Annotated in this window: 47 protein-coding genes (2 of these 47 cut by a window edge); 23 read left to right on the plus strand and 24 right to left on the minus strand. The window is 61.2% G+C overall.

The window, feature by feature from the left end; all coding sequences use genetic code 11:
- Positions 1–3,238, minus strand: partial view of a vitamin B12-dependent ribonucleotide reductase gene (locus tag K2Q04_RS15980; RefSeq protein ID WP_291165693.1) — the 5' portion only. It extends 524 nt beyond the left edge of the window; only the first 3,238 of its 3,762 coding nucleotides appear in the window; its start codon is at positions 3,236–3,238; its stop codon lies beyond the left edge, outside the window.
- Between the two features lie 684 nt (positions 3,239–3,922).
- Between K2Q04_RS15980 and K2Q04_RS15985 the strand changes: the two genes are divergently transcribed.
- Together K2Q04_RS15985 and K2Q04_RS15990 are read left to right on the plus strand one after the other, a co-directional pair.
- Positions 3,923–4,321 (plus strand): NADH:ubiquinone oxidoreductase subunit NDUFA12, encoded by a 399-nt coding sequence (locus K2Q04_RS15985; RefSeq protein WP_291165694.1) that lies wholly within the window; start codon positions 3,923–3,925, stop codon positions 4,319–4,321.
- Positions 4,322–4,496: 175 nt separating this feature from the next.
- A complete protein-coding gene (locus K2Q04_RS15990; RefSeq protein WP_291165915.1) occupies positions 4,497–4,988 on the plus strand; it encodes a DUF2155 domain-containing protein in 492 nt (163 codons plus the stop codon).
- Positions 4,989–5,021: 33 nt separating this feature from the next.
- Here the strand turns inward: K2Q04_RS15990 and hemB are convergent, their stop codons facing one another.
- Both hemB and K2Q04_RS16000 read right to left on the minus strand, forming a co-directional pair.
- The gene (gene hemB, locus K2Q04_RS15995; protein ID WP_291165695.1) at positions 5,022–6,059 is read right to left on the minus strand and encodes a porphobilinogen synthase; all 1,038 of its coding nucleotides are present in this window, start codon (positions 6,057–6,059) and stop codon (positions 5,022–5,024) included.
- Between the two features lie 161 nt (positions 6,060–6,220).
- The gene (locus tag K2Q04_RS16000; RefSeq protein ID WP_291165696.1) at positions 6,221–7,432 is read right to left on the minus strand and encodes an extensin family protein; all 1,212 of its coding nucleotides are present in this window, start codon (positions 7,430–7,432) and stop codon (positions 6,221–6,223) included.
- Between the two features lie 258 nt (positions 7,433–7,690).
- On the opposite strand from K2Q04_RS16000, the gene K2Q04_RS16005 reads away from it, so the two are divergent.
- The 13 genes from K2Q04_RS16005 to K2Q04_RS16065 all read left to right on the plus strand — a co-directional run bounded on the left by K2Q04_RS16005 (position 7,691) and on the right by K2Q04_RS16065 (position 21,525).
- A complete protein-coding gene (locus tag K2Q04_RS16005) occupies positions 7,691–8,806 on the plus strand; it encodes an enoyl-CoA hydratase/isomerase family protein (protein ID WP_291165697.1) in 1,116 nt (371 codons plus the stop codon).
- Positions 8,807–9,041: 235 nt separating this feature from the next.
- A complete protein-coding gene (locus K2Q04_RS16010; RefSeq protein ID WP_244531226.1) occupies positions 9,042–9,533 on the plus strand; it encodes a winged helix DNA-binding protein in 492 nt (163 codons plus the stop codon).
- A gap of 232 nt (positions 9,534–9,765) precedes the next feature.
- The gene (locus tag K2Q04_RS16015) at positions 9,766–11,106 is read left to right on the plus strand and encodes a L,D-transpeptidase family protein (RefSeq protein WP_291165698.1); all 1,341 of its coding nucleotides are present in this window, start codon (positions 9,766–9,768) and stop codon (positions 11,104–11,106) included.
- 246 nt (positions 11,107–11,352) lie between these two features.
- A complete protein-coding gene (hemA, locus tag K2Q04_RS16020; RefSeq protein ID WP_291165699.1) occupies positions 11,353–12,585 on the plus strand; it encodes a 5-aminolevulinate synthase in 1,233 nt (410 codons plus the stop codon).
- Between the two features lie 197 nt (positions 12,586–12,782).
- Positions 12,783–14,084, plus strand: a complete 1,302-nt coding sequence (gene glyA / locus K2Q04_RS16025) for a serine hydroxymethyltransferase (protein ID WP_291165700.1) — start codon at positions 12,783–12,785, stop codon at positions 14,082–14,084.
- Positions 14,085–14,423: 339 nt separating this feature from the next.
- The gene (nrdR, locus tag K2Q04_RS16030) at positions 14,424–14,951 is read left to right on the plus strand and encodes a transcriptional regulator NrdR (RefSeq protein ID WP_291165701.1); all 528 of its coding nucleotides are present in this window, start codon (positions 14,424–14,426) and stop codon (positions 14,949–14,951) included.
- A 9-nt stretch (positions 14,952–14,960) separates the two neighbouring features.
- Complete coding sequence (gene ribD, locus K2Q04_RS16035; RefSeq protein ID WP_291165702.1) at positions 14,961–16,079, plus strand: bifunctional diaminohydroxyphosphoribosylaminopyrimidine deaminase/5-amino-6-(5-phosphoribosylamino)uracil reductase RibD; 1,119 nt, start codon at positions 14,961–14,963, stop codon at positions 16,077–16,079.
- A gap of 24 nt (positions 16,080–16,103) precedes the next feature.
- Positions 16,104–16,697 (plus strand): riboflavin synthase, encoded by a 594-nt coding sequence (locus tag K2Q04_RS16040; RefSeq protein WP_092867404.1) that lies wholly within the window; start codon positions 16,104–16,106, stop codon positions 16,695–16,697.
- On the plus strand, positions 16,697–17,848 hold the full coding sequence (ribB, locus tag K2Q04_RS16045) for a 3,4-dihydroxy-2-butanone-4-phosphate synthase (protein ID WP_291165703.1): 1,152 nt from the start codon (positions 16,697–16,699) through the stop codon (positions 17,846–17,848). Before K2Q04_RS16040 ends, ribB begins: the two co-directional genes overlap by 1 nt.
- A gap of 8 nt (positions 17,849–17,856) precedes the next feature.
- Positions 17,857–18,360, plus strand: a complete 504-nt coding sequence (gene ribH / locus K2Q04_RS16050) for a 6,7-dimethyl-8-ribityllumazine synthase (RefSeq protein WP_291165704.1) — start codon at positions 17,857–17,859, stop codon at positions 18,358–18,360.
- Entirely contained in the window at positions 18,357–18,854 is a 498-nt protein-coding gene (gene nusB / locus K2Q04_RS16055) for a transcription antitermination factor NusB (protein ID WP_291165705.1), read from the plus strand. Before ribH ends, nusB begins: the two co-directional genes overlap by 4 nt.
- A 33-nt stretch (positions 18,855–18,887) precedes the next feature.
- The gene (thiL, locus tag K2Q04_RS16060; protein ID WP_291165706.1) at positions 18,888–19,925 is read left to right on the plus strand and encodes a thiamine-phosphate kinase; all 1,038 of its coding nucleotides are present in this window, start codon (positions 18,888–18,890) and stop codon (positions 19,923–19,925) included.
- 253 nt (positions 19,926–20,178) lie between these two features.
- On the plus strand, positions 20,179–21,525 hold the full coding sequence (locus tag K2Q04_RS16065; RefSeq protein WP_291165707.1) for a L,D-transpeptidase family protein: 1,347 nt from the start codon (positions 20,179–20,181) through the stop codon (positions 21,523–21,525).
- Positions 21,526–21,532: 7 nt separating this feature from the next.
- Here the strand turns inward: K2Q04_RS16065 and K2Q04_RS16070 are convergent, their stop codons facing one another.
- Positions 21,533–22,012: an Lrp/AsnC family transcriptional regulator gene (locus K2Q04_RS16070; RefSeq protein ID WP_291165708.1), complete on the minus strand. Its 480-nt coding sequence runs from the start codon at positions 22,010–22,012 to the stop codon at positions 21,533–21,535.
- A 151-nt stretch (positions 22,013–22,163) separates the two neighbouring features.
- On the opposite strand from K2Q04_RS16070, the gene ald reads away from it, so the two are divergent.
- Together ald and K2Q04_RS16080 are read left to right on the plus strand one after the other, a co-directional pair.
- A complete protein-coding gene (gene ald / locus K2Q04_RS16075) occupies positions 22,164–23,288 on the plus strand; it encodes an alanine dehydrogenase (protein WP_291165709.1) in 1,125 nt (374 codons plus the stop codon).
- A gap of 278 nt (positions 23,289–23,566) precedes the next feature.
- A complete protein-coding gene (locus tag K2Q04_RS16080) occupies positions 23,567–23,923 on the plus strand; it encodes a hypothetical protein (protein ID WP_291165710.1) in 357 nt (118 codons plus the stop codon).
- A gap of 99 nt (positions 23,924–24,022) precedes the next feature.
- On the opposite strand, the gene K2Q04_RS16085 is transcribed toward K2Q04_RS16080, so the two are convergent.
- The 8 genes from K2Q04_RS16085 to K2Q04_RS16120 all read right to left on the minus strand — a co-directional run bounded on the left by K2Q04_RS16085 (position 24,023) and on the right by K2Q04_RS16120 (position 34,830).
- A complete protein-coding gene (locus tag K2Q04_RS16085) occupies positions 24,023–25,519 on the minus strand; it encodes a CoA-acylating methylmalonate-semialdehyde dehydrogenase (protein ID WP_291165711.1) in 1,497 nt (498 codons plus the stop codon).
- Positions 25,520–25,568: 49 nt separating this feature from the next.
- The gene (locus K2Q04_RS16090; RefSeq protein ID WP_291165712.1) at positions 25,569–26,891 is read right to left on the minus strand and encodes an aspartate aminotransferase family protein; all 1,323 of its coding nucleotides are present in this window, start codon (positions 26,889–26,891) and stop codon (positions 25,569–25,571) included.
- Positions 26,892–27,006: 115 nt separating this feature from the next.
- The gene (gene gabT, locus K2Q04_RS16095; protein WP_291165713.1) at positions 27,007–28,302 is read right to left on the minus strand and encodes a 4-aminobutyrate--2-oxoglutarate transaminase; all 1,296 of its coding nucleotides are present in this window, start codon (positions 28,300–28,302) and stop codon (positions 27,007–27,009) included.
- Positions 28,303–28,381: 79 nt separating this feature from the next.
- Complete coding sequence (locus K2Q04_RS16100) at positions 28,382–29,836, minus strand: NAD-dependent succinate-semialdehyde dehydrogenase (RefSeq protein ID WP_291165714.1); 1,455 nt, start codon at positions 29,834–29,836, stop codon at positions 28,382–28,384.
- Positions 29,837–29,853: 17 nt separating this feature from the next.
- Positions 29,854–31,341 carry an aldehyde dehydrogenase gene (locus K2Q04_RS16105; RefSeq protein WP_291165715.1) on the minus strand — a complete coding sequence of 496 codons (1,488 nt, stop codon included), beginning with the start codon at positions 31,339–31,341 and terminating at the stop codon, positions 29,854–29,856.
- Between the two features lie 11 nt (positions 31,342–31,352).
- Complete coding sequence (locus K2Q04_RS16110) at positions 31,353–32,699, minus strand: glutamine synthetase family protein (RefSeq protein WP_291165716.1); 1,347 nt, start codon at positions 32,697–32,699, stop codon at positions 31,353–31,355.
- Entirely contained in the window at positions 32,696–33,448 is a 753-nt protein-coding gene (locus K2Q04_RS16115; RefSeq protein WP_291165717.1) for a gamma-glutamyl-gamma-aminobutyrate hydrolase family protein, read from the minus strand. Before K2Q04_RS16115 ends, K2Q04_RS16110 begins: the two co-directional genes overlap by 4 nt.
- Positions 33,445–34,830, minus strand: a complete 1,386-nt coding sequence (locus K2Q04_RS16120) for an aspartate aminotransferase family protein (protein ID WP_291165718.1) — start codon at positions 34,828–34,830, stop codon at positions 33,445–33,447. The genes K2Q04_RS16115 and K2Q04_RS16120 overlap by 4 nt, the downstream gene beginning before the upstream one ends.
- Before the next feature lie 351 nt (positions 34,831–35,181).
- Here K2Q04_RS16120 and K2Q04_RS16125 point away from each other — a divergent pair, with 351 nt between their 5' ends.
- From K2Q04_RS16125 to eutC, 3 genes are all read left to right on the plus strand, one after another.
- The gene (locus tag K2Q04_RS16125; protein ID WP_291165719.1) at positions 35,182–35,874 is read left to right on the plus strand and encodes a TetR/AcrR family transcriptional regulator; all 693 of its coding nucleotides are present in this window, start codon (positions 35,182–35,184) and stop codon (positions 35,872–35,874) included.
- Between the two features lie 116 nt (positions 35,875–35,990).
- Positions 35,991–37,376, plus strand: coding sequence for an ethanolamine ammonia-lyase subunit EutB (locus K2Q04_RS16130; RefSeq protein WP_291165720.1), 1,386 nt, complete (start codon positions 35,991–35,993; stop codon positions 37,374–37,376).
- On the plus strand, positions 37,373–38,158 hold the full coding sequence (eutC, locus tag K2Q04_RS16135; RefSeq protein WP_366935761.1) for an ethanolamine ammonia-lyase subunit EutC: 786 nt from the start codon (positions 37,373–37,375) through the stop codon (positions 38,156–38,158). Before K2Q04_RS16130 ends, eutC begins: the two co-directional genes overlap by 4 nt.
- 56 nt (positions 38,159–38,214) lie before the next feature.
- Here the strand turns inward: eutC and K2Q04_RS16140 are convergent, their stop codons facing one another.
- The 3 genes from K2Q04_RS16140 to K2Q04_RS16150 all read right to left on the minus strand — a co-directional run bounded on the left by K2Q04_RS16140 (position 38,215) and on the right by K2Q04_RS16150 (position 42,136).
- Positions 38,215–38,982 carry an SDR family oxidoreductase gene (locus tag K2Q04_RS16140; protein ID WP_291165721.1) on the minus strand — a complete coding sequence of 256 codons (768 nt, stop codon included), beginning with the start codon at positions 38,980–38,982 and terminating at the stop codon, positions 38,215–38,217.
- A gap of 106 nt (positions 38,983–39,088) precedes the next feature.
- The gene (locus K2Q04_RS16145) at positions 39,089–40,645 is read right to left on the minus strand and encodes an amino acid permease (RefSeq protein WP_291165722.1); all 1,557 of its coding nucleotides are present in this window, start codon (positions 40,643–40,645) and stop codon (positions 39,089–39,091) included.
- A gap of 243 nt (positions 40,646–40,888) precedes the next feature.
- Positions 40,889–42,136 carry a PQQ-dependent sugar dehydrogenase gene (locus K2Q04_RS16150; RefSeq protein ID WP_291165723.1) on the minus strand — a complete coding sequence of 416 codons (1,248 nt, stop codon included), beginning with the start codon at positions 42,134–42,136 and terminating at the stop codon, positions 40,889–40,891.
- A gap of 325 nt (positions 42,137–42,461) precedes the next feature.
- On the opposite strand from K2Q04_RS16150, the gene K2Q04_RS16155 reads away from it, so the two are divergent.
- On the plus strand, positions 42,462–44,636 hold the full coding sequence (locus tag K2Q04_RS16155; protein ID WP_291165724.1) for an adenylate/guanylate cyclase domain-containing protein: 2,175 nt from the start codon (positions 42,462–42,464) through the stop codon (positions 44,634–44,636).
- Between the two features lie 13 nt (positions 44,637–44,649).
- Here the strand turns inward: K2Q04_RS16155 and K2Q04_RS16160 are convergent, their stop codons facing one another.
- Complete coding sequence (locus K2Q04_RS16160) at positions 44,650–45,642, minus strand: FecR domain-containing protein (protein WP_291165725.1); 993 nt, start codon at positions 45,640–45,642, stop codon at positions 44,650–44,652.
- A 397-nt stretch (positions 45,643–46,039) separates the two neighbouring features.
- On the opposite strand from K2Q04_RS16160, the gene K2Q04_RS16165 reads away from it, so the two are divergent.
- Both K2Q04_RS16165 and K2Q04_RS16170 read left to right on the plus strand, forming a co-directional pair.
- Positions 46,040–47,014 (plus strand): hypothetical protein, encoded by a 975-nt coding sequence (locus K2Q04_RS16165; protein WP_291165726.1) that lies wholly within the window; start codon positions 46,040–46,042, stop codon positions 47,012–47,014.
- A gap of 61 nt (positions 47,015–47,075) precedes the next feature.
- Positions 47,076–48,833, plus strand: coding sequence for a c-type cytochrome (locus K2Q04_RS16170; RefSeq protein WP_291165727.1), 1,758 nt, complete (start codon positions 47,076–47,078; stop codon positions 48,831–48,833).
- Positions 48,834–48,877: 44 nt separating this feature from the next.
- Here K2Q04_RS16170 and K2Q04_RS16175 read toward each other — a convergent pair whose 3' ends face one another.
- From K2Q04_RS16175 to K2Q04_RS16210, 8 genes are all read right to left on the minus strand, one after another.
- Positions 48,878–49,249: a tRNA-binding protein gene (locus K2Q04_RS16175; RefSeq protein ID WP_291165728.1), complete on the minus strand. Its 372-nt coding sequence runs from the start codon at positions 49,247–49,249 to the stop codon at positions 48,878–48,880.
- Between the two features lie 10 nt (positions 49,250–49,259).
- Entirely contained in the window at positions 49,260–49,652 is a 393-nt protein-coding gene (locus K2Q04_RS16180; protein ID WP_291165729.1) for a tautomerase family protein, read from the minus strand.
- A gap of 35 nt (positions 49,653–49,687) precedes the next feature.
- Positions 49,688–50,677 (minus strand): MDR family oxidoreductase, encoded by a 990-nt coding sequence (locus K2Q04_RS16185; RefSeq protein ID WP_291165730.1) that lies wholly within the window; start codon positions 50,675–50,677, stop codon positions 49,688–49,690.
- 113 nt (positions 50,678–50,790) lie between these two features.
- On the minus strand, positions 50,791–53,142 hold the full coding sequence (locus K2Q04_RS16190) for a DUF1989 domain-containing protein (RefSeq protein ID WP_291165731.1): 2,352 nt from the start codon (positions 53,140–53,142) through the stop codon (positions 50,791–50,793).
- Positions 53,143–53,236: 94 nt separating this feature from the next.
- Positions 53,237–54,598 (minus strand): NAD(P)/FAD-dependent oxidoreductase, encoded by a 1,362-nt coding sequence (locus tag K2Q04_RS16195; protein ID WP_291165732.1) that lies wholly within the window; start codon positions 54,596–54,598, stop codon positions 53,237–53,239.
- 58 nt (positions 54,599–54,656) lie between these two features.
- A complete protein-coding gene (locus K2Q04_RS16200) occupies positions 54,657–55,784 on the minus strand; it encodes an aminomethyltransferase family protein (RefSeq protein WP_291165733.1) in 1,128 nt (375 codons plus the stop codon).
- Positions 55,785–55,849: 65 nt separating this feature from the next.
- Complete coding sequence (locus K2Q04_RS16205; protein WP_291165734.1) at positions 55,850–56,890, minus strand: DUF3445 domain-containing protein; 1,041 nt, start codon at positions 56,888–56,890, stop codon at positions 55,850–55,852.
- 37 nt (positions 56,891–56,927) lie between these two features.
- Positions 56,928–57,671: the 3' portion of a PDR/VanB family oxidoreductase gene (locus K2Q04_RS16210; RefSeq protein WP_291165735.1), read on the minus strand. It continues 219 nt past the right edge of the window; only the last 744 of its 963 coding nucleotides appear in the window; its start codon lies off the right edge, out of view — the gene reads right to left on this strand; its stop codon occupies positions 56,928–56,930.

Raw genomic sequence — 57,671 nt, forward strand, 5'->3', positions numbered from 1 at the left:
AGATGTAGTCGAGGATCGACGTCGCGTTCTTGATCGTCTCGTTGCCCTGCACGAGGCCCGCCGGTTCGAAGCGCGTGAAGGTGAAGGCCTCCACGTACTCTTCGAGCGGCACGCCGTACTGCAGGCCGAGCGAGATGGCGATGGCGAAGTTGTTCATCAACGACCGGAAGGCGGCGCCTTCCTTGTGCATGTCGATGAAGATTTCGCCGAGACGTCCGTCGTCGTATTCGCCGGTGCGGAGGTACACTTTGTGGCCGCCGACGGCAGCTTTCTGCGTGTAACCCTTGCGCCGTCCAGGAAGCTTGGCGCGATCCTGCGAGGATGCTTCCTCTTTCACGTAGACGATGCGTTCGACGATCTTCTCGACGATCTTTTCCGTAACCGCTGCCGTGCGCGCCGCCATCGGCTGAGACATCAGCGCGTCGGCGGCCTCTTCCGCGTCATCAACGTCGTCGCCCAGAACCTGGCTGTTCAACGGCTGCGAGAGCTTCGAGCCGTCGCGGTAAAGCGCGTTGGCCTTGAGCGCCAGCTTCCACGACAGCATGTAGGACTGCTTGCAATCATCCACCGTCGCATCGTTCGGCATGTTGATCGTCTTCGAGATGGCGCCCGAGATGAACGGCTGCGACGCCGCCATCATGCGGATGTGGCTCTCGACCGAAAGGTAACGCTTGCCTTTCTTGCCGCACGGGTTGGCGCAATCGAAGATCGGCAGATGCTCGGGCTTCAGATGCGGCGCACCTTCGAGCGTCATCGCTCCGCAGACGTGCTCGTTCGCGGCGTCGATGTCCTTCTTCGAGAAGCCGAGATGCGCGAAGAGATCGAACGTCGGATCGTTGAGTTTGTCGGCCGGTACGCCGAGCGTCTCGGTCAGGAAGGCATCGCCGAGCGTCCAGCGGTTGAACACGAACTTGATGTCGAATGCCGTGCCGAGGCTCTTTTCGATCTTGGCAAGCGCTTCATCCGTGAACCCGCGGGCCTTGAGCGTCTGGGTGTTGATGCCAGGCGCCTGCTTCAGAGACCCATGACCGACCGCATAGACCTCGATCTCTGCAATCTGGCTTTCCCGGTAGCCGACGGCGCGCAGCGCTTCCGGCACGGACTGGTTGATGATCTTGAAGTAGCCGCCGCCCGCAAGCTTCTTGAACTTGACGAGCGCGAAATCGGGCTCGATGCCGGTCGTGTCGCAGTCCATGACGAGGCCGATCGTACCGGTCGGCGCGACGACGGTCGCCTGCGCGTTGCGATACCCGTGCTCCTGCCCGAGCTCGAGCGCGTTATCCCAAGCACGCTTCGCGGCTTCACCGAGGCGCGCGTCTGTCAACGAGCCGTGGTCGAGCGGAACCGGCGCGGTCGCGAGCTTCTCGTACAACTCGGTTTCACCGTGTGCCGCCCGGCGATGGTTGCGCATCACGCGCAGCATGTCCTGCGCGTTCGGCCCGTATCCTGGGAACGGTCCGAGTTCGGCCGACATCTCGGCGCTCGTCGCGTAGGAAACACCGGTCATGATCGCGGAGATCGCGCCGCAGATCGCGCGGCCCTCAGCCGAGTCGTAAGGGATGCCCTCCGACATCAGCAATCCGCCGATGTTCGCGAAGCCGAGGCCGAGCGTGCGGTAACGGTAGCTGAGCTCGGCGATCTGGCGCGACGGGAACTGCGCCATCAGCACCGAAATTTCGAGCACGATCGTCCAGATGCAGCAGCCGTGCTCATAAGCTTCGATGTCGAACGACTTATCTTCGCGGCGGAAGCGCAAGAGATTGAGCGACGCGAGGTTGCACGCCGTATCGTCGAGGAACATGTATTCCGAGCACGGATTCGAGGCGCGGATCGGCCCCGACTGCGGGCACGTGTGCCAGTCGTTGATCGTGGTGTGGAACTGGATGCCGGGATCGGCCGAAGCCCACGCCGCAAAGCCGATCTGCTCCCAAAGGTCCTGGGCGCGTATCGTCTTCGTCACTCTGTTCCCGAGACGGGAGCGCAGCTGCCAGTCCTTGTCGTCGGCAACGGCGTTGAGGAATTCGTCGGTGACGCGCACCGAGTTGTTCGAGTTCTGCCCGGCGACCGTCAGGTAGGCTTCGCTATCCCAATCGGTGTCGTAGGTGTCGAACGTGATGTCCTTGTAGCCCTGCTTCGCGAACTGGACGACGCGCAGGATGTAGTTCTGCGGAACGCCGTCGCGCTTGGCTTCGCGGATGGCGATCTTAAGCTTCGGATTTTTCGTCGGCTCGAAGCAGGCATCACCCTCGGCTTCGCAGTTGACGCAAGCCTTCATCACGGCCTTGAGCCGCTTCTGGCAGATCTTGGAACCCGTGACGAGGGCGGCGACCTTCTGCTCCTCGCGCACCTTCCAGGTGATGTATTCCTCGATATCGGGATGATCGACGTCGACGACGACCATCTTGGCCGCGCGGCGCGTCGTGCCGCCCGACTTGATGGCGCCTGCCGCCCGGTCGCCGATTTTCAGGAAGCTCATCAGACCCGACGAACGTCCGCCGCCCGAAAGCTTTTCATTGGCGCCGCGCAGCGACGAGAAGTTGGAACCCGTGCCGGAGCCGTACTTGAAGAGGCGTGCTTCGCGGACCCAGAGGTCCATGATGCCGCCCTCGTTGACGAGGTCGTCGGCAACCGACTGGATGAAGCAGGCGTGTGGCTGCGGGTGCTCATAGGCGGACGTCGAGTTGACGAGTTCTCCCGTCTGATAATCGACGTACATATGGCCCTGGCCAGGCCCGTCGATGCCGTAGGCCCAGTGCAGGCCGGTGTTGAACCACTGCGGCGAGTTCGGCGCCGCCATCTGCATCGCGAGCATATAGCGAAGCTCGTCGAAGAAGGCCTGAGCGTCGTCCTCGGATGTGAAATAGCCGCCCTTCCAGCCCCAATAGGTCCACGTGCCGGCGAGGCGATCGAATACTTGGCGCGCATCCGTCTCACCGCCGAAGCGTTCGTTTTCGGGAAGCTCCGCAAGTGCGGCTTCATCGGGAGCCGAACGCCAGAGCCACGAGGGAACCTGCGTTTCTTCGCAACGCCTCAAGCGGCGCGCAACGCCGGCTTTGCGGAAGTACTTCTGCGCGAGGATGTCTGCTGCAACCTGGCTGAACTGCTCTGGAACGTCGAAGCCATCGAGTTTGAAAACGATCGAGCCGTCGGGGTTCTTGATTTCGGACGTCGCACGGCGGAACGGGATCGAGGCATAAGGCGAGAGTCCGGCTTCAGTGAAACGCCGCGTAATCTTCATATGTAAGTGCCCCCGAGATTTCGCAGCAAACGGACGCTCGTCCGCTTGCCGTATGGAATGATTGCCTTGCGCTGGACCCTGCTTTCCGGCGCTTCGGCGTGATGACGACGCATGACTGAGACGCACACAACTTGCCGCGTTTAGAGCGCGCACTTCTCCGCGCCAGCGACGACGGCCAATGGCCGCAATCCGCCGGCGTTCTGCCGACCACAAAGGTGTTTGGTGGCGACGAGGTGCTCGTGCGCTACGCTGGACGCGACAGGAAATAACGCTCCGAAATGCTTAGTCTCAACTCGACGATGGCTTGGTCCACAGCTTCCCCTCGGACTGTCGCACGCTCGCCGAACACTCATCAAAGGTAGGACGATTCGATCCGCTCGTCACGCTTTCTGGGATATATATTGGGGTAGCAGCCGCAACACATACTATATCTTGTGCTGTTAGTAATTTTGAGCGGATGGCGCTTTTCGCGCTGATTTCCGTATGTTTCAGGCTGGTTCTAAGTCATTGACCATGTGGATGAGCCGGGATTTCTCGATTTTGCTCACCCTGAAGACCCGGAGCTTAGTGCGATTCCGCACAGTCGCTGTTGCCCGGCTGCATCTCCTTCCTACAGTCTGGACATAAGGCCCGCGGTGCAGCTAAGTCGAAACAGAGGCGCGGCGGGAAAAGGACCTTCAAGACATGGGCTTACTCAGCGAAATCTTCAGCTGGTGGGGTGGAAATACCTGGGGAACCAGACTTTTCACGCTGCGGAAGGGCAAGCAGGTCGGCCAGGACGAATTTGGAAACCGCTACTACGTCCAAAAGTCTGGCGTCGGACCGCTCGGTGTGCCCGCGCGCTGGGTCATATATCCGAAGCTTTCCGAGGCGAGCCAGGTACCGGCCGATTGGCACGGCTGGCTTCATTACACCGTCGATACGATCCCGACCGACGAGCGCTATCATCCCCGCCCGTGGCAGAAGCCGCACCAGCCGAATCTGACCGGAACGCCGCAGGCGTACCGCCCGAAAGGCTCGATCTTGGGTAAAGGCGAGCGCGCCAAGTCGACCAGCGATTACAAGGCGTGGAAGCCGCACTGACCGCCTGACCGAAAATTCGCCCGCTTTGAGGCTCAATCGAGAGCCTCCGCCGGGCAGCGCCCCCTCACTGGATTCTGAATTGAGAAAGCCGTTGCTTTTGAATTTTGCGCTGAGCGTACGGCTTAACCGTCGCGGAGCGGCCCTGACGTCGCTGACGCTTTTGCTCGCAGGCGCAATGAGCGCGGCGACGGCGCCCGCCAAGGCCGATCGCATCGAAAATCAGGTTGCCGTCTTTTCCGCGCTCGACAAGGTGACGGCGCACATTTCGAAATTCGAGGTGGCGCTGGGCGAAACGGCGACGTTCGGCGCGCTCAAGATCACGCCGCGCGCCTGCTACTCGCGCCCGCCGACGGAAGAGCCGAAGACGACGACGTTCGTCGAGATCGATGAAACGCAGCTCGACGGCTCGGAAAAGCGAATTTTCACGGGCTGGATGTTCGCCGAGAGCCCCGGCATCTATGGCCTCGAGCATCCGACCTATGACGTCTGGTTGACCGAGTGCAATAAGCCGGCGCGCACGATCGTCGAGCAGAAGCCCGTCACGCCCGAGACCGCTCCGGCCGACGCACCCGCGACCGCCGAAGGCCAGCAACCGCCGGATGCGGGCTATCAAGACAACGGCGAACCGCCTCCCGACCAAGACTACCGCCGCCGCGTCCGCCGCTAGTTTGCCATCGCCGTCATACTCGGACGAACGCTGCTAGTCCGCGAGCAGCCGCGCTGCCTTCGGTGCGAAATACGTGAGAACGCCCGATGCTCCCGCGCGTTTGAAGGCGAGCAGGCTTTCGAGCATCGTCTTGTCCGGATCGAGCCAGCCCTTTTCGAAGGCCGCGGCAAGCATCGCGTACTCGCCGGAGACTTGATACGCGAACGTGGGTACCCCGAACGTCTCCGACACGCGACGCACGACATCGAGGTAGGGCATGCCGGGCTTTACCATCACCATGTCTGCGCCCTCGTCGAGATCGATGGCGACTTCGCGCAGCGCTTCTTCGGTATTCGCGGGGTTCATCTGATAGGTGCGCTTGTCGCCCTTCAGAAGTCCCGACGACCCGACCGCGTCGCGGAATGGGCCGTAGAACGCGCTCGCATACTTCGCGGCATACGACATGATTTGCGTGTTCTTGAATCCGTTTCCTTCGAGCGCGCTGCGAATGACGCCGATGCGCCCGTCCATCATGTCGGACGGCGCTAGAACGTCCGCACCGGCTTCCGCCTGCACGAGCGCTTGCTTGACGAGGGCCGCATTTGTTTCGTCGTTCACGATCTCGTCGCCGACGAGAAGGCCGTCATGCCCGTGGCTCGTGTAGGGATCGAGAGCGACGTCGAGGATGACGCCGAGATCGAGGTTTTGAGCCTTGATCGCGCGCGTCGCGCGGCAAACCAGATTGTCCGGATTGAAAGCTTCGGCGGCATCCTCGCTGCGCTTTTTCGGATCGGTGAAAGGAAAGAGCGCGATAGCCGGAATGCCGAGATCGACGGCGTGCTTCGCGGCTTCGACGATGAGGTCGACGCTCAGCCGTTCGACGCCCGGCATGGACGCGACAGGCGTGCGGTGCGCAGCGCCGTCGACGACGAACATCGGCCAGATCAGATCGGCAGGCGACAATTGGTGTTCGGCGACGAGCCGGCGAGACCACGAGGCCTTTCGGTTACGGCGCATACGGATCGCCGGAAAGCCGCCGGAAAGCGTCTCTGTTTCGGGGGCGGGGGTCGGTTGGCGTGTACGGGAGGACATGAACAAGTTTCCTGGGCAGAAGCAGCGAATTCTGCGCCGCTCGAATTTCGGCCGACAATGGACACGAGCCGCGCCTCGGCGCAAGCGGCCGGACGAACCGCAGATGTGCCGTCAGGGATGACAGCGATGCAGGGCTGGAATGCCGCCGCCCGCAAAGTCCGCTAATCGCAGATTTTGGTAAACTTGCGCTGCGCCATATCGATGTGGAAATGGTTCCGGTGATCCTCGTTCGCTTCCGGCCCAAGCGTCGTTCCGAAGATACGGCATGCGGCCGTGTGTGCCTCGCGCAGGAACGCCTTGATCTCGGGGTCCGGATTGGACGTCGAACGCGCGCCCACCTGCGACGTTTTCTGAACCGACGAGCCCTTTTTGGCAGGCTTCACGAGTGGGCCGCCAAGTTTGTTCGCGACGACCGGATCGGACGTTGCCAACGTCGGCGTTGCGACGATCTCCGCATCCCCGACGCCGTCGATGATTGTCGAACGCGCGAGCGACGTAACAGCCGCTCCCGCGGTTGACGGCAGAGCCGACGCGAGCGCGGCCTGAGCCGGATTGGCCGCGATGGCCGTTCCCGCGGCCTTGGCAGCCGCTTCCTCTGCGGCGCGCTGCTCGGCGGCAGCCTCGGCCAAAATTTGGCGTTGTGGCTTCCCCCAATCCTGAAGCACATCGGCCGTTTTCGTCGACGCCGTTACGAAGCCGCCGATATCGAGCGCATTCGCCAATCCGTGCTCGCTGAGCTTCGTCTTCTTGCGGCCGTAAGCGTTGCGGCACGAATAGGAGCTCATCGTCTGGATCGTGATGATTTCGGATTTGAGGTGCTTGCGAGCGAGCGGCTGCACATCGCCTTCGAACCAATTGACCAGAGACTCAGCGAGATCGCAGGTGACGATCGCCGGCGGCGATAACGCGACTTGGGGGTTCTGACCGATACTGATGAGTTCGATGGGAGCAGGCGTCCCGCAGGCACCCTCCTTGATCGGCTCATGCGGCATGGCGACGGCGTGGATGCGCTTGAGTACGACCGCGCAGTGCGCCTTGGCATCCGCGATCTCCGCTGCGGACCACGTCGGGGGCGCTTTCGGCGCAGGTTCGGCGGCAGTCTTCGCCGGATCGGCTGGCTTTCCGCCATCCTCCGGCTTCTGAGCAGCTGGATTGGCCTTCGCAGCGTCTGATGCAGCTTGAGCGGGCGGCGCCTGAGAAGCGGGCTCGGCGGTGGAAGTCGCTTCCGCTGCGGGGTGCTTTGCCTTTTGCTTAGCCTGAGCATCAGCTGGCATTTCGCCAACAAGCAATGAAGCGACGAAAATGGCGGTGGTTGCGATCTTCCGAAGGCGCGACGGTCTGGTGTCGTGCCCCGCGCTGGGGGATGTCGTCATTTCTGTCTGTACATCCTTCACGGCCGCTCTACAAAGTCGACGCGAGCGTTGATCTTGGCGGGAACCTGAATATTCCAGAATTCCCTTTTCAGGCCAAGCTCATACTGACCTCGGCCGTTGATCCGATCGGGGATACGGCACGCGTCTGGAGTGTGGAAGACGATTCCATAGCCGCAAAATATGGCGAGTTCGTATGAAACAAGCCATAGCATCGAATTTCACAACCGAGTCGCGCCAGCGATACTTACCGAGCATGCAGTGAACCAGCACAACACCGATCTCAAAACATCGACAGTCGGACAGTCTCCGAAGATCATTGCGGACCGATCGCAGGCGCTGCAGACGTTCACGCTGAACAGGCCGAACGCACTCAACGCCCTCGACGATGAGATGTGCCGGACGTTGAGCAGCGCCATCCCGACCGTTGCTCGCAATCCCGACGTCTACATCGTCGCGCTTCTCTCGAATAATCCGCGGGCCTTCTGTGCCGGTGGTGACGTCCGGGCGCTGTCCGTTGCTGCAAAGGACGATATCGAGACCGCGAAGAGCTATCTCCGCACCGAGTACTCGCTCAACTGGCTTCTCGAATGCTTTTCCAAGCCGACGGTATCGTTCATCGATGGGCTCTGCATGGGCTCGGGCGCCGGCTTGACCGCCTACAATACGCATCGCATCGCCGGCGAAAATTTCAAATGGGCGATGCCCGAAACCAAGATCGGACTGTTCCCTGACGTCGGCATATCGCGCGTGCTGGCGAAAATGCCGTGGCCCATCGGAATCTATTTGGGTCTTACGGGCCGCGCGATCGGACGCGCCGATGCGCAATGGCTAGGTCTCGTTACGCACTGCATTTCCGCGACGCATTTTCCCGGCATACTCGCGAAATTGAAAGACGCCGAACCCGTCGATCCCATGCTCGACGCCCTTAACGAAATTCAAGCTCCCGGCGATTTGCAAAAAGACCGGGGCCATATCATCGAGCATTTTTCCGAGCCGACGCTCCAAGGTATTCTGCGGTCGCTGACGAACGCGGAGGTAAAAGGCTCGGAGTGGGCGAAGAAGACGCTGGCGGATCTCGCGAAGTGTTCGCCGATATCGCTGGCCATTACGATCCGCCATATTCAATCGGCGCTTTCGTTTGATATACGTCAAACACTCATCGAAGATTATCGTCTAGCTGTGCGCTGCATCGAGAACCACGATTTTCACGAAGGCGTTCGCGCGCTGCTCATCGACAAGGATGGCAGCCCAGCATGGAAACCAAATCGCTATGATGATAGTATTGCTGATGTAGTCGAAGCGTATTTTGCGCCATTGCCAGGGGCAGAGCTCGAATTGCCGAAGAGAACTGAGATGCAGGCAGCGCGAGTTTAAAAAATCTGGCGATATTGTTGTTAATTGTCGTCGCTGCGTTAGGACGATAGTTACCAATCCGGAGAAATCACCTGAATATTGGTTAAAAATTCATTCCAAACACACCCCCCTACTATTCTTTTACTATATCTATTTAGCCGAAATTCAGGCCTCCGAGTTATCAATTTGTCAAAACCCGGGCGAACCGGGTGGCGTCAAACAATTGCGAGGCAGGGTTATGAGTTTAGCGTACGATATGGCGCGTCACCGCGCGCCGGCCCAGGAAGAAGGGTTTCGCGGTGAATACCTTCAGGCGCTGCGTTTGATTGAGCGCCTGCATCGCCTTCTGCTCGACGTCATCAAGGACGAGTTTGATCGTCGTGGCGGAGCCGAACTCAACAGCGTGCAGGCATTGCTCCTTTACAACATCGGCGAGAGTGAGCTGACGGCAGGCGAGCTGAAGACCAGGGGTTACTACCTTGGGTCGAACGTGTCCTACAACCTGAAGAAGCTCGTCGACATGGGATACATCCACTACAAGCGGTCCGACACGGATCGCCGGTCGGTGCGTGTAAGCCTGACCGACAAGGGCCTCGAGGCACGGGACATCGTTTCGAAGCTCTATCTTCGTCAGCTGGGCTCGGTACAGACCGTCGGTGAAGTTTCCAACGAAGACGTCAAAGGCTTGAACAAGGCCCTGGTGCGCCTGGAACGCTTCTGGTCGGATCAGATCCGCTACCGCCTCTAAAAACGGCCGACGCCAATAACCTGCTGTTGAACGCCGTCGTTAGACGGGCGTTGAGGACCTCTCTGCATCCGCGGGAGAGGTCCTTTTTCGTTCGCGAAAAGGGCAGCGATGAGCGCCTGTGGACATGCCCACCTGCCGAAAGCCAGCCCGGCATCTATCCGATGTCAAATACTCGGATTTCAGATAGTGTAGCCCCAACGCAGGTTGGAATCGCAAGCGCCGGGGGACGGACGTGGGCTTGGGGGAACAGAAGCTTAGGGCAGGGATCGGCCTGTCAGGCCGGCTCGTAGCCAGCGTCCTGAGCATTGGATTCATTGCGATATCGGCTGCCGGTTGGACGGGATCCGGCGCTGCGGCGGCCCAGGGTTTCAGCTGGTTCAATTTTGGCTCCGGCAACGACGGTCCGTCCTACACGAGCAACCGGGCCGATCCAGACTTCGTCCGCGAATGGGAAGCCAACCCGCCCAAAGGTTACGCGACGCTCGCCAAGGCAAATATCGAAGCGACCAAGATGGCGGTCCGGCAGTACACGATGATCATCGGGAAGGGCGGCTGGCCGCAGATCCCCGAGCCCCCGCCGAAGACACCCCGTGACAGTCTCATGCAGTACGGGACAACCGATCCCGCTGTCGCATTGCTGCGCGCCCGCTTGGCGGCCTCAGGAGACCTGCGCAGCGGCAATACAACCTCCAACTATTTCGACAACGACCTCGAGAAGGCGCTTCAGCGGTTCCAGGCATCGAACGGCCTGACGCCAACGGGCATCGCCGACAAGAGGACGATCGCCGCCCTGAACGTACCCGCGGATGTGCGCCTGAAGCAGCTGAAGGTCAATCTGGTGCGCTTGCAGGAAGCCATTCCGACGACATCGAAGAGATACGTCGTCGTCAACATTCCGGCGGCACAGATCGAAGCCGTTCAGAACGGCGCAATCGTTGCCCGTTACGCAGGCGTCGTCGGCAAGCCCGAGCGTCCGACACCTCTTCTGCGCACGCCGATCACCGACCTCAACTTCAACCCGATGTGGCGTCTGCCGCCGACGGTCGTTTCGGAAGACCTGATTCCGCGCGGGCGCGAGATGCAGAAGAAAGGCCAGAACGTTCTGGTGAAGTTCGGCATCGACGCCTACGCAGGCGGCAAGAAAGTCGATCCGCAAAGCATCAACTGGGAGAAGGTGTCGCCGGGCACCTACACGTACAGCCAGCAGCCGGGCAAGGAGAACCCGCTCGGGTTCCTGAAGATCAACTTCGACAGCGCCCACTCCGTTTACATGCACGACACCCCGTCGGATCGCATCTTCGGCCGCAACTTCCGTTCCGAAAGCTCGGGCTGCATCCGCGTCCACAACATCGAAAACTTGGCGGCCTGGTTGCTCGCCGATCAGCAGGGTTGGAATGCCGACAGGATCGCGCAGCTGAAGGAGAAGGGGCAGCGCCTGGACGTTCGCTTAAAAAAGCCCGTTCAATTGTTATTTGTCTACATCAGCGCATGGGCGACCGAGGATGGAGTCGTGCAATTCCGGCGCGACATTTACCAGAAGGACGGCATCGGCGAAGTCGCAGCGTCCTATTAACGTCTCGATGCCACCTTACCGTCTCGATGGCATCATAACTTCTGGACGCGAGGGGCTGTTATGCACCTGTTGACTTGCGTCAAAGCGACAAGCTGCCAGAAACAGAAACTGCAATCTGAAAGGTCTTCTGGCCTGACCAAATTTTCATCCTCTGCGCGACGAAACGGCACTGGTCCTTTCAAGTCCACGGGTACATAAAAGGACTAAAATAATGAACGCCGTGCTTTAGGGAGCGGAAACCGACTGATGAACTACGAGCAGATGCTCTCGGACGCCCTCGATACAGTAAAGCGTGAGGGACGCTATCGGGTTTTCGCTGATGTGAAGCGCCGCAGAGGTGCCTTCCCCAAAGCTGATGTCGTCAAAGGTGAAGCTGCAAAGCAGATAACCGTTTGGTGCTCCAACGATTATCTCGGCATGGGCCAGCACCCGAAGGTGCTCGCGGCGATGCACGAGGCCATCGATCTCGTCGGCGCCGGTTCGGGCGGCACGCGCAACATCGCAGGCACCACCCATTACCACGTCGAACTCGAGCGCGAGCTTGCCGACCTCCACGGCAAGGAGATGGCACTTCTCTTCACGTCGGCGTTCGTCGCCAACGAGGCCGCGCTATCGACGCTCGCAACGCTCTTTCCCGGCTGCGTGATCTTTTCCGACGAGAAGAATCACGCGTCGATGATCGCGGGCATCCGCAACGGCCGCGGACCGAAGCAGATCTTCGCTCATAACGACCTCGCCGATCTGGAAGCGCGCCTGCAGAAAGTGCCGCGCGACACGCCGAAGATCATCGCCTTCGAGAGCGTCTATTCCATGGACGGTCACGTAGCGCCTATCGCGGCCATCTGCGATCTCGCGGAAAAGTACAACGCGCTGACGTATCTCGATGAGGTGCACGCGGTCGGGCTTTATGGCCCCCGTGGCGGCGGCGTCGCAGAGCGCGACGGCGTCATGCATCGCATCGATATCATCAATGGCACGCTCGCGAAGGGCTTCGGCGTCATGGGCGGCTACATTGCCGCGTCCAAGACGCTGTGCGACGCCATCCGGTCGTATGCACCGGGCTTCATCTTCACGACCTCGCTGGCGCCCGCTGTCGCGGCCGGCGCACTCGCGTCGATCCGCCATTTGAAGTCGAGCAACGTCGAGCGTGAGCAGCACCAGGAGCGCGCCCGCGCTCTGAAGCGGCGCCTCTCGGCTGCCGATTTCCCGGTCATTTCCGGGCCGAGCCACATCGTGCCGGTCCTCGTTGCCGACCCGGTGCGCTGCAAGGCGCTGACCGACGTGCTGCTCGATCGCTACGGTATCTACGTCCAACCGATCAACTATCCGACGGTTCCGCGTGGCACCGAACGGCTGCGGCTGACACCGTCGCCCCAGCACACCGACGCGGATATGGAGCATCTGGTCAATGCCCTGTCGGATCTCTGGTCTCAGTGCCCGCTGGCGCTGATGGAGAGCCTTGCCGAAGCGGCTGAGTAAGGCCCCACGGGAACGCCCGGAGAGGCACCCAGTTCAGTTGCGTTGCAATACCCGCAGCCCGCGCCCTTATTACGCGGGTGCGGATAGAGTTGAGCGCTGGCATAGTAGCTCGCAACTATGGTTGAAAGCCGGTCCGGGCTTGCTCCAAAGTGCCCGCCAGCGCTAAAAAAACGTTTCCCCAATTTAGAGGAAAGCCCATGTCGACTGCACCGGCAGCAACTTCGCAAACGTCGCGCTTTTTCAAGGCGCACCTTTCTGAAACCGATCCCGAAGTCTTCGGCGCTATCCAGAAGGAATTCGGACGCCAGCAGCACGAGATCGAGCTGATCGCTTCGGAGAATATCGTTTCCCAGGCCGTGCTCGATGCTGCAGGCTCGGTCCTGACGAACAAGTACGCGGAAGGCTATCCGGGCAAGCGCTATTACGGCGGCTGCCAGTACGTCGACATCGCGGAAGAGCTCGCGATCGACCGCGCCAAGAAGCTGTTCAACTGCGGCTTCGCCAACGTGCAGCCGAACTCGGGCAGCCAGGCGAACCAGGGCGTCTTCAATGCGCTTGCCAAGCCCGGCGACACCATCCTCGGCCTGTCGCTCGCAGCCGGCGGTCACTTGACCCACGGCGCGACCGTCAACCAGTCGGGCAAGTGGTTCAAGGCCGTGCACTACATGGTGAAGCCTGACACCCACCTCATTGACATGGACGAGGTGAAGAAGCTCGCGCACGAACACAAGCCGCGCATCATCATCGCCGGCGGTTCGGCCTATCCGCGCAAGATCGACTTCGCCGCGTTCCGCGCGATCGCCGATGAAGTCGGTGCGCACTTCCTCGTCGATATGGCGCACTTCGCCGGTCTCGTTGCGGCAGGCCTCATCCCGAGCCCGTTCCCGCACGCTCACGTCGTCACGACGACGACGCACAAGACGTTGCGCGGTCCGCGCGGCGGCATGATTCTGACGAACGACGAAGACATTGCGAAGAAGGTCAACTCAGCGATCTTCCCTGGCATCCAGGGCGGCCCGCTGATGCACGTCATCGCCGCAAAGGCCGTTGCATTCGGCGAAGCGCTGCGTCCCGACTACAAGGTCTACATCAAGGCCGTGATGGACAACGCCAAGGCGCTGGGTGAAGTGCTGGTGCAGAACGGCTTCGCGCTCGTCTCCGGCGGCACCGACACGCACGTCGTGCTCGTCGATCTCCGTCCGAAGAAGCTCACCGGCAACAAGGCCGAGAAGTCGCTCGAACGCGCTCACATCACCTGCAACAAGAACGGCATTCCGTTCGACCCCGAGAAGCCGATGGTGACGTCGGGCATCCGCCTGGGTTCGCCGGCCGGCACGACCCGCGGCTTCGGCGTCGCGGAATTCCAGGAGATCGGCCGTCTGATCACCGAAGTTCTCGAGGGCTTGGCGAAGAACGGCGAAGAGGGCAATGCCGCGGTCGAAGCCGCCGTCAAGGCAAAGGCGACGGCGCTCACCGATCGCTTCCCGATTTACGCCTAAGCTGAACTTAAGCCTGGGCCGAACGCCCGGTTCAATCGATCGAGAGCGCCGGATACGTCCGGCGCTCTTTTTGTTTGGGCATGAGAGCCCTTATGCTCGGCTGCAATGTGACACCGCTTCACGAGAAGCCGCATCGAACAGGCTGTAAGTAACGATAATCTCGCGTTTCGGGTTATGACGGGCAGATGCAGGTCTTTTCTCATTGTTGAAAACCTCCCCGTAGGCCATCTCGGGAATGTGTGCCGCGGGCGGAATCTGGCTTGTGGTTAAGACACCGTCAGTTTGAGCGGGAAAGAGGCGGCGCCGATAGGAGCGGTCGCCGATTGCGAGGAGCTAAGGATGCGCTGTCCATTTTGCGGAAGCGAGGATAGCCAGGTCAAAGACAGCCGGCCGTCGGATGAGAATGCCGCGATCAGGCGTCGGCGGATCTGCGCCGATTGCGGTGGTCGTTTCACCACATTCGAACGCGTCCAGCTTCGCGAGTTGACTGTCCTCAAGCGCTCGGGCCGCAAGGTCCTGTTCGATCGCGACAAGCTTTCGAAATCGATCTCGGTCGCGATGCGCAAGCGTCCGATCGAGCCCGAGCGGATCGACCGTCTCGTCTCGGGCCTCGTCCGGCAGCTCGAAAGCTCCGGCGAAACGGAAATAACATCTGCCGAAATCGGCGAGCTCGTCATGGCGGCCTTGCGCGAGCTCGATCCTGTGGCGTATGTGCGCTTCGCGTCCGTGTATCGCGATTTTCGCGATACCGCGGACTTTCATGCCGTCCTCCGCGAGCTCGCGAGCGATACCCCCGAGCCGCTCGATCTTAACGAGCGGTTCGGTACACCCGCTCTCGACAAGATCGTGAGCCAGAAGAAGCACTGAGCGGAGCCAATGTCGAGTTTCCAAAGTCGTGCGTTCGACGACGAGATGATGGAGATCGCGCTCCGTATGGCCGAGCGCGGACTTGGCGCAACGGCGCCGAACCCATCCGTCGGCGCCGTCATTGCCGACGAGGCCACAGGCGAGCTGATCTCGCGCGCGAGGACGGCGGACAAAGGCCGTCCGCATGCCGAAACGACCGCGATTGCAACGGCGGGAGAAAGAGCGTGCGGCGCCACGATTTACGTCACGCTTGAGCCGTGCTCGCATTACGGCCAGACGGGCCCGTGTGCCGATGCGATCGTAACGGCGGGACTGAAACGTGCGGTCGTCGCGATCGAAGATCCCGACCCCCGCGTCGCTGGCCGTGGTCTCGAACGGCTGAGAAACGCAGGAATTGAGGTCGTTCGGGGCGTCGGCGCTAACCGGGCGCGATGGCTGACGCGAGGCCACGTCGTTCGCATCACCGAGCGCCGGCCGCTCGTCACGCTGAAGCTCGCCGTCGACGAGAAGGGCGAGATCGCGCGCGGCTCGGGCTCCGCGCCTGTGTGGGTCACCGGTGAAAGAGCGCGCGCCCACGGCATGCTGCTGCGCAGTGAATTCGACGCGATCCTCGTCGGCAGCGCGACGGTCAGAGACGATGATCCGGAACTGACGTGCAGATTGCCGGGCCTGATAGGCCGCTCGCCCGTTCGCATCGTTCTTTCGCGCTCGCTCGATCTTTCACCGGGCGCGAAGCTGTTTCAGAGCGCAGCCAAAGTTCCGGTTTGGTTGATGACGGCTCAGGATGCCGATCCCGGAAGGAAAAGTGCGATCGCCGCCGGAGGCACGGACGTCGTCGACGTCGGCGTTGTCGGAAATACGCTGTGGCTGCCGTCGATCATGGAAGCGCTCGTTGCGCGCGGGATAACCCGGCTGCTCGTCGAAGGCGGCCCGGCGATCTGGCGCTCCTTCGCGGCCGCCTCTCTCGTCGACGAGATCGTTCTTTACATGGCCGGCAACCCGACCGATCTCGATGCACAGAATGTACTCTTGCGCTGGCTGGGCCCGCTCGGGATGACGCCCGTCGAACGGCGGACAATCGGCACCGATACGATGTGGCGGCTTCGTCGCCTAGCGGACAAGGCCTAGCGGACATGGAAGGACGCTGATCAGATGTTTACCGGATTGATTACGGATGTCGGCGAGGTGATCGCGAAATCGCCTGGCGGCTTCACTTTGAAAACGGCTTACGCGCTTAAGCCTGAAGAGACAGGGCTTTCAATCTGCTGCGACGGCGTATGTCTCACGGCGACGGCCATAACGCCGCGTGCTGATGGCGCCGAATTTTCGGTCGACGTTTCCAACGAGACGATGGCCAAGTCGACGCTCGGCAGCTGGCAACCCGGCAAGCGCGTCAATTTGGAACGATCCCTGCGGGCTGGCGATGAGCTCGGCGGCCACATCGTGTCCGGCCACGTCGACGGCGTCGCCAAAATCATCGCAATCACCCGCGATGGCGACAGCAAACGCTTTCTTTTGGAAGCGCCCGAGCATCTTTCCCGCTATATAGCTGCCAAGGGATCTGTTGCGTTGGATGGGACCTCCCTGACGGTCAACGAGGTTGCGGAAGCCCGTTTCGGCGTCAATCTCATTCCGCACAGCTTGACGGTTACGACCTGGGGCGCGAAAACCCCCGGCGATCTGGTCAATCTCGAAGTCGATGTATTCGCGCGCTACGTTGCGCGCCTGATGGAGTTTCGCCCATGATGTCGGGCACGACAAATTTGCAGTCCGCGGGCAGCAACAGCGCGCTCTCGCCGATCGAAGAGATCGTCGAGGAAATGCAGAACGGCCGGATGGTCATTCTCGTTGATGCCGAAGATCGCGAGAACGAGGGCGACCTCATCATCCCGGCGCAGATGGCGACACCCGACGCTATCAACTTCATGGCCAAGCACGGCCGTGGACTGATCTGCCTCGCGCTGACGCCGGCGCGTGCCCGGGAACTCAATCTCGATTTCATGGTGCGCACGAATGGCTCGCGCAACCGCACCGCCTTCACCCAATCGATCGAAGCGCGCGAAGGCATCTCGACCGGCATCTCTGCTTTCGACCGCGCTCGCACGATCTCGACGGCTATCGATCCGACGAAGAGTGCAGCCGACATCGTCTCGCCCGGTCACGTCTTTCCGCTGATCGCGCGCGACGGCGGCGTCCTCGTACGCGCGGGCCACACCGAAGCGTCGATCGATCTTGCGAAGCTCGCCGGTCTTTCGCCAGCCGCCGTCATCTGCGAAGTGATGAACGAAGACGGCACGATGGCGCGCATGGCAGACCTTGCCCGCTTCGCCAAGCACCATGACCTTAAGATCGGCGCCATCGAGGACCTGATCGCCTACCGGTTCAAGAACGATCGCATCGTCAAGCGCATCGCTCAAACGCCCGTCGAAACGACGACGGCCGGCAGCTTCGACCTGCACGTCTACGAGACGACGGTGGAGACCGGAGAGCATCTGGCGCTGGTCAAAGGCAACGTCTCCAAGGGCGGCCCTGTCCTGGTGCGCGTCCATGCCCTGAACGTGCTCCATGATGTGCTCGGCATTGACGGCCACACCGAGAGCGGCACGGTCATTGAGCAATCGATGCGCGCCATCGAAGCTGAAGGCCGCGGCGTCTTAGTTCTCATTCGAGACTTGCGTCCCAAATCCGTGTCTGATTGGGTGACGCGGAGAAACACACCGGGCGCGCTCGCAGACTTGAGCAAGGAACGGCGCCAAGTCGAAATCGGCGTCGGCTCGCAGATCCTTGCGGACCTTGGCGTCAAGGACATGGTGCTTCTCACGACACAACCGCAGCATGTCTACGTCGGCCTCGAAGCGTTCGGGCTGCGCGTGACCGGCACAAGAAAAATCGAGTAGCACGACACATGATTCAGAAAACCCCAGGAGCACCGCGGGACGAAAAGAGCGCGGCTCCAATTCGTGCGCACATTCTTTTCATCGAAGCGCGCTACTACGAAGACATCGCCGATCTGCTCATCGAGGGCGCTATCGCCGAGTGCAAAAAGCGCGGCGCCACCTACGAGCGGATTACCGTTCCGGGTGCGCTCGAGATTCCCCAGGTGTTGGCCGCCGCGGCAGACGCGCGCCAGGCCGGACGAACCGCGTTCGACGGTGCCGTCGCTCTCGGCTGCGTCATTCGCGGAGAAACCTCGCACTATGACATCGTGTGCAACAACGCGAACCACTGGATGATGGATGTGGCCATGCGCCAGAACATTCCGGTCGGCAATGCCATTCTCACCGTCGATACGCGCGAGCAGGCAGTGGCTCGCGCTGAAGGCGGCATTACAGGTAAAGGCGGCGATGCCGCGCGCGCATGCTTGCGGCTTATCGAGGCGAAGCGCGCTTTCTGGGAAACGACGGCATGACCGCCAAAGGCAAATCCAAGCTGGAGGAAATAACGCCTCGTACCGCAGCTCGGATTGCGGGCGTGCAGGCGCTCTATCAAATGGACATGGCGGGAACGGACGTCAATGACGTCATAGCCGAGTTCATCGAGCAGCGCTTTGAAGGCGATAATCGCGACGAAGTTCTGGCGACGGCTGACCGCGTTTTCTTCGCCGACATTCTGCGTGCGGTCCTGCGCCGGCAACGCGAAATCGACCCGATGATCGACGAGCAGCTTGCGATCGGCTGGAGCCTGATACGCGTCGATTCCATATTGCGCGCCATTCTCCGGGCAGGCGTTGCCGAGCTCGTTGACAGGGCCGACGTTCCGGCCCGCGTCGCCATCAACGAATACGTCAATGTCGCGCACGTCTTCTTCGACGACGAAGAACCCCGCGTGGTGAACGGCGTGCTCGACAAGATAGCGCGCAAGGTTCGAGGCCACGAATTCGTAAGGCGAGTAACGCCATCCTGAGGACGTAGCGCGCGAGCGCTGGGCTTGGAAAGCATGCCGCCAACGCACGCCAACGCGCCAGGATCAGAGGATCGGCCAGAAGATCGGATCGAAAGCGAAACCGATCTCGTGCAGACTTATTTGGCGCCGCTCGCGGCAGGTAGCCCGGGCGCATTCGGACTTCGCGACGACGCAGCACTGATCTCTCCCGAGCCCGGAACCGATCTCGTCGTCAGCAGCGATCCCATCATCGCGGGCGTGCATTTTTTCGTCGACGACGCGCCCGATGACGTCGCCTGGAAAGCCCTCGCGGTAAACGCCTCGGACATGGCTGCAAAGGGCGCAACACCGCTCGCCTATATTCTGACGCTCGCCCTCCCGGACGCGCCCACCCGCGCCTGGATGACGAGATTTTCCGATGGCCTCAGAAGCGCGCAGGAAAGCTTCGGCTGCCATCTCATCGGCGGCGATACGGACCGCACGCCCGGTCCGCTCTCGATCGGCATAACGATCTTCGGTGCGGTGCCGGCCGGTAGATTCGTCCCCCGCCAGGGAGCGGCAGCCGGCGACCACGTCTTCGTCACCGGAACCATTGGCGATGCGGCGCTCGGCCTTGCCGTCCGCAGAGATCCCTCGGTATTCGCCGGGGTCTTGAGCGACGACGAGCGCGCCTTCGTGCTCGGCCGCTATCTCCGGCCGCGCCCCCGGATCGCGCTCGCTGAAGCATTGCGAAATCATGCGTCCGCCGCGCTCGACGTTTCGGACGGCCTGTTGAAGGACCTTGCCCGGCTCGCCGGTCCGTCAGGAATTTCTCTCAGCCTTGGCTCCGTCCCCATGTCTCCGGCCGTCAGCGCCACGCTGGCCCATGACGCCGCGTTCGCCAGAACCATCCTGACAGGGGGCGATGACTATGAGCTGCTTGTTGCCGTCCCTCCCGCGTCCATCGCGGATTTCAAAACCGGCGCCGAGCAAGCGGGCATCGCGATCAGCCGTCTGGGTGTGCTCGATGCCGGGCGGAAACTTGAAATTCTCGACCAGCACGGAACGCCGATCGATTGGCGGCAGTTGGGCTACGACCATTTCTCCCGCTAGGCCGTAAACGCGCGGCGAAGCGGGGCCCGCCTGCAACACAGATCTGCATTTCGACCTCTGGCTGCGACGGGATTGGGTTGGTAGATCGTCACTCTTTGGCCATATGGGTGCTGGTACTTAAGTGGCTGAAAAGGCACGTGTGCTGCCACATAGACGAGCTGCGTCGAAATTCGAAAGCGTCGCCGGAAGAAGTTTTATAACTGGTACGCATCATTTAGCGGAAAGCCGGGCAAGCGGGATGAGGGATTTGATTTTGACAACGCGGTTTGGAACTTCGGTTCTGAAGACAGCCGCGCTGATGCTGGTTGTTTCGGTCTTTCAGTTTCTCCCGCAGTTCGCGACGCCGGGTCACGCGCAGATCAGCCTTTGGGATCAGATCCAGGGACCGAGCTTCGGTCGCGGCGCGAGCGATACCCCCCCGCCGCCAACGCCCGTTGCGCTTGACGACCTGAGGCCGGACGCAACCCCGTGGCGCAGCGACGTGATGCTCAATGCCGTTGCCGCGGCGATCGAGCGTTACCAGAAGATCGTCGATAGCGGCGGCTGGCCGGTCGTCCCGCAGGGGCGCATGCTGCGTGAAGGCGATGACGATCCGCGCGTTCCGATTCTGCGGAAGCGTCTGAGGATCAGCGGCGACATGCCCGCGAAGGGCTCCTACTACGATGTTCAAACGTTCGACTCCGAACTGACCGAAGGCGTGAAGCGCTTCCAGAAGCGCAATGGCATCCGCGAGACGGGACGCATCGAGCAATCGGTCTACCCCGTGCTGAACATCACGGCCGAACAGCGCCTGGCGCAGCTCAAGCTGAACTACGAACGGCTCCGCGGCCTCATGCAAGGCGTCGAAGAGCGGTACGTGCTGGTCAACGTTCCGGCATTCCAGCTCGAAGCCGTCGACAAGTTCGAAGTGCAGCTTCGCCATCGCGTGATCGTTGGACGGCAGGGCCGCGAAACGCCCGATGTCCGCGCGACGATCAAGGCGCTCAACTTCTTCCCGTTTTGGCGCGTGCCTGACAGTGTCGCAACGCTCGACCTCATCCCGCGCCTCAGGAAGGAACCCGGCTACCTCGAGGAAGAAGGCATCCGCGTTTACAACGGCGTCAACGGACCCGAACTCGATCGCAAGACCATTGATTGGTCGTCGCCTCAGACCGCCAGCTACAAGTTCAAGCAGGATCCGGGAGAGAAGAACGCGCTCGGCCTCCTGCGCTTGGACATGTCCAATCAATACGGCGTCTACATGCACGACACGCCGATGAAAAATCTGTTCGACCAGCGCAGCCGCGCCTTCAGCGCCGGATGCGTCCGCGTGCAGAACGTATTCGATCTTGGCGATTGGGTCGCGCATTACGAGGCCGGTTGGGATCAGCCTGGCCGCGTCCGACAGCAGCTCGATTCGGGCCAGCCCTTGGAACTTAAGCTGACGCGTCCCATTCCGGTTTACTTCACCTACATCACGGCGTGGGCCGAGCCGTCGACCGGCGCCATTGAATTCCGCCCGGATATCTATGGCCGCGACGGCTCTGCGATGCAGACGTCCTATCAGCGCGACGCCGATGATGCACCGCCTGCGTCCGCCGCGGCTGCCCTCGCACCCTGATCGTTGCCTAGCGTAGTAAAGCCGATCCGGGCAGGGATCGGCTTGTGACCTCGCGCAGCACGAAGCTTGAATGCAATCGGGAGACTCCAGGGAGCCCCGACAACTGCTCCTTATGGATCCGTTCAAAATCGGCGAGGTCTCGCGCCAGCACCGTGATGAGATAATCGTCCTGCCCGGACATCATGTAACAGGACACGATGGACGGGGCCGCGGCAGCCGCCTGTTCGAACGCCACCAGCAGTTCCTGGTTCTGACTCTCGAGGCTGATCTGCACGACGACCATCATCGTAAAGCCGAGGGCCTTGCGATTGACTTTGGCCTCATAACCCGAGATCACGCCTGACTGTTCGAGCGCGCGGATCCGGCGGCCGATAGCCGTGGGTGATAGGGGCACGCGCTCCGCCAGTTCGACTTGGCTCTGGCGGCCATCGGCGAGAAGCGCGGTCAGAATCGCCTTATCCAGCGCATCCATCGCAATTTCCGCCATTTTTCAGCGTCCTTCAGCCCAGTGACGATGATTTGCTGCGAAAAATCGCCTTAGGGCAAGCGGAATTGCTGGGTAACGGCACAGCTTTTGTGTCAGCCTACGCTGCAGAAGAGGACGGCGGCCTATTGAGGCGCCAACCAAGGGGATGGATATGCGGATTGGTGTGCCTACGGAAATTAAGACTGACGAATTTCGAGTGGGTCTGGTGCCCGGCTCCGTACGCGAGCTGACGGCCCGCGGTCACGAGGTCATCGTCCAGTCCGGCGCCGGAGGCGGCATTTTTGCCGACGACGCCGTTTACGAAAAGGCCGGCGCTCGCATCGCCAAGACGGCGGAAGAGGTGTTCGCTGAGGCTCAGCTGATCGTGAAGGTTAAGGAGCCCCAGCAGGCCGAGTGGAAGCGCCTCAAGTCCGATCAAATCCTGTTTACCTATTTGCACCTTGCGCCTGACGCCCCCCAGGCGATTGGCCTGATGGAGTCAGGCGTCTCGGCGATTGCCTACGAGACGGTCACGGACCCGGCCGGTGGCTTGCCGCTTCTCGCCCCCATGAGCGAAGTAGCCGGGCGTCTTTCGATTGAGGCAGCCGCGATTGCCTTGCGCCGTCCGACGGGCGGGCGTGGCGTTCTGCTGGGTGGAGTTCCGGGCGTGAAGCCCGCGAAAGTCGTTGTGCTCGGCGGCGGGGTCGTCGGCACGCATGCGGCGCGGATGGCGGTCGGTCTTGGTGCCGAGGTTTCCATCATAGACCGGTCGCTCCCGCGTCTCCGTCAGCTGGACGAAGTCTTCAAGGGCCGCACCACGACGCTCGCGTCGACGATGGAAACGATCGAGAACGAAGTGCTCGCAGCCGATGTCGTTATCGGCGCGGTGCTGATCGCAGGCGCGAGCGCGCCGAAACTCGTCAATCGCGCGATGCTGAAGCACATGAAAAAGGGCGCAGTCCTCGTTGACGTGTCCATCGATCAGGGCGGATGCTTCGAGACATCGAAGCCGACGACCCATGCCAATCCGACATTCGAAATCGACGGCATCATTCATTACTGCGTCGCCAATATGCCGGGGGCGGTTCCCGTCACATCGGCGCAGGCCCTCAATAACGCAACGCTGCCATTCGTTATGAAGCTTGCGGAAAAAGGCCTTGCGGCGTTTGATAGGGACCCCCACTTAGCAGCTGGGTTGAACGTCAAGAATGGGCGCATTACGCATGCAGCCGTCTCGGCATCGTTAGGTTTCGACAGTGTAGAAACCAGTCGCAACTTTCGTCTTGCTGCTGAGTAATTCTGAAGAACCCCCGTGCCGCCGGATCCCTCACCGGCGGCCATCAAACCGGTCGCTCCTCCCCCCGGAGCGGCCGGTTTTCTATTCCGCCACTTGTTCTCCGAAGCGTTCTATCGGCGACGTATTGCGCCACTAGGTGCCTTCGAAATGTCGCGAACGCGCGCGATGTTTTTTGCAACGATTCATTCATGCCTGTGATCGTTTCGCGGTTTGGCGACGGATCAATTCGTTGGCCGCGTTAGGCGGGAAAGGCACATCGTTTCGGTGGGAACGCATCAATGACCAAACTGAAAAAACTCATCGCATCATCTCTCGTCGTCGTCTCCATGACGGCAACGTTTGCGGCGACCGAGCAAGCAGCCGCAGCCCCATTCGGCGCTGGCGTACCGGCCCTGGCGAAAGACAACGGCGTGATGAACGTCGGCTGGCATGGCGGCGGCGGTTGGGGCTGGGGACCCGGAGCGCTCATCGGCGGTATCGTCGGAGGCGCGTTGATCGCATCCGCAGTGGCCGAGCATCGCGCCGACCGCGTGGATATGGATCGCTGTGCGCGAGACTTCCCGGAATTCAGTTATCGTACCGGCACGTATATCGATCGCCGCGGCGTCGAGCGCGTCTGCCCGTATCTTCGCTGATATAACGCCTGCGAATTAAATCGCACGCTCGCGGAGCATTCCATTGTTCTGAAAAGGAAGTGCGGCGCCGGATCGGATGATCCCGGCGCCGCATTTATTTTATTTCAAGCTCGGGAAATTGAACTCCGCGCCCTTGCGGATGCCGGCCGGCCACCGCGAGGTGACCGTTTTCAAGCGCGTATAGAAGTGCACGCCTTCCGGTCCGTAAATCGCATGGTCTCCGAACGCGGACCGCTTCCACCCGCCGAATGAGTGATACGCAACCGGAACCGGCAGCGGCACGTTGATGCCGACCATGCCGACTTCGATCCGATCCGCGAAGGCGCGCGCGGTATCGCCGTCGCGGGTGAAGATCGCGGTGCCGTTCCCGTATTCGTTCGTATTGATGAGGTCGGCGGCTTCGTCATAGTTCTGAGCGCGAACGACGGAAAGAACCGGCCCGAAGATCTCCTCGCGATAGATCGTCATGTCGCGCGTGACACGATCGAATAGCGTGCCGCCGAGGAAGTAGCCGTTCTCATATCCCTGAAGCTTCAAGCCGCGGCCGTCCACGACGAGCTTGGCGCCTTCGGCGACGCCCTTGTCGATGAGCGACGTGATGCGCCGCTTCGCGTCTGCCGTCACCACGGGGCCCATTTCGGATGCGGCATCCGATGCGGGGCCGACCTTCAGGTTAGCGACGCGCGGCGCGAGAGCTTCGACAAGCCGGTCGGCCGTCTTCTCGCCGACCGGAACCGCGACCGATATCGCCATGCAGCGCTCGCCGGCCGAGCCGTAACCCGCACCCATGAGAGCGTCGACGGCTTGATCCATATCCGCGTCCGGCATGACGATCATGTGGTTCTTCGCCCCGCCCAGAGCCTGCACGCGCTTTCCATTGGCCGAGCCGCGGCCGTAGATGTACTGCGCGACGGGCGTCGACCCGACGAACGACACAGCCGAAATATCCGGATGATCGAGGATCGCATCCACGATCGTCTTATCGCCGTGCACGATGTTGAATACACCGGCCGGGAGGCCCGCTTCCTGGAAAAGCTCCCAGAGCAGCATCGGCGCCGACGGATCGCGCTCCGACGGCTTCAGGATGAAAGTGTTGCCGCACGCGATGGCGACCGGAAACATCCACATCGGCACCATGGCCGGGAAGTTGAAAGGCGTGATGCCGGCGACGACGCCGAGCGGCTGGCGATCCGACCAACTGTCGATGTCGGGCCCGACGTTGCGGCTGAACTCGCCTTTCAGGAGATGAGGAATTCCGCAGGCGAAATCGACGACATCGATCCCGCGCGCCAATTCGCCGAGCGCGTCCGCATGCGTTTTGCCGTGCTCGCGCGAAATCGCGCGTGCGATCTCGTCGGCATTCTTCTCCAGAAGCTCCTTGAACTTGAACATCGGCCGGACGCGCTTCATCGGGGGCGTCGTGCCCCACGAAGCGGCGGCAGCCTTCGCCGCCACCACAGCCGCATTGAGATCTTCCGCGCTCGACAACGGCAGCCGCGCAACTTCTTCGCCCGTCGCCGGGTTGAAGACGGGCGCAGTGCGCGCAGCGTGAACGGCGGCGCGGCGACCGTTGATGGCATTCTCGATCATGTGCATTGAAAGCTCGTTTTCCGATTTTTGTTTGCTATGCGCGACTTTGACTGGCTCAGTAGTCCGCCTTCAATACCTTCGTGAAGATGTCGAACAGCTGGTCGATCTCAGCCTTTGAAATGACGAGCGGCGGCGACAGAGCGATGATGTCGCCCGTCTGCCGGACGAGAAGACCCGCCTCGAATGCTTTGACGAATCGCTCGTAGGCGCGCTTGCCGGGTTGCGCCGGATCCGGTGCGAATTCGATCGCGCCGATCAGGCCGATGTTGCGAATGTCGATGATGTGCGGAAGCCCTTTGAGAGCGTGCACGCGCTCTTCCCAATAGGGGGCAAGCTCGGCCGCGCGCGTCAGCAGGCCTTCCTCGGCATAGGTATCGAGCGTGCCGATGGCGGCCGCGCAGGCGACCGGATGGCCCGAATACGTGTAGCCGTGGAAGAAATCGATCATCCAATCCGGGCCGTTCATGAACGCGTCGTGGACATGCGATTTCACGAATACCGCGCCCATCGGAACGGTGCCGTTGGTCACACCCTTCGCCGTCGTGATGATGTCGGGCGAGATGCCGAAGTAATCCGACCCGAACGGCGTGCCGAGCCGGCCGAACGCGGTGATCACTTCGTCCGCGATCAAGAGAATGTCGTGCTTGCGCGCGATGGCTTCGAGGCGCTTCAGATATCCCTTCGGCGGGATCAGCACGCCCGTCGAACAGGCAACGGGTTCGACGATGACGGCAGCGATCGTCGAAGCATCGTGCAAGGCGACGAGACGTTCGAGATCGTCTGCAAGCTCGGCACCATGTTCCGGTTCGCCGCGCGAGAAAGCGTTGCGAGCGATATCGTGCGTGTTGCGCATATGGTCGACGCCGGCGACGAGCGCGCCGAACATCTTGCGGTTCGGACCGATGCCGCCGACCGCCATGCCGCCGAAGTTGACACCATGATAGCCGCGTTCACGGCCGATCAGGCGCACCTTCGAGGCGTTGCCCTTCGCGCGGTGATACGCGATCGCCATTTTGAGGGCGGTCTCGACCGACTCCGAACCCGAGTTGGTGAAGAATACCTGGTTGAACCCTTCAGGCGCGAGATCGACGAGACGGGTCGCCGCTTCGAAAGCGCGTGTGTGACCCATCTGGAAGGTGCCTGCGAAGTCGAGCGTCTCGACTTGCGCCTTGATGGCTTCGGCGATCTTCGGCCGGCAGTGACCGGCGTTGACGCACCAGAGACCCGACGTGCCATCAAGAACGCGCCGTCCATCGTTGGTGATGTAGTGCATGTCCTTGGCGCCGACGAACAAGCGCGGGTTCGCCTTGAACTGCTTGTTCGCGGTGAACGGCATCCAGAACGCTGCAAGATCGTTCGGTTTGATTTGGACGTTCATGGGTCACTTTCCTCCATTTCGGCCCGGCTCCCCGAAGAGCGTCACCGAGGTCAATCATTTTATCTCTTCGGCCTCGGCGGCCGGCTCCCCGGAGGGGAGTCGCCGAGGCCAATCGTCAAGCTGCGCGAGCGACGGCGTCGGTCAGCGCCGCTTCGAAGACATCCATGCCCTCGCGAACCAGTTCATCGCTCGCCGTCAGTGGCACGAGAAAGCGGACGACGTTGCCGTAGGTGCCGCACGACAGCAAAATCAGGCCGCGCTCATTGGCGGCTTTGAGCAGGGCGGCGGTGAGTTCGGGCGCTGGCTCGCCGCTCACCTTGTCCTTGACGAGCTCCACCGCGCACATGGCGCCGAGGCCGCGCACGTCACCGATGCAATTCAGGTTCGAATTGTTCTGCAGCGCCGCGCACCGATCCATGATGATCTTGCCGATGGCATTGGCGCGATCGCAGAGCTTTTCCTCGTTGATCACATCGAGCACCGCGTGAGCGGCAGCGCAGGCGATCGGGTTGCCGGCATACGTGCCGCCGAGACCGCCGGGGTTCGACGCATCCATCACGTCGGCGCGCCCGACGATGGCCGAGAGCGGAAGGCCGCCGGCCAACCCCTTCGCCATGGTGACGACGTCGGCCTTGACGCCGTAGTGCTCCATCGCGAAGAGCTTGCCGGTTCGCGCGAAACCGGTCTGGATCTCATCCGCGATCAGCAGGATGCCGTTATCGTCGCAAAGCTTCCTGAGCGCGACCATGAAATCCTTCGGCACGACGTTGAAGCCACCTTCGCCCTGCACCGGCTCGATGATGATCGCGGCAATGCTCGACGGATCGGCCGTGTGCTTGAAGAGGGACTTCAGGCTCTTGATGCTCTGTTCTGTGCTGCCGCCGTGATAGAGGTTCGGGAATTCGACATTGTAGACGTCCGGCGGAAACGGTCCGTAGCCCTTCTTGTAGGGAACGACCTTGCCCGTCAGCGCCATGCCCATGAGCGTGCGGCCATGAAAGCCGCCAGCAAACGAGATGATGCCCGAATGGCCGGTGAACGCCCGCGCGACCTTGACGGCGTTTTCGACCGCTTCGGCGCCGGTAGAGGCGAGCATCGTTTTCGCAGGCCCAGGAATGGGCGCGATGGCATTCAGGCGCTCGGCGAGGCTGACGTAATTCTCGTACGGCGTGACTTGAAAGCAGACGTGGCTGAAGGCTTTGAGCTGCTCTTGGATCGCAGCCACGAGGCGAGGGTGCTGATGCCCGGTATTGACGACCGCGATGCCCGCGCCGAAGTCGATGTAGCGCTTGCCGTCCTCGCTCCAGATTTCTGCATTCTTCGCCGTCTTGGCGAAGATCTGCGTGACGTTGCCGACGCCGCGCGGAACGGCGGCAACGCGGCGGGCCTGGAGTTCGACGGAGGTAGCCATTGTCGGTCCTTCAAATGGTCTGGCTGTCTATGATGGCTCAGCGGAGCAATAGTCGAATTGCTCCGCCGAAACTTGACTGCTAGGCGCTGATGCCGCCAAGGCAGATGAATTTCGTCTCGAGATATTCGTCGAGACCTTCCTGCGCGCCCTCGCGGCCGAGACCCGACTGCTTGATGCCGCCAAATGGCACGACCTCGTTGGAGAAGACGCCCTCGTTGACGCCGACCATGCCGGCCTCCAGCGCCTCCGCGACGCGCCACGCCCGCGACAGGTTCTGGCTGAAGAGGTAAGCCGCAAGGCCGAACGGCGTATCGTTGGCGATACGGATCGCATCGGCTTCCGTCTCGAAGCGGAAGATCGAAGCGACAGGTCCGAAAATTTCCTCGGTCGCGATGGCCATTTTGTCCGTGATTCCGGTCACGATGGTCGGCGAGAAGAACAGCGCTCCGTGATTATCGGGCTTGCCGCCCATCTCGATCTTCGCGCCATGTGACACTGCATTTGAAAGCAGCGATTTCACCTTCTCGATCGCTTCTGCGTTGATCAGCGGCCCGATGGTGGACGTCGCCTCACGGCCCGGAGCGACGACGAGCTTTCCGGCGGCTTCCTTCAGGCTAGCGATGAACTTGTCGAAGATCCCCGCCTGCACGAGAATGCGGTTGGCGCAGACGCATGTCTGACCCGCATTGCGGAACTTCGAAGCCATCGTTCCGGCGACTGCCTGCTGCAAGTCGGCGTCGTCGAAGATGATCAGCGGCGCGTTGCCACCGAGTTCGAGCGTCAGCTTTTTGATCGTATCGGCGGACTGGCGATAGAGGATGCGGCCAACCTCGGTCGATCCGGTGAACGTCAGCTTCCGGACGCGGTCGTCGGCGGTCAGGACCTTGCCGCAGCCCGGGCCATCAAGCGTCGTGATGACGTTGAACACGCCGGCCGGCACGCCCGCGTCGACGGCGAGCTTCGCGAGGGCGAGAGCCGAAAGCGGCGTCTCTTCCGAAGGCTTGACGACGATCGTGCAGCCCGCGGCGAGCGCGCAGCCGACCTTGCGCGTGATCATCGCAATCGGGAAATTCCACGGTGTGATCGCGGCGCAAACGCCGATCGGCTGCTTGATCGTAACGTAGCGGCGCGAAGCGACCGTCGTCGGGATCGTATGCCCGTAGGCGCGTTTCCCTTCTTCTGCGAACCACTCAATGAAGGACGCGCCATAGACGACTTCGCCGCGCGCTTCGGCGATGGGTTTGCCCTGCTCGGCTGTCATCAGCTGCGCGAGCGACTCCGTTTCGGCAATGATGAGATCGAACCAGCGCCGCAGGATTACTGCGCGATCCTTCGCGGGCTTGGCGGCCCAGGCCGGGAACGCCTTGGCGGCAGCATTGATGGCGCGCTTCGTGTCCTCAGGCGTCAGATCCGGCACATCCGCGATCTTCTCGCCCGTCGCCGGATCGAGAACCGCGAACGTCTTCGGCGAGGTGACCCACTGTCCGTCGATGAGTGCGGCGGTCGGGAAGGGGGTCGAGGGCTTGATGTTCATTATGGTCTCCGGGGGCGTCAGAACGTGATCGATACCGACTTCATGTCGGCATACTTATGGAGCGCGTGAAGCGAGCGGTCGCGGCCGAAGCCGGATTGCTTGAACCCGCCAAACGGCATCGTGATATCGCAGGCGTCCCAGCCATTGATCCAGACGAGCCCCGCGCGGATTTCGCGGGCGGCACGATGGGCGAGCGAAATGTCCTTCGTCCAGAGCCCGGCTGCGAGACCGTAATTCGTATCGTTGGCAATGCGAATGGCGTCGTCGGGCTGTTTGAACCGGGTGACGGCGAGCACGGGGCCGAAAACTTCTTCGCGCGCAAGCGTGTTCTCAGGCTTGATCTGATCGAACACCGTCGGCTCGACGTAGAAGCCGCCGGTGTCAGCCAGCGTGCGACTGCCGCCGAGCGCCAGGGAGCCGCCCTCGCGCTTCGCCGTTTCGATGTAGCGTAGTGCCGTCTTCATCTGCTCTTCATTCACCATTGCGCCCGTGGCGGTCGAAGGCTCGAGCGGATCACCGGCAACGATCTTGCGGGCAACCTTTATGAGCCGATCGAGGAAATCATCCGCTATAGAATCCTGCGCTAAGAGGCGAGATCCGGCAGTGCATACCTGACCTGAATTATAGAAGACGCCCCAGGCGGCTTCCGTGGCGGCGCGGTCAAGATCGGGGCAGTCCGCGAAGATGATGTGCGGAGACTTGCCGCCGAGTTCCAGGCTCACGCGCTTCAAGTTGCTCTGTCCGGAATACTGCATCAGCAGCTTGCCGACCGAGCCCGATCCGGTGAAGGCGATCATGTCGACGTCGTTGTGCAGCGCGAGAGCTTTCCCGGCTTCAATGCCGAAACCCGGGACGACGTTGAGAGCGCCGGCCGGCAGCCCGGCTTCGAGAGCGAGTTCCCCGAGCTTCAGCGCCGTGAGAGGCGATTGCTCGGCGGGCTTCAAAACGACGGAGTTCCCCATAGCCAGCGCCGGAGCAACCTTCCACATCGCCATGTGGAGCGGAAAGTTCCACGGCACGATGGCGCCGATCACGCCGAGCGGATCGTGGACCACGAACGAAAATCGGTCCGGCGCTTCAGGGCCGACCTCGCCATAAATCTTGTCGAGCGCCTCGGCGTAATAGCGGAGGCTTCGGATTGCATTCGGTACATCGCCGCCGAGCGCGTTCGAGATTGGCTTGCCGACATCGAGGCTTTCGAGAACGGCGAGCGTCTCGATATCGCGCTCCATCAAGTCCGCGAGCTTGAGAAGGATCTTCTTCTTTTCGCGATAATGAAGCTTGCGCCACGACCCGTTCTCAAATGTGCTGCGCGCGCTTTTGACGGCGGCGTCGACGTCGGCCGCATCGCACTGGGCGACGCGATTGAGAATTCGTCCGTTCCGCGGTGTGACGTTGTCGAACGTCTTGCCCGACGCGCTACCGGTGAGGCGCCCGTCGATGACGGCCTCCCCCGGAAGCTTCATCGAACCAGCAACCGCTTCGAAATGCGCGAGCGATGTCATGACACTATGCCTTATGCAACTTGGGCGTACCACGCGTGGTCGAGAGAGGTGACGATGCGTTCGAACGCGATCCGTTCGGTCTGCTTCAGCCTATAATAGACGTCCTGGAACGGCGCGCCGAATGCTTCCCGCACGATTTTCGATGTGCGGAATTTCTCGAGGGAATTGACCCAGGCTGTCGGAAGCGAAGCGCCGTCGAGCGTTTCCGCGTTGCCTTCGGCGTGTTGTCCAGGGTCGATCGCATTGGTTAAGCCGTGGCGAATACCGGCGAGGATCGCGGCAACGACGAGGAACGGGTTGGCGTCCGCCCCCGAAACGCGATGCTCGATGCGCGTCGCAGGGCCTGAGCCGGCCGGAATGCGCAGCGCGACGGTGCGGTTGTTGAAGCCCCAGTGGGCGGCCATCGGAACGTAGGATTCCGGCACATAGCGGCGGTAGGCATTGGCCGACTGTGCCCAGATCGCCATGAAGTCCGGCATGGATTGGCACAAGCCGCCGATGGCCTGACGGAACATCGGCGCCATCGGCTCGCCGGCAAATAGGTTTTTGCCCTGGCTGTCGACGAGGCTGACGTGGATGTGCATCCCCGAGCCGGTCCAGTCGTGATGCGGCTTGGCCATGAAGGTCGCTTCGAGATCATGAGCGCGCGCAGCAGCCTTGACCGCCCGCTTGAGCAGGAGGCCGTTGAGCGCGGCCGACATGGCATCGCTATGCTTGAGGTTGATCTCGAACTGTCCGGGGCCCGACTCCTGCATCACCGCATCGACCGGAAGCCCCTGGGCCTCGGCGATCCGGTAAACGTCGTCGATGAACGGTCCGAGCGTATCCATTTCCTCGAACTGGAAGGTCATCGGCCGTTCGGGATCGGACGAGAGACCGGGCGGCGTCTCGAGAGTGAAATGACCATCGGGCGAGCGGCGCGTGACGTAGAATTCAAGCTCTACGGCAACGACAGGCGTCTGCCCGGCGGCGGCGAGACGTTCGACTTGCCCCTGAAGCACGCCGCGCGGACACATATCGCAGAACTCCACCGGCACCATTACGGCTTGCCCGTGGGTACCCGCGCCGACCGGCACCGGCTTGAGCGTGCCGGCAAGAATGCGGAATGGAATGTCGTGATCGCCGGTTTCCCAAAGACGGCCCGTCTCCGCGATCGAGTTGCCGCGCGGGTCGAGCACGTAAACAGACGCCGGAAGTAAGAGGCCGTTCTTGACGGCGCCGACGAGATCGGCGCGACGGACTCTCTTGCCTCGAGCCATGCCGTTCATGTCGAACAGCACGATGTCGATCCAGGTGACGGTCGGATTGGCGTCGAGGAATGCGGCCGCTTCGTCGATGGTGATGAAAGTGTCGGTCATGCGGCCTGTCCTTTTGCGATCTTGCCTCTCGCAGCGTCGCCGAAGCGACGGAACAGAGCCAGGGATTGAGGATTTGAATGGATCTGCCACTCGGGGTGCCATTGCACGCCGAGTGAAAATGGATGCCCGGGAACCACCCGCGCAGCTTCGATCAGCCCGTCTTCGGCGAATGCTTCGGCGACGAGCGGCTCGGCAAGGGACTTGATGCCCTGTCCGTGCAGCGAATTGACGATGATCTCGTCCTGCGCGAGCCACTTCTTGAGTTCGCCCTTGAGCGTAACCGGATGGCGAGCCGCAAACATCACGTCGAAATCCGTGACCGCCGGCTCGCGATGATCGGCGTAGTCCTCAAGGGTATGCACGGCCTGGTGCAGCGTGCCGCCGAGCGCGACGTTGAGCTCCTGGAAGCCCCGGCAAATCGCAAAGAGCGGTAGCTTGCATTCGACGGCCGCGCGGATGAGCGGCAACGTCACCGCATCCCGATCGCGATCGATCGCGTTCGGGAGGATCGGCTCTTCGTCACTGTAATGCTCGGGGTGAACGTTCGAGATGGCGCCCGTCAAAAGGATGCCGGACGCGACGTCGAGAACCGAGCCGATATCGGCAAGCCCCTTGCCGACCGGAACGAAGAGCGGCTGGCACTCCGAGCCTTCGACGACCGCGACCGCGTATTTCCGCACGACGGCGTCGGCGGAGAGCCCGCCGACCGTTTCCGTGCTGCAGGGAATTATGATGATCGGCCGGCTCATGCCGCAAGTTCTCCACGCACGTCGGCGAGCGTCTGATCTAGTGCCTTCTGGATCACGGCGCCGGCTTCTTCGAAGTGCGTGTCCGTCCAAGTCAGCGGCGGTGCGCATACCATGGTGTCGTAGACGGCCCGCATGATGAATCCTTCGCGGAAGAAGTGGTCGCGGCAGATGAGGCCGACGCGGCCCGGATCGTCGAAACGCTTGCGCGTTTTCTTGTCTGCGACGAGTTCGATCGCGCCGAGCATGCCGACCGTGCGCACTTCACCGACAAGCGGGTGATCCTTGAACCGGGCGAACAGCTTGGCGAGCGCCGGACCCGTCGTCTCCTTCACCTTCGGAACGAGCCGGTCGCGCTCCATGATCTCGAGATTCTTCAACGCGACGGCGCAAGCAACGGGATGGCCCGAGAAGGTGTAACCGTGATTGAAATCGTCGTCCTTCGACATCAGCGCTTCGACGATCTTGTCGTCCACGAGAACGCCGGAAAGCGGAATGTACCCGGACGTCGCGGCCTTCGCGAATGTGATCAGGTTCGGCTTGAGCCCATAGAATTCCGATGCAAACCACGTCCCGACGCGACCGAACCCGGTGATCACCTCGTCAGCCAGCAGCAGAATGCCGTACTTGTCGACGATGCGCTGAACTTCCGGCCAATAGGTGGATGGCGCAATCTTGACGCCGCCTGCGCCCTGAACGGGTTCGCCCGCGAATGCCGCGACATTCTCCGGTCCGCAGCGAAGAATCTCTTCCTCGATCGCGCGCGCCGCACGAAGCCCGAAAGCTTCCGGCGTCTCGCCCGGGAATGAATCTCCATACCAATAGGGATCCATCACATGCCGGAACCCTTCGTAAACGGGATAGCTGTGCTGATGGACATGGCTCATGCCGCCCATCGAGCCGGCCGCGATGGTCGACCCGTGGTACGCGTTCTTGCGGCTGATGATGATCCGGCGTTTCGGCTCGCCCTTGAGCGCCCAGTAGTGACGGATGAGGCGGATCGCCGTGTCGTTCGATTCCGAGCCTGACGATCCGAAGAAGACTTGATTGATGTGCGCCGGCGCGATTTCGGCAAGCTTGCGCGACAACGCCACGACAGGCGGATGCGTCGTCTTGAAGAACGTATTGTAGAACGGCAGCTCGACCATCTGGTCGTAAGCGGCCTGAGCCAGCTCCTTATTGCCGTAGCCGATGTTGGTCGTCCAAAGGCCGGCCATGCCATCCAGAATGCGGTGGCCTTCGCTGTCGATCACGTAAGGTCCTTCGCCCTTCACGATGACGCGGACGTTCGGACCCGCCCGTAGCGACTGGTGATCCGAGAACGGATGCAAATGATGCTGCGCGTCGAGGTCTTGGATCTGCTTTGTCTGAAATCGGTTGGACACGGGTTTTCTCTCCAGCGGAACGGTTGAGGGGCCCGGTAGCGGGCCAGTCGGTGAAAGAAGCTGGGAGGCGTCAGTGCGGCGTATAGCCGATGCGGGCGCACAGCTTCAGAAGCTCGCGCTTCGGATGAGGCGCGCTTTTCATGGGGCGCGAGGTCCCGCTGCAGCCGGCCTGAGCCAGTGCACTGTCAGCGAAAAAAGCCGGGAGCCGGATACCCGACGGCGCCATACCGATGTTTCCTGGCCGGTCGCACCATCCGCGATGCGACACTCGATAACTAACGACAGCGATACTTGCTTATTCAATAACTTCTAGAGTATTCTCTACAGTGTAGAAGTCAAGGGCCACGCGAAATGGCAGAACCGAAATCCCGGGCACGCCGGGGGGTCGAGAGATCCGAGATCCTCGACGCCGCCTTTAATCTGTTCGCGAGCACTGGAGAGCAGGGATTTTCGATCCGGAAGCTCGCTGCAGCCCTCGGCGTCGACCCGATGACGGTCTTGCATCATTTCGGCTCGAAGGAGGAACTGCTTCGCGCCATCGCCGACCGCGCCTTGCGCGACATCGAAATGCCGGTATCGACCTCCGATTGGCAGAGCGACCTCAAGGCCGTAGCCAACGCCTATCGCACGCTCGCGCACCGCCATCCGCTCGTTTTTCCTCTACATTTTCGCTACAACGCGACGGGACCCACCGACCACATATCGAGCGAGGTCGTTTATTGCGCGCTGCGGCAGGCCGGGCTTGCCGACGCTGACGTCGCCGGCCTCGGCCTCGCGTTTTACGCTTTTGTCTTGGGTTTCGCGCTCGCCGAGGCCGAGGGCCTTCTGCGCCCCATCGGGCCCAGCGATGAAGCGGAACTCGAAGGCCTCGAGCCAGAGACCTACAAGGCGACCAGGTCGCTCATTCCGGCTCTCAAGACACTCGATCCGGACGCCGCGTTCGACAATTCGATCAACGTCTTCATCTTGGGGGTGGCGGCTCTCGCAGCGGGCCGGCCTGAAAGCGCCTCACACAAATCGAAAGTCGGTTTCGCTACGCATTAGCCTGCGCTCGCACTGCAAACGTGCTGATGACTATAGGATGAGCACGAATTGAAGCTTGCGTAGATGGCCTCTTGCGACATTATTGGTAAGAACGACCGGTGACCGGGGAGAATGCCATGTATCGGGTGCACGCTGGCGGAACCACCTACACGTTTTCCACCCTCAAAGAACTTCTGGCCAAGGCGACACCGCCGCGTTCCGGCGACGTGCTTGCTGGCGTCGCGGCGACATCGGCCGCCGAGAACGTGGCAGCCAAGATGGCGCTTGCCGATGTCCCCCTGAAGCAGTTCCTCAACGAAGCGATCATCCCGTACGAAGCCGACGACGTAACGCGCCTCATCATCGATACCCATGATGCGGTAGCCTTCGCGCCCATCTCACACATGACGGTCGGCGAGTTCCGCGATTGGCTTCTCTCAGAAAACGCGACGCCGCAGAAAGTCTCCGCCCTCGCACCTGGACTGACGCCGGAGATGGTCGCAGCCGTCTCGAAAATCATGCGCAACCAGGATCTCGTGCTCGGCGCCAAGAAGGCGCACGTGATAACGAGGTTCCGCAATACGATCGGCATTCCGGGCCATATGGCCGTCCGCCTGCAACCTAATCACCCGACCGACGACAAGAAAGGCATCGCGGCTTCGATCGTAGATGGCTTGATGTACGGCTGCGGCGATGCCGTCATCGGCATCAACCCGGCGAGCGACAATCTCACCGCGATCACCGATCTTTTGGTGATGATGGACGATATCATCCGCCGCTTCGAAATCCCGACGCAGAGTTGCGTGTTGACCCACGTCACGACCACGATCGACGCCATCGCCAAGGGCGCGCCCGTTGACCTCGTATTCCAGTCGATCGGCGGGACGGAGGGTGTAAACGCGTCGTTCGGCGTCACGCTCGCGCATCTGAAGGAAGGCCGCGAAGCCGCCCTCAGCATCAAGCGCGGAACAGTCGGCGACAACTGCATGTATTTCGAAACGGGCCAGGGGTCGGCACTGTCGGCGGACGCGCATCACGGCTGCGATCAGCAGACGATCGAGGCCCGCGCCTATGCCGTCGCCCGTCAGTTCAAGCCGCTTCTCGTCAACACCGTCGTCGGCTTCATCGGGCCGGAATATCTCTATAACGGCAAGGAAATCATCCGGGCCGGGCTCGAGGATCATTTCTGCGGCAAGCTGCTCGGCCTGCCGATGGGCTGCGATATTTGCTACACGAACCACGCCGAAGCCGACCAGGACGACATGGACATCCTGTTGATGATGCTCGGCGCCGCAGGCGTCAACTTCATCATGGGCATCCCTGGCGCCGACGACATCATGTTGAATTACCAGTCGACGTCGTTCCACGACGCGCTCTATGTGCGAGAAGCGCTGGGGCTGAAGCGCGCGCCCGAGTTCGAAGCGTGGCTCTCTCGCATCGGGGTGACTGACACAAGCGGCCACCTCGCGCCGCACGCGCCGGGCAATCCGCTCCTCACGCATGCACAGGCATTGGCAGCATGACCATGACAGAGGATCCCTGGGCAAATCTGAAACGGTTCACGGACGCGCGCATCGGCCTTGGCCGCTCGGGTTCTGCGATGCCGACGCGCGAAGTTCTGAATTTCGCCCTTTCGCACGCCATGGCGCGAGACGCGGTGACGACGCCGATCGATTGGACGCCGATCGAAAAAGGCCTGTCAAATCTCGGTCTTTCGACGTTGAGAATAGCGAGCGCCGCCACCGATCGGTCGGAATATCTCCGCCGTCCCGACCTCGGCCGCCGCCTGTCCGACGTCTCGCGCGAGGCGCTCGTTCGCGCATCCGAGGTCGAAGGATCGGCGAAGCCTGATCTCGTCATTCTCGTCGGCGACGGGCTTTCGTCGCTGGGCGTCGCGGCCAACACGCTGGCCTATATGTCGGCGTTCATGCCCTACGTCGTGAAAGCCGGCTGGAAACTATCGCCGGTCCTACTCGCCGACGACGCCCGCGTTGCGCTGGGCGACGAAGCCGGCGAAATTCTCGGCGGCAAGGCCGTGCTCGTGTTGATCGGCGAGCGGCCGGGCCTGTCGTCGCCGGACAGCCTCGGCGTCTACCTCACGTTTTCGCCGCGCATCGGCATCAAGGACGCCGACCGCAACTGCATTTCGAACATTCGTCAGCGCGGCCTCTCTTACGATGAGGGCACGTTCAAAACCGCATGGCTGCTGCGGGAAGCGTTCCGGCGCGGGCTGACCGGCGTCAACTTGAAGGACGACTCCCAGTTCCTGATCGAAGGTCAGCCGGGACCCGAGCTGATCGGATAGCGGCAGCCGTCGCCCTCGACTTCACACCAAGGGCGACGGCCGCCGTTACTATCGCATCAAACCGCCGTAAAGCAGTTGTCCACGAACAGGTGCGCACCGTTGACGAAGCTCGCTTCGTCACTGGCGAGGAAGAGGGCAGCACGCGCAACTTCTTCCGGCTCGCAGAGGCGGCCTTGCTGGACGGCAAGAGCGGCGTCCGAAGCATCGACGCCACGCTTCGACAGCTCCGCCACTTCGCGCAGACCGTGGGGCGTCTTGACGAACCCGGGGCAGACGGCGTTGCAGCGAATGCCTCTGTCACGGTACTCGACGGCGATGGACCGCGCGAACATGTGGCAAGCGCCCTTCGACGTATTGTACGCCGTCTCCATGGGCGTTGCCGCAATGGCCGAAATCGACGACGTACAGACGATCGATCCGCCGCCAAGCTCCAGCATTCCCGGCAGCACCGCTTGCGTCATCAGGTACATGCTCGTGACGTTGATGCCCATCAGCCATTCCCACTCCTTGAGCGTCGTCTCGAGGAACGGCTTGATGATGATCGTGCCCGCGTGATTGAAGAGCACGTTGGCTTGCCCGATGGCGGACGTGACGCTCGCGACGGCAGCATTCACCTGTGCTTGATCCGCCACGTCGGCAGCCGCGAAAACGGCCTTGCCGCCCGCGTTGTTGATCTCGGCGACCACGGCGCGTCCGGCCTCTTCGTTGCGGTCGATCACGCCGACCGCCGCACCCTCGGCGGCAAAAAGGCGGGATGAGGCGCCGCCCATGCCCGTTGCTCCGCCCGAAATGATCGCAATCTTACCCTTAAGCCGGTCTGCCATTTTTCTTGCTCCTGTCGAGACGCTTGCGAGGATGTGTAACAGATGCGGGCCGGATCGTTTGATCCGGCCCGTACCATTTTTTGACATCGAAGGGGGTCTTGACCCGTCAGTGGCCTTCGCCGACCGCCGCCTCGGCTGCTTTGATCTCGGCCGCACGCCGTGCGATGTCCGCGCCGATCGGAGGGCCCTTGAACCGGCGGTTCTCAAACAGCACCCAGATGATGAGCGACAGCACGATGAAGCCGATCGTGATTTCCAGCGCCCAGTCGTTTGGCGGCTGGATGCCGATGTAGAAAATGACAGCCATCGAGATCAGCGACAGCACGCACACGAGCTTGAAGAGGCCGGACCCAAGATCCCACGGGCCGGGCTTCGGGAAGGCCGGTCCGCCGTACTTGAACAGCGCCAGGGCGATCGGCACCGCGAACGACAGGAACAGGAAGATGACCGTGCAGGACACGACGATCGAGTAGGCCGGTGTGCCCGCGATGGTGATCGCAGACGTGAACCAGACGAACAAGGTCGCGAGCAGCGCGCCGAACCAGATCGCGTTCTGGGGCACGCGGTATGTCGGGCTAACCTTTGCCAGCCAGCCCGAAATGCCCGGAATACCGCCGTCACGCGAGAAGGCGAACAGCATGCGCGATACCGATGTGACGGTCGCCAGGCCGCAGAGCCATTGTGACACGAAGATCAGCACGTACATCGCGTTCTTGATGCCCGGCGGAACCTGCTTATCCATGGCCCAGAAGAACACGTTCCAGCCCTGCTTGGCGGCTTCGTCCATGTTGGGGATCATCAACACGAACGCACACAGCATGATGTAGCCGAAAACGCCCGACCATAGCACGGCCGAGCACATGCCTTTGGGCACAGCCATCGACGCGTTGACGGTTTCTTCGGCCGTATGGGCCGAAGCGTCGTAGCCCGTGATCGTGTAGATCGGCAGCAGCAGGCCAAGCGCGAACGCCATGCTCAACGAAACCGCGTTCGGCCAGACGCCGTTAGCGCCTTCCGTGCCCGTGTAGTTCGAGAACGTCCACAGCCGCGAAACGTCATAACTCGGTGCGAAGATCAGGCACACCGCGGCCAGGGCCACGGCGCCGAACAGAATGATGTAGCCCGAAAAGTCCGTGAGCTTCATCGTCAGGCCGATGCCGAGATGGTTGACGAGAGCCTGCAGGCCCGTGATCAGCGCCATGAAAAGCACGCGATGGGTAAGCGTGTCTTCGACGCCGAAGTAGGGACCGAACGCGCCGAAGAAGAAGTAGAACGTCCCGACGTTGATGGCGCCGAGCACCGTGATCAGGCCGAGCAGGTTGAGCCACGCGGCAAGCCAGCCGGTGAACCGGTTGCCCAGGATGGAGCCCCAGTGATAAAGGCCGCCGGCGGTCGGATAGGCTGACGAGATTTGCGCCAAAGCCATTGCAAACACACCGGAAATCAGAACGCCCAAAGGCCATCCCAATCCGATTGCCGCCCCACCCGCGCCGGCGGTCGCCTGCCCGAGCGAGTTGATGCCGCCCGACAGGATGCAAATGATGGAAAACGAGATAGCGAAGTTCGAGAACGCGTGCATGCGCCGGGAAAGTTCCTGCGCGTAGCCCATCGAATGTAGGACTTTTACGTCCTCATCGACCACTTTCGGTTCGGTGGATGACATGAGAGGTCCCCAAGAAATTGTTCCCTTTGGGAAATCTTGGGCGACGTGACGCTTTTCGTCACTCAAGCGTGACGGCGTCCAATTCTTCCGAGGCCACTCTGGTGGCAAGCCGAGAAAAGGTCAATCGCTGGGCAAGGCCAAATAGTGGGCAAACTTTGCCTCGGCCGCACGACAATCATGCGGTCCGAGGTTCGCAAGCGGGGGGCGCCATGAGCGGCGACCATCCGCCAGAGGGTCGATCGTCTACTGATCAGATCTGACCTTGGCGACTTGATCCGTCAGCGGCTCTATCCGGTAGATCGAGGCTTCGGAACTGTCGGTCAACAAATAGATATACCCGTCTGGAGCGACTGCGACGTCGCGAATACGCCCGATCTTATGGTGGAGATAGCGCTCTTCCTTGACGACTTTGCCGGAGTCCATTCGGAGCCGGATCAGGCATTCCCCGACGAGCGTTCCAACCAGGAAGTCCCCGCGCCAATCGTCGGGCATGACGTTGCCATAGTAGGAAACGAGACTGGCCGGAGCGACCGAGGGGACCCAAACATATACCGGGTCGACCATGCCGGGAGCAGATGTTTTGTCCGAAATGACTGACCCGTCGTAGTTAACTCCATAGGTAACGAGCGGCCATCCATAATTGCTGCCGCCGGTAATGAGGTTGAGTTCGTCGCCGCCTTTCGGACCCTGTTCGATTGACCAGAGCTGCCCGTCGCCGACGTTGCCGATCAGCCCCTGCGGATTGCGATGCCCGTAGCTGTAGATTTCCGGCAGCACGTCGCTGCGGCCGACGAACGGATTATCTTCGGGGATCGACCCATCCGTGTTGATCCGGATGATCTTGCCGCCATGATCGAGCAGGTTTTGCGCGCGCTCTTTCTGGAAGCGGTCGCCGATCGTCAAATAGAGAGCCTTGTCCGGCCCGAACGCCAGGCGTCCGCCGATCTGGTCGAGCCCATTCGCGGCTGGCCGGCTCTCGAAAATGACCCGCTTGTCGACGAGGTTCATGCCATCGAGGACGGCGCTCGAAATCCGTATCGTTCCGGCTTCCGGAGTTCCGTGCATATAGGAGAGAAACAAGCGGTGATTCTTCGGGAATTCAGGATCGACGAGCACATCCAGAAGCCCTGAGTGGCTGCCTGAAAGAACTGTCGGCACGCCTGCGATACCCGCCGGCAGGAGCATGTCGCCCTCGATGACGCGAAGGCGTCCGGGCCGCTCGGTGACGAGAATTCGGCCATCCGGCAGGAAGCCAATCGACCAGGGGCTTTCCAGCTTGTCGGCTATTTTTCGCAGGTCGAATGGGAAATCGCCGTCCGGAATTTCGCGAATATCGGGCTGGGTCGGCAGCGAATCGACATGCGTCTCTTCGCTTCCGATTTCGCCTCGGGAGGGTTCCGGTGCAACAACCATGAGAGCAGCGAAGAATGCAGTCGCGATTCCGGAACGAACGCCGAAATGCCGCCCGAGGGCCGATGTGATGCTGTCCAAAATGCCCCCGTTTTCCCTTTGTCTTCCGGCTCTTCGGCCGTTTATGATACTTTTAAGACTATGCAGAAAATTGGCGCGAGCAAGCCGAAAAGATGAATGTCCAATTCATCTGACCAGTCTCGATCGGTTCGAAGAAGCATCGGCTTCGTTCCACTCCGCAGAATCCGCTGCACAGAAGCGGAAGATCCTGACCACAGGCGACGATCGCGCCGGGCACTATGCCGCGCTATGTGCGCGTGCGAGAGTTGCGCAATTCAACCCGTCGTGGCCGTCGCCGAAATCGACTCTCAAATGGCTCGTTCGCCCAACCAACGGATGCTGGCCGATGAATGCTGGATTGAGCCGTCTGCCACTCGCACTGCTCATCTCCGTCGCATTGCTCGCGACCTGTCTCGCACTGCGCATCGCAGACCCCGAACCGGTGGCGCGTCTCAGGCTCTCGGCTTTCGACACCTACCTCCGCGCGGCGCCACGTCAGGTCGACCCGTCGTTTCCGGTACGCATCGTCGCGATCGACGAGGCCTCGCTCGCAGCAGTCGGCCAATGGCCGTGGCCACGAACCAAACTTGCGGACCTTGTGTCGAAACTCGTTGCGGCCGGAGCCGCATCCGTCACGTTCGACATGGTCTTCGCCGAACCGGACCGGCTTTCTCCGGAAGAGCTTCTGCGCTCCCTGGCTGATGATGCCGGGCAGGTGACTGCACTCGCGGACTTGGGACGGTTTCCATCCAACGACGCGCGTCTGGCAGCCGCCATCGAAGGTGCGCCCGTTGTTTTGGGGGTCGCCGGAAATGCAATCGGGTCCGGCAAGATAAGTCCTTATCCTGCAGCCGTTTCTTATGCGGGTGACGATCCTTTGCTCTTCGTCCACGCCTTCGCAGGCGGCGTGGAGAATCTGCCGGGCCTCACGAAAGCGGCCCGCGGTGTCGGCGCCGTCAATTGGTTGCCTTCGAGCGATCAGGTAGTGCGGCGCATACCGCTTCTCGTTTCGATCGGCGGCTCGCTCTATCCCTCTCTCGCGCTCGAAGCACTCCGGATCGGCACGAAACAATCGACGATATTCATCAAGTCGTCGGGTGGAAGCGGTGTCGAAGCTCTCGGACAAAAAACGGGCGTGGAGAGCGTCCGCGTCGGCGATACGGTTCTTCCGTCCGATGGACGAGGCGAGTTGTGGCTGAAGTTCGCGCCGAGCGATCCGAGACGCACGATATCGGCGTTGAGTATTTTCGACGGCACTGCGAATGCCGACGATATAAAATCGCGGCATATGATTATTGGTGCGACGGCGACTGGCCTTCTTGACCTCAGGGCAACGCCGCTCGAGCCTGCTGTTCCGGGTGTCGAAGTTCATGCACAAGCTCTAGAGCAGATGCTCTCGGGCGATCACCTCGTCCGCCCGGCCTATGCTTCAGGCGCCGAACTCACATTCCTTTTGGTCGTCGGCGTGCTGGTCACTTGGCTGATCGAACGATCGGGAGCTTTGCGCGCCGCAATTGTCGGACTGACATCGATCGCGTTCATTGTCCTGCTCTCCTGGCTCGCGTATTCGCGCGCCGGATTGCTGTTCGATCCCGTATATCCGTCGCTCTCCGTGGCGCTCCTTTATTTCGGCGTATCGCTGACGAGCTTTATCAAATCCGAAATTCAGCGCGCCGAAATCCGCTCGGCATTCGGACATTACGTTGCGGCGCCGTTGGTCGAGGAACTCGCGAGAAACCGCGATAAGCTGAAGCTCGGCGGCGAGACACGCGAAGTCACGCTTCTTTTCGCCGACGTTCGCGGCTTCTCGAAAATTTCGGAAGGCCTGCAGGCGGACGAATTGATCCGTTTCGTCAATCGCCTCTTCACGCCGCTGACGGATGTCATCCTCGGTCATAGCGGCACGATCGACAAGTTCATGGGCGACGCGGTGATGGCGTTCTGGAATGCGCCGGTGCATGACGCGAACCACGCAAGCAACGCCTGCCGCGCCGCGCTCGCAATGCTCGACCGTTTAGCCAGTCTCAACGACGCGCTGAGAGCGGAGGCCGTCGCGGCTGGCGCGCCATTCGTGCCGGTGCGCTTAGGGATTGGCTTGAATACGGGAGAATGCGTCGTCGGCAACGTCGGCTCGCCACAACGCTTCGATTATTCGGTTCTCGGTGACGTTGTGAACGTCGCGGCCCGGTTCGAGGAATCGACGAAGATGTTCGGCGCGAGGATCGTCGTTGGCGAGCGGACGGCGGCGCAGGCTCCGCAGTTCGCATTCCTGGAACTCGGCTCCGTCACGCCCCGCGGGAAGGATCGTCCAGAAAACGTTTTCGCTCTGCTCGGAGACGAGACCTACGCCGCCTCCGAAGCGTTTCTCAATGTGCGCAACGCGCATGTTGCGTTTCTTGCCGCGCGTCAGGCCGGCGACCCGCGACAAGCCGAGGAAGCTCTCGCCGCCTGCATGCGCAGCGCGCCGGAGGACATGGTCGCCTACTATCGCAACAGCGCGCGTGAGAAAATCGCGACCTGATGCGATGATCGCATCAGCGGCCTCTGCTGCCGTAGTTGCCGCCATCGCCGCCTCCGCGATGGCCTCCGAATCCGCCCATTCCGCCGCCGCCGATTACGATGCCCATACCGGTCATGCAACTCGGGCAATCGTCACCGTATCCTCCATTGCGCGGTTTCGTCGGCTTCTGCGTCGCAACCTTCTGCTTCTTCGGCTCTTTGCGCGGCGTCTCGGCTTTGCGTGTTTTGACCGGCTTCTGAATCTCGATCGGTGAATGCGGGTTGATGCAATCTTTCGCCGGTGCGTCGGGTAATGACGCTTCGATGATTTGCGCGCGCGTCAAAAGCGGGTTGGGATCGATCGATGGAGTATTGATGACGAAGGGGAAGGCTGTATCGAACGCAACCGCGTTGCCGTCAGGAAGCTTGGACCAATTGAAAGGCCCCGTGACTGTCCCATCGCTTGCGATGTGCATCATCTGTCCTGGACGGTCGAGAACGCGGCAGACATTCTTCTTGCCGGTCGCCTCGAGCGCGCCTTCGTGAAGCAGCACCCACACCGACTTGTCCGGCAATATGTAAGAGTCGAATATCGTGCCCCGCACGGTTATCGATGCGTTCGGTGTGTTGATGACATACGTCGGTTTCGCGGCGACGCCTGTGATGAAGCGAAACGCGCCCTTCGCGACGTTGAGAATGATCGAGCCCGTTTTCTTGTCGCTGTCGTAAACGAATTTATCGAGCACGAGCCGCGAGCCGGGCCCAAGCGCAAGCTTCGTGTCGTCGTCGAGCTTGAACTCGCCTTGCGCGTCCGTGTTGACCTCGATGATCTCGTCCTGGCGAACGTCGTCGCCGCGCGCAAGCTTACGCTGCTTTTCTGCGTAATCTGCCATGACGATATTGGTAATCACGACGGCATCGCCGATGCGCTCGCCCGATGCTGCATGCGCCGGTTGGAGATGGCTGGCGAGCGTGCTCGCCGTAGCGGCCGACACGATGATCGCGAGTTTCTTCCAAGATCTCGACATGGCAAAGGTCCCCAAAATCGGCGGATCGAAGGCTATGCGTCCGATGAATAGCACAGTTGCGCTTTGAGGGCTCGTCTAATGGATGCTCTACATCACGTGTTGTTCCCTGCGTGACAGAGTGCCAGGAAAGTGTCGGCACCCTTTCATTCTCAATCGTTTCGAAATAGCAATTAAACTATAACGTAAGCAGGTGAGAGTTTCCCGAACGCCGTTTTGAAGAAACTCGAACCATTTACGCGTTGATCAGTTGATGCCAGCGGGACTTGCCTGAACATGAACGCCGGCCCGCGGAAACCGATCAATCCCGCCAACGCATATCAATGCCGTCGATGACAAAACAAATCTGCAGAACGCATGAGCACGGTACGGCGGGCCGATGCTTGGCGAGGGAGTAATCATGAAGCTGTTTCGCGGCCCTATTATTGGCCTGACCGCCTTTGTCTCTATCGGCGCTCTTATAGTCGCCACGCAGGCGATTGCTGGCGACTTGAAGCCGATCGAAATCCCGGGCGATCAAGCCTACCCCGAAAGCATGTCCGCGGCGTCCGACGGAACGATCTACATCAGCAGCCTGGCCTCCGGCGGCGTCGCCCGCGTCAAGCCCGGAGCGTCGAAAGCTGAGATGTGGATCAAGCCCGGAGCTTTCGATACGCGTTCGACGTTCGGCGTCCTGGTCGATGAGCCGTCGAAAACGCTTTGGGTTTGCTCCAACGATGTTTCGAGCTTGGGCGTTCCCGGACCGTCGAACGTCACAGGCGCGTATTTAAAAGGCTTCGACCTCGCAACCGGCGAAGGCAAACTCAGCGCCGCATTCCCCGGCAAGGCGACGATCTGCAACGACATGGTCGTCGCTCCCGACGGCACCGTGTACGTGACGAACACCGCCGCACCACAAATTTTGCGCCTTAAGCCCGGCGCGAAAGAACTTGAAGTCTGGGTCGAAAACGGTCTGCTCGTTCCGAAGAACGGCGCGGGCCTCGACGGCATAGCCTTGGGAAGCGACGGCAATCTCTACGTCAACACCTATGGCGGCGGCGAATTCTTCCGCATCGACGTCAAGGACGGCGCGCCCGGCGCCGTGACCAAGCTGGCGACATCACGCCCGCTGAAGTTCCCGGATGCTCTGCGCCAGCTCAACGGCAACACGTTCCTCATGGTGGAAGGCGCCGGCACCCTCGATCGGGTGATCGTGGACGGCGATAAAGTCACTATCGAAAACTTGAAGGATGGCCTCATCGGCCCGACGTCTCTCGCGAAGGTCGGCAGCACGGTCTGGGTCGGCGAGGGTCAGCTCAATCATCTTTTCTCGCCGAAAGAGAACGGACCGCCGAAGCTGCCGTTCCAAGCCGTGCCGGTGACGATCGGCGACTGAACAATGCTGCCCGGACTTTCGTCCGGGCAGCTTCGATCTTTCAAAGTACAGGAGTTCAGCCATGCAACCTGCCGGAACAAAGCGCGCTGCAGTTTTTGCCGCGCCGGTGGCGCTCGCTCTCGGTTTGCAATTTGCCGGCACGCCCGAGGCGAGCGCCGAAACGTGCCCGGGCGGCAATGCCGGGCTCAGCCTGCCGAAGGGGTTCTGCGCGACCGTTTTCGCCGACAACATCGGCCATGCCCGCCAGATGGCGGTCGGCAAGGACGGCACCGTCTTCGTGAACACATGGAGCGGCGTCTATTACAAGAACAACGATTTGCCGCCGGGCGGCTTCGTCGTTGCGCTGAAAGATACGAAGGGCACCGGCACCGCCGATGTCGTCAAGCGCTTCGGCGAAACGCAGAAGGAAGGCGGCCACGGCGGCACCGGCCTCGCCCTATACAACAATTACGTATATGCGGAGATCAACGATCGCATCGATCGCTATCCGCTGAAGGACGGAGAGATCACACCCGAAGGCAAAGCCGAGACGGTGCTCTCCGGCATGCCGATCAACGGCGACCATCCGATGCACTCGTTCATCATCGATGCCGACGGCAATCTGTTCGTCAGCATGGGGTCGGCAACCAACAACTGCGAAATCAAGAACCGCATGCCGCACTCGAAGGGTCACAATCCGTGCGTCGAACTGGAGACGCGGGCTGGGGTCTGGAAATACGACGCCAACAAGCTTGGCCAGAAATTCTCGCCCGCCGAGCGTCATGCAACCGGCATCCGGAACGGCGAGGGCTTGGATTTCGATTCCGCGGGCCAACTCTATGTAACGCAGCACGGGCGCGACCAGCTGCATGAGAATTGGCCGGAACTTTACTCCGCGCAACAGGGCTTCGATCTGCCGGCTGAAGTCGTCGTCGCGCTGAAGCAGGGCGGCGATTACGGCTGGCCGTATTGCTACCACGACGGCGCGCAGCAGAAGCTCGTGCTGGCTCCGGAATACGGCGGCGATGGCGGTAAGAAGGTAGGACAGTGCGCTGAGAAGCTCGGACCCGTCGCGTGGTTCCCGGCGCATTGGGCGCCGAACGACATGAAAATTTACAAAGCCTCGACGTTTCCAGAACCCTATCGCAACGGCATGTTCATCGCATTTCACGGTTCATGGAATCGCGCACCAGGTCCGCAGGGCGGCTACAACATCGTCTATCAGCCGTTTGCCGATGGTAAGCCCACCGGCAAGTTCATCGTCTTTGCTGATGGTTTCGCCGGCGCCAAGAAGGATCCAGGCGGCGCTGCGCACCGGCCATCGGGACTGGCCGTCGGCCGAGACGGCGCTCTCTATATTTCGGACGACGTAAACGGCCGCATCTGGCGCGTCACCTATTCCGGCGATCCGAACTCGAAGACCCTCGATGCAGCGCCGGAAGTTCAGACACAGGAGGCAAACGCGGGTCAGGCTTCGCCGCCGGAGGGTGTTCATCCTGAGGCCGGAGCATTGGCAGCGCTCCCCGTACCGCCGGGCTCGACTGCCGATCAGGTCGCGCTCGGAAAGAAAGTCTTCGATGGTGACGTCGGCGGCGCGACATGTGCCGGATGTCATGGCGCGGGCGGGGTGGGCAGCCCGGTCGGCGCCGATCTCACGTCAGGAAAATGGTTATGGAGCGACGGCAGCGTCGAGGGTATCACCAAGACGATTTTGGATGGCGTGCCCGAACCGAAGGAGCATCCCGGTGCCATGCCGCCGAAGGGCGGCGTCGAACTATCGGATGATCATGTGAAAGCCGTCGCCGCTTACGTCTGGGCGCTCGGAGATCGGAAGAAATAGCAACCGAGAGCGCGCGGCCTTGCGGGCGGCGCGCTCTTCTCCAATCAGAACAGGCGCGCGCCGTTCGGCACCTTGATGTCGGGCTTGAACATCACGACCTCGCCGCTTTCATCCGGAAATCCGAGCGTCAGTACTTCCGACATGAATTTGCCGATCTGGCGCGGCGGAAAATTTACGACTGCCGCCACCTGCCGCCCGACGAGGGTCGCGCAATCATAATGCCGCGTGATCTGCGCGCTCGATTGCTTGACGCCGATACCGTTGCCGAAATCGATCCTGAGCTTCAGTGCTGGCTTCCTTGCTTCCGGATAAGGCTCGGCGGCAACGATTGTACCGATGCGGATATCGACCGCGAGAAACTGGTCGAACGTTATCGCTGGCGCCGCGGGCGCATTTGGATCTTGGACGAGATGCATAGCGTCGCCTCTACTCGAGCTTGCCCGTTAGAAATTGCGCTTCGCCGTTTCCGAACGACCAATCGGCATCGGTGTTGATGACGAAGTTGACCATCACATCGCTCGGCGCGATGCCGCAACGGCTGGAAAGCGCCTCCGTCAACAGCCGGTAGAATTCCTGCTTCTGTTCCGTTGAACGCGGCCGGCTCGTCACCTGAACGAGAACGACCTTGTGGGTGCGCTCGATACCGAGGCCGGTATCCTCGATCCGCACGCGGCTCGGCTCGTGCTCGTGAACGATTTGATAGCGGTCGCGAACAGGCACCTTGAATGCCTCCAGCATGGCGTCGTGCGCCGCATCGAGCAGCGTGGCAATTTCGGCGTCAGTGCGCCCCTTGATGAGATCAAATCGAAGAAATGGCATGGGCAATTCCTTGAGGCTACAAATGCTGAAAGACGTTACGAGAGGACGCCGGTCTCAACGACGAGACGGCCACGCACTTTTCCGGCGAGAAGATCACCCGCGGCTGCGATGGCCTGTTCCAGCGGAATGGTGCGCGTCATGCCATCGAGCTTGTCGAAGTCGATCTCATGGGCGAGACGTTTCCAAGCGGTCGTGCGATCCGCAATAGAACGGTAGACGGAGTTGATGCCAACGAGCGTAACGCCGCGCAGAATGAAGGGCGCGACCGTCGTCCGGAAGTCCAAGCCTTGCGCAAGGCCACATGCAGTGACGACGCCGTCGTCCTTCATGCTCGCGCAGACGTTTGCAAGCGTGTGGCTGCCAACGCTGTCGACTGCGCCCGCCCATCGAGCCGTTTGAAGCGGCCGGCCCGGCTCCGAAAGCGCTTTGCGATCGATGATCGTCTTCGCGCCCAAGCCTTTCAAGTACTCGGCTTCTTCGACGCGGCCGGTCGATGCGGCGACGTCGTAGCCGAGGCGCGACAGAATGAGAACGGCAACGCCGCCGACGCCGCCGCCCGCACCCGTTACGATGATCTCGCCCTTGTCCGGCGTGACGCCTTCGCGTTCGAGCGCCATCACGCATAGCATCGCTGTGTATCCTGCCGTGCCGAGCGCCATCGCGCGGGCAGGGGGCAAGCCTTCGGGAAGCGGAATGAGCCAGTCACCCTTGACGCGCGCATATTGGGACAGGCCGCCCCAGTGACTTTCGCCGACGCCGAACCCGTTGAGCAGAACCGCGTCGCCCGCTTTGAAACGGGGATTGCTGCTCTCTTCGACCACCCCTGCGAAGTCGACGCCCGGCACCATCGGGAACGAACGGATGATCGGCCCTTTCCCGGTAATCGCAAGACCGTCTTTGTAATTGAGTGTCGAATGGCTGATGCGCACCGTCACGTCGCCTTCAGGCAGTGACTGCTTATCGAGTTCCGCAAGACGAGGCGTTGCGCGCTCGCCGTCTTTTTCTATCAGGATCGCCTTGAACATCTCGTGCCTCCGAGGGGTTCGGCGCGTTTACTCTTCGCAGTCATCGGAGGCAAGACGCGAAACGGCCGCCATCGCTGGCGGCCGCCACTTTCGCATGGGAGTTATGCGAAGGCTTACATTTTAACGCGCTTCTTCTCCGGATCGTAGAACGGAAACGGCACGACCGTCGCCTTGAAACGCTTCTGCAGTCCGTCGAGACGTCCGATCTCGAGCGCTGTCCCCGTCGCCGAATGGGTGACGTCAACCCGCGCAAACGCGAGCGTCTTTTTAAGAAGCGGCGAGCGCATCGCACTTGTCACCGCGCCGACCTGCGCGCGGCCGACGAACACCGGGTCGCCGTGCGCGGGCTTTTCGTTCCCCTCAATTTCGAGGCCGACGAGCTTCCGAAGCGGATTAGCGCGCCGCTTCTCGATTGCGGCCTTGCCGATGTAGTCTTCATCTTTCTTCGTCGGAACGGTGAAGCTGATGCCAGCTTCGAGCGGATCAGTCGTTGAATCGAAATCGTGACCGCCGAAGACGAGGCCGGCTTCGATGCGAACCATGTCGAGCGCATCGAATCCGAACGGCTGAATTTTGAACGGCGCACCGGCTTCCATGATCTTATCCCAAACCGCAGGCGCGTCCTTGGGATGACAGAACACTTCGTATCCGAGTTCGCCCGTATAGCCCGTTCGCGAAACGAGCACCGGAATGCCCGCGACGCCACCGATGCGGCCGACCGTGAAGCGGAAGACGCCGAGCTCCTGCATCGTCGGCCGGCCAGGCGGCGTCTCGATGATCTTCTGAAGAATTTCCCGCGACTTCGGGCCCTGAACGGCAACGTTGTTGAGTTCCGACGTCGCCGTCTTGAGGTTCACTTTGTAGTTTGTTTTGGCGAGCTGCTCCTTGAGCCAGATGAGGCTCGCGTCATCGCCGCCGATCCAGCGGAAGTTGTTTTCGCCCAAACGGAACAGTGTCCCGTCGTCGACCATGCCGCCGTGTTCGTAGCACATCGGCGTATAGTAGATCTGCCCGACCGAAAGCTTGCGAACGTCGCGCGTGATGATGCCGTTGAGAAACTGCTCGGCATCGGGTCCGAGCACTTCCATCTTCCTGAGGGGCGAGAGGTCCATGATGACCGCCCGTTCACGGCACGCCCAATATTCTTCGATCGCGCCGGCGTTCGCGTAGCAGTGAGGAACCCAGAAACCGCGGTAATCGCCGAAGTTGCGGGTGAGGGCTGACGTGCGCGGGTGAAATCCCGATTCTCTTGTCAGCTGAAGCGGAGCATCCGGTGCCATTCTGTATCCGATCGAGCGCTTGAAGGGTGTGTCTTTCGGGTAGACCCGAACGTGTATTTCAGTGAGGTTCCAGCCGTTCGACGCATCGATATCGGCTGGGCAGGCAGAGGTGCCGCAGACGAGATCCGTCAGCGCGCGCATCATCACGTAGTCGCCGGGACGCGACCAAGGTTCATCCGACCAGATGTTGTTGTGGCAGTCGACGTTGGTGTTGAAGAAGAAGTTGATCGCCGGCCAGCCCCTGTAGCTGCCAATGGGATAGTCCTTCAGCGCATCGTTGAAATTATCGCTGCAGTTCGGATGCCCGAAGTAACCCATGTCCTCGTAATAGCGCGTCGTGCACGCAAGGTTGAACGTGTCGTGCCGACCGACGGTGTCCTGGACGACCTCGACCAGCGGATTGCGGTCGCGATCGAAGAATTTCGAGAACAAGCCCGGCTTCGGATAGGCCATGCCTGTCATCGACCGCGTCGTGGTGGAGTCGAGGCCAAGCACGTTGCCCTTATCGAGTTCCCTGCGGTTGAACGCCAGGAAGTCCGAGCACTGTCGCCCGGCCACATCGATGATCTGGATGTACTCGCCTTCGTGAACTTCGAAGCTTTCGGCGCTCGAGATGTTGATGCGGATATCGAGACGCGGTTCGGCGATCGGCTCCGGCAGCTTCGCTTCGTTCAGAAGCCGCGGATTGGCTCGCTGAATGAAAACCAAAATATCGGTTGCGGGCGTCTGTTCCCATACGATCATGGGCTCCGCGGGCGCACCGAAGACGGCGAGAACCGACCGTTCAACGTCCAGCGAAACGACATCGCCCGGAACGCAATCCGGCCCAAGCACCCTCGCGGCTTTCACGCGACCGATATCGAGCCCCCGCCTGAACAATCCGAAGCGCACGCGTTGCGCGTCTTCGCTGTCGGCTTCGAGGGCCCGTTGAATTCCCGTCGGCTTGGCACTGCCTTTGAGGCCGAGCGCCCCGAGATCGCTTTTGCCTCCCGGTGCGAACGCCGCAATTTCCACTCCCTGTCCGCCCTCGAGCGGACTGAGTTCGACGCGGTCGCCCTTGTCGAGTTCGAAGACCGCCGTGCCGCCGCCTTTGAGCACGTAGCGCTCGACACCGGGCGCCAGCGATGATTGTCCTGGAACGAAAAGTTTCGGGCGCGCGGGGGACGTCAGAACAGTTTCGCTCATCTTGTCCTCATTTCGCTAAAGAGCATGACGTTCGGATGTGGACCGGCCGCGTGTGCGGCCAGTCCACGATTTGCTTCTTACGTAGCGAGACTCGCTACTCCGCAGCGACCTTGCTCGGCTGATTGAGGAACGCCTCCATCGAGTCGTCGGCAGCTTTCATCCAGGGTGTATGATGGACCGGGGCCAGCGTGCCGGTCAGCACAGATTTGTGCGAACGGTCGCGATAGGTCAGGATGTCTTCCATCTTGTGATGCTCCCACTCCTTGAACATCTTCGCGACGGTGTCGACGTCGAGGCGCGGGTAGTCGGTTGGAGCAAGGAGATCGCGCATATATTCCGTCTGGAAGTCGATGGCGCCTTCCGCATCCGGGATGGCTTCTTCCAGCGCGGTCCACTTCTGGATGTCGTCGAACATGTCGGATTTCGACGGCAGCTTGATGCGTCCGAGAACGACATCGCGCGCGTACCACGCCTGCGCGTCGAACATGTTGAACGTATAGAACTGATCCTGCATGCCGATGTACATCAGCTTCGGATTGTCGATCCAGAAGATGCCCTTGTAGAGGTTCGGCGGATAGAGCCGGTTGCGTGACTTGAGGCGCAGTGAGTCTTCCATGAACGGATGGTGATGCAGATATCCCGTGCACAGAATGATCGCATCGACGTCCTTCTTGCTGCCATCCTTGAAGTAGGCTGTCTTGCCTTCGACGCGCTCGAGCAAGGGGACTTCGTCCATGCGAGCCGGCCATTTGAATCCCATCGGCTTCGTGCGCCACGAGAAAGTGACGGACTTGGCGCCATATTTGTGGCACTGAATGCCGATGTCTTCCGACGAATAGCTCGCGCCGACGCATAGAACGTCCTTGCCTGCGAACTCGTCAGCCGATCGGAAGTCGTGCGAATGCAGCGTGCGTCCAAGGAAGTGGGTCAGACCGGGGAATTCCGGAATGTTCGGCGTCGAGAAATGGCCGCTGCCGCAGAAGACGTAGTCGAATTCCGATGACGAGAGCGTATCGGCGACGAGATCCTTCACCGTCACGGTGAACTTTTGCGTCTCTTCGTTGAATGTGACGCTGCGGACCGCTGTGCTGAGCTTGATGTAGTGCATGATGCCGCTGCGTTCGATGCGGCCCTTGATGTAGTCGTGCAGCACGGCCCGCGGTGGGAACGAGGGGATCGGACGTCCGAAGTGCTCTTCGAATGAGTAGTCGGCGAACTCCAGACATTCCTTCGGTCCGTTCGACCAAAGATAGCGGTACATGCTGGCGTGAACCGGCTCGCCGAACTCATCCGTTCCGGTGCGCCACGTATAGTTCCAAATACCCCCGCAATCCTTCTGCCGCTCGTAGCAGACCATTTCGGGAATATCCGCGCCCTTGCGCCGGGCGCTCTCGAATGCGCGCAAAACCGCCATGCCGCTCGGGCCGGCGCCGATAATAGCTATTCGCTCTGCCATTTGGTGTCCTTCCGAAAAATCAATTCGCTAGGATTTTCTGACTTCGTAAGTGCGTGGATCAGGCTTTGTCGTGGGGATGTGTGCGAAGGCGGAGAGGATCGTAGAACGGCATCCGCACCACGGTCGCCGGCCAGTCGCCGCCGTCATGGACGACGAGTTCGGTGCCGAGTTTGGTGTAAGCGGGTTCGATCTGCGCCATCGCAAGCGATTTCATGAGATGCTTGCTGTAGGTCGTGCTGGTGATGACGCCGACCTCTTTGCCGTTCGCCGTGATTTTGGAGCCGGGCGCGATCGCTTTCGTGTGATCGACCTCAAGGCCGGTAACGAACGTACGTTCCTTGCCCTTCTTCTCGACGAGCGCCTTCTTGCCGATGAAGTCCGGTTTCGAGAGATCGACGGTCCAGTCGGCCTTCACTTCCCAGGGCGTCGTATCTTCGTTCGTCATCTCGCACGGGAAGAACAGCAGACCGCCTTCGACGCGCACGATGTCGAGGCATGCCCACGATACCGGGATAAGCCCTTTATCCTTGCCCGCGGCCAGGATGGAATCCCACATCTTGTGCGCATCCTTGGCCGCGCAGAAAACTTCATATCCAAGCTCGGCCGAATAGCCGCCGCGAGCGAGACGCACCGGCGTTCCGAACAACGTCGACGTTCCATGCTTGAAGTAGCCGAGCCCGGCGAGATCCATCGGCGTATGCGGCGCGAGGATTTCGAGCGAAAGCGGCCCCTGCAATGCCAGCACGTGGACATCGTCATCGCGCTCGACCTTGACATCGTACTTCGGCGCGAGCGCGCGGATTGCCTCTTCGACCTTTCCTGCACCGTGAGAAAGGCGGTACTCGGTCGGGCTATCGACGTAGATGAGAACGTCGTCGATCAACCCGCCATTTTCATTGACGATATTTGAAATATGCGAGTCGCCCGGCTTGGCTTTGGAGATGTCGGACGTCAGCACATAATTGAGGAGCTTCGTCGCGTCGGGCCCCGACACGTTGAGCAACTGCAGCGACGAGACGTCAAAGAGCCCTGCCCGGCAACGAACGGCTTCGACTTCCACATAGGGATCGGTCGCGTACGTCTGCGGAAGCGGCATGTTGTTCCACGACACGGACTCGAGATCGCCTCCGTTCGCCCGATGGCGATCGTTGAGAATGGACTGACGTGGCAAATCGGCTAGGGACATGAGAGCTACCTCTTGCTTGTTTTTTGATCGCTTCGGCTTTGGGGGTGTTCTTCAATTTGGTTCGCTTAGTCGGGACCTCCGCCAGGTGAGGTCGGAGCGCCGTCGTCGTATGGCGCAAGGTACGCAAGTGCCATGTCGCGGTAGCGGCCGAGGCTTTTGTACTCGACGAGTTCAGGCGGCAGCGAAGCGAGAACGCGCGGCAGGCGGCGGCCCCATTTCGGCACGGTGACGATCTGCTCGAGGCTCATCAGATAACCGCGGATCGAGAACAAGATTGCGTTCGATCGGGGCAACCTGAAGAGGCCCTGCATCTCGACGCGCAGATGCACTTTCTGGCCGACATTCTCCGGCGTCACGGTCATGCGATCGCTGGCCCACTTGTGATAGTTCTCGGGGCTCGTATCGAGACGCGGATTGATCGTCATCGTCCAGTTCAAGCGGCGAACCGGTTTGCCGATCTGCAGATTGAGAAGAAATTTCAACGCGCGCTCGAAAACGCCGGCCTCGTGCGCGAGCGGCACCGGTCCGTGCCATTCGAAGAAGTTCATGCCGACGTCGAAGTCGAGCGACCAGTCGGCTTGCGACGTGATGATGCCAGCATCCATCCAGAGCTGGTTATCGCGCTGGTCTTGGATCGAGAAATCGCCCTGCACCTGACGGCCGATAAATTCCATCGGAGGGTAGGGCAGCGTGCTCGCATCGAGGAACGTGAACTTCTGGTCGATGCCGAGCGGCCGGTTGATCCAATGCCACGCCGTACCGTCGCGATGGAGCGTGAAGTGCTCGGGATAATCGCGCGCAAGCGATGTCATGAGCAACTCGAGCATGTCCCACTGCGCCGTCATCATGTGCGGCAGAGCTTGGCATCGCAAAGGATCTGCGGCGAGAACCATCGCACGATCGCGCATTTCCGAAACGTAATGCTCGTCGACGTCGAAGTGGTGCTCGAACGGAGACCCCTTCGGGCCCGGCGTATGCGGCTCGATATTGACCGAATACCGGTACTGATCCTCGACGAAAGGAAACGGAAACCGCCGGATGTTGGACGGACTGTTTGTGTACGTGAAGTCGTCTCGAAAAGTCTCGTTTCTAAATGTCAGTCCCATACCATGATCTCCCGGATAGGAATTTTTGGATTGTTCTTTAGAGATCGAGAGTGATCGATCCTGTTTGAATGCGAGACATGCAGATCATGATCTTCTTGCCGCTCACGCGCTCGGGCTCGGTGAGGAAGTGGTCGTTGTGCTCGATGAAGCCGTCGCACGCGACGACCTGCGTTTCGCATTGACCGCAAGCGCCGCCGCGACAGAGGAAAGGCGCGTCGACCCCGTTCTCTTCGAGTGCTTCGAGAATGCTTTGGTGCCCGCGCACAATGACCTCTCGGCCCGACCGCGCCAACTTCACGAGGAACTGCTTACCCGGAGGCGGAGCACTGAATTGCTCGGAGTGCACGTTCTCGTCGGGCCAGCCGAGCAGCTTCGCCGTCTGCAGCGACCACTCGATCATTGGCTTTGGCCCGCAGACGTACACATGCGTGCCGAGCCGCTGGTCGCCCAGAATGCGCTCGAGCGGGATCAGCTGACCCTGGTCCTGGCGATAGATATTCACCCGCGATCCGTAGCGAGATTGCAGATATTTGCAGTAGGCGCCGTCTTCGAGCGAGCGAACGCCGTAGTGCAGCTCGAAGTCGGAATGCAGCCCGTCGAGCTCGTTCATCATCGACATGAAAGGCGTGATGCCGATGCCGCCTGCGATCAGCACATGCTTCTTCGCAAGCTTGGCTGGCGGAAAGAGATTGAGCGGCTGCCCGATCTCGAGTTCCGTGCCAACGGAGACCTTCTCATGCATGAACTTCGAGCCGCCACGGGAATCCTCGACGTTCAAAAC

Source organism: Hyphomicrobium sp. (genome assembly GCF_019753045.1).
Taxonomy (GTDB): Bacteria; Pseudomonadota; Alphaproteobacteria; order Rhizobiales; family Hyphomicrobiaceae; genus Hyphomicrobium_B.

What these genes read in the sequence shown, in the direction of transcription:
- K2Q04_RS15985 (WP_291165694.1), top strand. Translation starts at nt 3,923, where the DNA reads ATGGGCTTACTCAGCGAAATCTTCAGCTGGTGGGGTGGAAATACCTGG.
- K2Q04_RS15990 (WP_291165915.1), top strand. Translation starts at nt 4,497, where the DNA reads ATGAGCGCGGCGACGGCGCCCGCCAAGGCCGATCGCATCGAAAATCAG.
- hemB (WP_291165695.1), bottom strand. Translation starts at nt 6,059, where the DNA reads ATGTCCTCCCGTACACGCCAACCGACCCCCGCCCCCGAAACAGAGACG.
- K2Q04_RS16000 (WP_291165696.1), bottom strand. Translation starts at nt 7,432, where the DNA reads ATGACGACATCCCCCAGCGCGGGGCACGACACCAGACCGTCGCGCCTT.
- K2Q04_RS16010 (WP_244531226.1), top strand. Translation starts at nt 9,042, where the DNA reads ATGGCGCGTCACCGCGCGCCGGCCCAGGAAGAAGGGTTTCGCGGTGAA.
- hemA (WP_291165699.1), top strand. Translation starts at nt 11,353, where the DNA reads ATGAACTACGAGCAGATGCTCTCGGACGCCCTCGATACAGTAAAGCGT.
- glyA (WP_291165700.1), top strand. Translation starts at nt 12,783, where the DNA reads ATGTCGACTGCACCGGCAGCAACTTCGCAAACGTCGCGCTTTTTCAAG.
- nrdR (WP_291165701.1), top strand. Translation starts at nt 14,424, where the DNA reads ATGCGCTGTCCATTTTGCGGAAGCGAGGATAGCCAGGTCAAAGACAGC.
- ribD (WP_291165702.1), top strand. Translation starts at nt 14,961, where the DNA reads ATGTCGAGTTTCCAAAGTCGTGCGTTCGACGACGAGATGATGGAGATC.
- K2Q04_RS16040 (WP_092867404.1), top strand. Translation starts at nt 16,104, where the DNA reads ATGTTTACCGGATTGATTACGGATGTCGGCGAGGTGATCGCGAAATCG.
- ribB (WP_291165703.1), top strand. Translation starts at nt 16,697, where the DNA reads ATGTCGGGCACGACAAATTTGCAGTCCGCGGGCAGCAACAGCGCGCTC.
- ribH (WP_291165704.1), top strand. Translation starts at nt 17,857, where the DNA reads ATGATTCAGAAAACCCCAGGAGCACCGCGGGACGAAAAGAGCGCGGCT.
- nusB (WP_291165705.1), top strand. Translation starts at nt 18,357, where the DNA reads ATGACCGCCAAAGGCAAATCCAAGCTGGAGGAAATAACGCCTCGTACC.
- thiL (WP_291165706.1), top strand. Translation starts at nt 18,888, where the DNA reads ATGCCGCCAACGCACGCCAACGCGCCAGGATCAGAGGATCGGCCAGAA.
- K2Q04_RS16070 (WP_291165708.1), bottom strand. Translation starts at nt 22,012, where the DNA reads ATGGCGGAAATTGCGATGGATGCGCTGGATAAGGCGATTCTGACCGCG.
- ald (WP_291165709.1), top strand. Translation starts at nt 22,164, where the DNA reads ATGCGGATTGGTGTGCCTACGGAAATTAAGACTGACGAATTTCGAGTG.
- K2Q04_RS16080 (WP_291165710.1), top strand. Translation starts at nt 23,567, where the DNA reads ATGACCAAACTGAAAAAACTCATCGCATCATCTCTCGTCGTCGTCTCC.
- K2Q04_RS16085 (WP_291165711.1), bottom strand. Translation starts at nt 25,519, where the DNA reads ATGCACATGATCGAGAATGCCATCAACGGTCGCCGCGCCGCCGTTCAC.
- K2Q04_RS16090 (WP_291165712.1), bottom strand. Translation starts at nt 26,891, where the DNA reads ATGAACGTCCAAATCAAACCGAACGATCTTGCAGCGTTCTGGATGCCG.
- gabT (WP_291165713.1), bottom strand. Translation starts at nt 28,302, where the DNA reads ATGGCTACCTCCGTCGAACTCCAGGCCCGCCGCGTTGCCGCCGTTCCG.
- K2Q04_RS16100 (WP_291165714.1), bottom strand. Translation starts at nt 29,836, where the DNA reads ATGAACATCAAGCCCTCGACCCCCTTCCCGACCGCCGCACTCATCGAC.
- K2Q04_RS16105 (WP_291165715.1), bottom strand. Translation starts at nt 31,341, where the DNA reads ATGACATCGCTCGCGCATTTCGAAGCGGTTGCTGGTTCGATGAAGCTT.
- K2Q04_RS16110 (WP_291165716.1), bottom strand. Translation starts at nt 32,699, where the DNA reads ATGACCGACACTTTCATCACCATCGACGAAGCGGCCGCATTCCTCGAC.
- K2Q04_RS16115 (WP_291165717.1), bottom strand. Translation starts at nt 33,448, where the DNA reads ATGAGCCGGCCGATCATCATAATTCCCTGCAGCACGGAAACGGTCGGC.
- K2Q04_RS16125 (WP_291165719.1), top strand. Translation starts at nt 35,182, where the DNA reads ATGGCAGAACCGAAATCCCGGGCACGCCGGGGGGTCGAGAGATCCGAG.
- K2Q04_RS16130 (WP_291165720.1), top strand. Translation starts at nt 35,991, where the DNA reads ATGTATCGGGTGCACGCTGGCGGAACCACCTACACGTTTTCCACCCTC.
- eutC (WP_366935761.1), top strand. Translation starts at nt 37,373, where the DNA reads ATGACCATGACAGAGGATCCCTGGGCAAATCTGAAACGGTTCACGGAC.
- K2Q04_RS16140 (WP_291165721.1), bottom strand. Translation starts at nt 38,982, where the DNA reads ATGGCAGACCGGCTTAAGGGTAAGATTGCGATCATTTCGGGCGGAGCA.
- K2Q04_RS16145 (WP_291165722.1), bottom strand. Translation starts at nt 40,645, where the DNA reads ATGTCATCCACCGAACCGAAAGTGGTCGATGAGGACGTAAAAGTCCTA.
- K2Q04_RS16155 (WP_291165724.1), top strand. Translation starts at nt 42,462, where the DNA reads ATGAATGCTGGATTGAGCCGTCTGCCACTCGCACTGCTCATCTCCGTC.
- K2Q04_RS16160 (WP_291165725.1), bottom strand. Translation starts at nt 45,642, where the DNA reads ATGTCGAGATCTTGGAAGAAACTCGCGATCATCGTGTCGGCCGCTACG.
- K2Q04_RS16165 (WP_291165726.1), top strand. Translation starts at nt 46,040, where the DNA reads ATGAAGCTGTTTCGCGGCCCTATTATTGGCCTGACCGCCTTTGTCTCT.
- K2Q04_RS16170 (WP_291165727.1), top strand. Translation starts at nt 47,076, where the DNA reads ATGCAACCTGCCGGAACAAAGCGCGCTGCAGTTTTTGCCGCGCCGGTG.
- K2Q04_RS16175 (WP_291165728.1), bottom strand. Translation starts at nt 49,249, where the DNA reads ATGCATCTCGTCCAAGATCCAAATGCGCCCGCGGCGCCAGCGATAACG.
- K2Q04_RS16180 (WP_291165729.1), bottom strand. Translation starts at nt 49,652, where the DNA reads ATGCCATTTCTTCGATTTGATCTCATCAAGGGGCGCACTGACGCCGAA.
- K2Q04_RS16185 (WP_291165730.1), bottom strand. Translation starts at nt 50,677, where the DNA reads ATGTTCAAGGCGATCCTGATAGAAAAAGACGGCGAGCGCGCAACGCCT.
- K2Q04_RS16190 (WP_291165731.1), bottom strand. Translation starts at nt 53,142, where the DNA reads ATGAGCGAAACTGTTCTGACGTCCCCCGCGCGCCCGAAACTTTTCGTT.
- K2Q04_RS16195 (WP_291165732.1), bottom strand. Translation starts at nt 54,598, where the DNA reads ATGGCAGAGCGAATAGCTATTATCGGCGCCGGCCCGAGCGGCATGGCG.
- K2Q04_RS16200 (WP_291165733.1), bottom strand. Translation starts at nt 55,784, where the DNA reads ATGTCCCTAGCCGATTTGCCACGTCAGTCCATTCTCAACGATCGCCAT.
- K2Q04_RS16205 (WP_291165734.1), bottom strand. Translation starts at nt 56,890, where the DNA reads ATGGGACTGACATTTAGAAACGAGACTTTTCGAGACGACTTCACGTAC.